The organism is Streptomyces sp. NPDC001514 (genome assembly GCF_053597075.1).
The window spans coordinates 1-57,229 of record NZ_JBSFHO010000038.1; the positions used below are offsets into that span (position 1 = coordinate 1).

Here is a 57,229-nt window from a genome sequence, read left to right on the forward strand (position 1 = left end):
CGTGAGGAACGCGATCTGCGAGGCCAGGCCCGCCGTGTTCCCGGCCAACGCCGCCCATTTGGCCGCGCGCACGCTGGACCGCCAGGACTCGGCGGCGGCGTGGTGGATGGCCTCCTCCTCGCGGTGCTCGGCCCCGGACGCCTTGACCGTACGCAGCGCACCGAGCATCCGCTCCAGTGCGGCGCCCATCAGTCCCACCGATTCCTGGGCGCGTCTGCTGGCCCGGTTGATCCTGGGTACGAGGATCCCGATGACCGTGCCGGCGAAGACGAGCACGCCGAGCGTGACGCCCAGCAGCACCGGGTCGAGCACGCCCATCATCGTCACGGTCGCGACCAGCGTGAGGCTTCCGGTGACCGCCCCGACGAGGGAGTCGGTGGTGACCTGGCGCAGCAGGGTCGTGTCGGAGGTGACCCGGGACATCAGATCACCGGGCTCGGCGTGGTCGACGGCGGATATGCGCAGGCGCAGCAGATGGGAGACGAGCCGCCGCCGCGCGGTGAGCACCACCGACTCGGCGGTGCGCCGCAGCACGAACGCGCCGAGTGCCCCGATCGCGGCGTTGCCGACGACCAGCAAGGTCATCAGCAGCAGCGCGCCGGTCACCGGCCGGTCCGCGCCCAGGTTGTCCACCAGCCGCTTGGCGGCCAGCGGCAGGATCAGCCCGGTGGCACCGGTGATCAGGCTCAGCAGCCCGCCCAGCACCAGCCAGTGCCGGTACGGGCGTACGTAGCCCAACAGCACGCGCCACGCAGGAGGTTCCGCGGTCGGTCCGTCGCCGGAGGAGGTCTGCGCGTGCGCGGGCTGGGTGTCCATGAAGTCAGTGAAGCGGATCGGCAGGTCCGGCAGGACGGGTTTACGCGTCCCGAGGGGCGGGCGGCAGAACCTGCCGCCCGCCCCTCGTCGCGGCGGCCTGACCCGGAACGAACCGGGACTCCGCCTCCTGACCTCGAACTCCTGACCCCGAACTCCTGACCCCGAACTCCTGGCACCGAACTGTGCCGCATCCGCGCCTCCCCTTCGGATGGAGCGCGCGTGTCACGGCGCGGTCGCCACGGTCGTGTGGTGAACACTGGCGGCATGGCAACAGGCAAGGTGAAGTGGTTCAACGCCGACAAGGGCTTCGGCTTTATCGAGCAGGACGACGGCGGCCCGGACGTGTTCGTCCATTTCTCCGCCATCCAGGCCTCCGGCTTCAAACAGCTGGACGAGGGTGACAAGGTCGAGTACGACGTCACCCAAGGCCCCAAGGGTCCCCAGGCCGACAACGTCGTCCGTCTGGGCTAGAGCTGCCATGTTCAGCGGCGCACACGTCATTCTCTACAGCCAGGACGCCGACGCCGACCGGGCCTTCATCAAGGACGTGCTCGGATTCGCGCATGTCGACGCCGGGCACGGCTGGCTGATCTTCAAACTGCCGCCTGCCGAGATCGCGGTGCATCCGACGGAGGGGCCGTCGCAGACCGAGTTCTATCTGATGTGCGACGACCTGGACGCCGTGCTCGCGAAGCTGACCGAGCACGGCGTCGAGATCACGAGGCCGGTGAGCGAACAGGGGTGGGGGCGGCTCACGGCGGTGCGCATGCCGAGCGGGTCCGAACTTCCGCTGTACCAGCCGCTGCACCCCGTCGCGCACAGCCTCTGACATACGTCGAGAACCAGGGCCGGAGCCACCACGGGCTCGAGTGGGCGACGCCGAGGTCGTTGCAGGGGTGGCCCGCCGGGCCCGGCTGCCCGCTTGGCTGCGAGGGATCGGATACGCCGCCCATCCTGTCGCCGTCGCCGTCGCCGTCGCCGTCGCCGTCGCCGTCGCCGTCGCGGTGGCGTCGAGGCGCAGGCCCGGGTACTCGGGTCGCGAAGAAGCGGCGGGCATTTCAGCGCCTTGGCAGGAACACGACTGGAATGCGGACCCCCGGCGGGTAAACGGCCGAGTTCCCGCCGCGAGACCCATTTCGCGCGCGGGTGCGTTCATGGCGGGGAGCGCAGGGGTAGCGTCACGCCCGTGGATGAGCGATATGGGCTTCGTGTACCTCGTACGCCGGCGGAAGCGTGCGATCCGCGACGTACGGCACTGCTGGTCTACGACATGCAGGTCGGCGTCCTGAACCAGATCGGCGAGCGCGACCGTGTCGTCCGCCGGGCCGTCGAGGTGGTCGGGGCCGCCCGGGCTGCCGGCGTCCGCACGTACTTCCTGCGGCACATCACGCTTCCCACCGAGCTGATGGGCGCCTCCCAACTGCGTATGTGGCGCGCCTGGCAGCGGGCCGAGCAGGCCGCCGACGTGGTCTCCCCCTTCCCGCCGGATGCCGCGCAGACGCAGCTCACGCCCGAGCTGCGGCCCACGGATCGCGAGGCCGTGATCGACAAGATCACCATGTCGGCGTTCGAGGGCACCTGGCTCGACATCGCGCTGCGCGACTGCGGGATCACCACCGTCGCCGTCATCGGCGTCGCCATGGAGATCGGTATCGAGCCCACCGTCCGCCATGCGGCGGATCTGGGCTATGTCCCGGTCGTCGTCACGGACGCCTGCGGGGCCGGCGACCCCGAGGCGGCCGAGCGTTCGCTGGCCGCGCTTCGCTTCGCCGGCGACGCCCTGCTGACGACTGCCGAGGAGTTCTGTTCCGTACTCGCTTCCCGGTGAGGGGGCAGTACCGGCCCGTGCGCGAGCAGTCGCGACCCCTGTCCGGCGCGACCGTAGCGTAGGGCCCCCTCAACTCCGAAGGAGCTTCGGAGAGAAGCGGGCGGCGCGGCGCAGGCAGGGTTGGCCGGCCGGGGCACGGCCGACGCGGTTGCGCGGGCGGATGCCGGGGACGACGAGGAGAACGACGGCGCTGGACCGTCCTCGTCCACGGTGCCTTCGCGGACGAACGCCGGTTCCCGCGCGGTGGAGACCCGCGGCTCGCACCTGCCGACGCTCAGCCGGCCGGACTCCGTCACGGGCAACGGGCATGATCACGCCCACGGCCCACGGCCCGCGGCATCCGCGGCCGAGGGACTCAGGCCGCGCCGGGCAGCAGTCCGGTGACGGCCGGGACCGCGTCACCGTCAAGGGGCGGGGGCGTCCGGTCCGTGTGGTACACGGCCTGGCGCTCTCCGTACTCGACGAGCTCAACGGTGCAGCGCATGCCGATCGCCTCGAGCAGCTCGCGCGAAGCCCGGTTCGCCGCCCGGGTCACGGCCACGACCCGATCGGAGCCCGGGACGCTCTCGAGGGCCCAGCCCACGGCGGCTCCCACGGCCTCGCGGCCCAGGCCCATGCCCCAGGACTCCGGCAGCAGCTGGTACGACACCTCCGTGGCGCCCCGTGACGACCGCGGTTCGATGGTGACCAGACCGATCATCGCCCCGGTCTGCCGGAGGGCGACCGCGAACACGCCCGCAGCGCCGGGCAGGTACGCCCGCCGGATCCTGATCTTGTCCTCGCTGACGGGCCCGCCGAGATACGTCCGGACCTTCTCGTCCCGCCACAGGACCTCGGCCACACGGAGGTCCTGCTCGCCGACCGGTCGCAGCACGAGCCGCTCGGTGTGCAGCGTCGTCGGCCACCAGGCCGAGGCGGGGGATGGGGCATCGGCATCGCTCATCCGCAGATCGTCGCACCACGAGGGCTCGCGACGTGGGAGCCCGGGCGCGTGGCGCCGCTCGGACCCCGCCCGCTGCTCCGGCCCGGACGCGGCGGCCAGGACGCGGACGTGTCTTCGGCGGATCGGGCCCGTTGTACAGGCCGTGAACGTACGTCGCCTTCTCCATGCCCTCGCGGTCGGCGCCGCGCTCCCCGTCGCCCTCGCGACCGCCGCCCAGGCCGCCGGCTTCGCCCCGCCGCACGCACTGCCCGACGAGGCCCAGGAGCAGGCCCCGGAAGCGAAGGTGCTCGGCGGGGACGGCCCGCTCGGGGAGGCCCTGACGACCCACGTCAGGACGGTGGGGGACGCTCTGGCGAAGGGGCGGGGGCCCAAGGGCCCGGCCGGCTGAGCCACCGCCCCCGAGAGGGCACCGAACCGTCGGCCGCGGCATCGCAGTTGGGCGAGCAGCCGGAGAACGCCGTCACCGTCAGGCTCCGTTCACTCCAGGAGGCCACGCGCTACATCCTGCTGCCGGCCGCGCTCGCGGGGCCGCGGCCGTGAGGAATGCGCAGGGTCCGGGCGGTGGCGATGAAGAGGCCCCCCGGGCGCGGACGGGCGCGGTCGCGGGAGTGTCCTGACGGCTCTAAAGTTGTGTATGTTACGACAAATCGGCTGGTATCCCCTGCCCGGGCCCCTGGGAGGGCTCATGACCCGTATCTCGGTGACGGTGGACGGCACGCGCTACGAGGACGACGTCGAACCACGACTGCTGCTCGTCCACTACCTGCGAGACCGCCTCGGGCTGACCGGCACCCCCATCGGCTGCGACACCAGCAACTGTGGCGCGTGCACGGTCGAGCTGGACGGGCAGAGTGTGAAGAGCTGTTCGGTCCTCGCCGTGCAGGCCGACGGCGGCGGGGTCGTCACCGTCCAGGGGCTGGGCGCGGCGGACGGTACGCCCGATCCGCTGCAGACCGCGTTCCATGAGCACCACGCGCTCCAGTGCGGCTACTGCACCCCCGGGATGATCATGGCGGCGCGGGACCTCCTCAAGGAGAACCCGCACCCGACCCCCGACCAGGTCCGGCACGCCCTGGAGGGCAACCTCTGCCGGTGCACGGGCTACCAGAACATCGTCCGCGCAGTCCTCGCGGCGGCGGACGGTGCCCACGGTGCCGAGGGCACCGCCGCCCGGCAGGCACCGGCCGAGGAGGCCGCGGCATGACCGATCAGCTCACCGGCCCCGACCGCGAAACCCGCGAGAAGGAAGTCGGCCGTCCGCGGCTCCGCAAGGAGGACGCCCGCCTCATCACCGGGCAGACGAACTGGACCGACAACATCAGCGTGCCCGGGATGCTGCATCTCGCCATCCTCCGCAGCCCCATGGCGCATGCCCGCATCGACCGGGTCGATGTCGCCCCCGCGCTGGAGCGCCCCGGCGTCGTCGCCGCGTTCAGCGGCCGCGACCTCGCCGACGGGCTCGGCTCACTGCCCTGCGCCTGGCCGGTGACCGAGGACATCGTGCTCCCCGATCATCCGCCGATCGCGGTCGACGAGGTCCGCTACGCCGGAGACCCGGTGGCCGTCGTCGCCGCCCGTGACCGGTACGCGGCCGCCGACGCCCTTGAGGCCGTAGAGGTCGACTACACACCCCTGGAGCCCGTCCTCGACCTGGAGGCCGCACTCGCCGACGGCGCACCCCTCGTCCACGCCGACAAGGGCACCAACCGCTGCTACGTCTGGCCGCTCACCACCGGCGAGGACTGGGAGTCGGTACGGTCCCGCGCCGACGTCGTCCTCAAGCGCCGCTTCACGCACCAGCGGCTCATCCCCAACGCCATGGAGCCGCGCGCCGTCGTCGCCACTCCGATCGCCGCATCCGGCGAGTACACGCTGCACTCCGCCACCCAGATCCCGCACATCGTCCGCGTGATGATGGCCGTCGTCACCGGCATCCCCGAGCACAAGCTCCGGGTGATCGCCCCCGACGTCGGCGGCGGCTTCGGCTCCAAGCTGCAGGTGTACGGCGAGGAGGCGCTCGCCCTCGCTCTCGCCCGCAAGCTCGGACGCCCCGTGAAGTGGACCGAGTCCCGCTCCGAGGGCTATCTCGCCACCCACCACGGCCGCGGCCAGATCCAGGACATCGAGATCGCGGCGACACGGCAGGGCAGGCTGCTCGGCCTGAAGGTCGATCTCCTCGCCGACATGGGCGCGTATCTGATGATCGTCACGCCGGGAGTCCCGCTCCTGGGCGCGTTCATGTACCCGGCGATCTACAAGATGGACGCGTACTCCTTCACCTGCACCGGCGTCTTCACGACCAGGACGCCTACCGATGCGTACCGTGGCGCGGGCCGCCCCGAGGCGACCTTCGCCATCGAACGGATCATGGACGAGCTCGCCGCCGAGCTGGACATGGAACCGCTGGAGCTGCGCCGGCTCAACTGGATCGGCCACGACGAGTTCCCCTACACGACGGTCGCGGGACTGACGTACGACAGCGGCAACTACGAGGCCGCGACCGACAAGGCCCTCGCGCTCTTCGACTACGACGCGCTGCGCGCCGAGCAGCAGGAGCGGGCGCGCCGCGGCGACCCCGTCCGCCTCGGCATCGGTGTCTCGACGTACACGGAGATGTGCGGACTCGCGCCGAGCCGGATCCTGCGGGATCTGCGGTACGCGGCCGGCGGCTGGGAGGCGGCGTCCATCCGGATGCTGCCGACCGGCAAGGTCGAGGTGATCACCGGGACCAGCCCGCACGGGCAGGGCCATGTGACCTGCTGGAGCCAGATCGCCGCCGATGCCCTCGGGGTGCCGTTCGAGGACGTCGAGGTGCGGCACGGCGACACCCTCATCGCGCCGCAGGGGATGGACACCTACGGCTCGCGCTCGCTGGTGGTCGGCGGCGCGGCCGTGCACATGGCGGCGCAGAAGGTCGTCGAGAAGGCCCGGAAGGTCGCGGCCCATCTGCTGGAGGCGAGCGAGAACGACCTGGAGTTCACCGACGGGGTCTTCTCGGTGAAGGGCTCGCCCGAGGCGAAGCGCACCATCCAGGAGGTCGCGTTCGAGACGTTCTCCTCGCACGACCTCCCCGACGGCATGGAACCGACCATCAACGCCGAGCACATCGTCGACCCCGACAACTTCTCGTACCCGCACGGCACACACCTGTGCGCAGTGGAGGTCGACACCGAGACCGGGCAGACCCGCATCCGCTCGTACGTCTGCGTCGACGACGTCGGCCGGGTCGTCAACCCGCTGATCGTCGAGGGCCAGGTCCACGGGGGCGTGGCACAGGGAATCGCCCAGGCGCTGTACGAGGAGGCCGTGTACGACGACGACGGCAACCTGGTCTCCGGCACCATGGCCGACTACCTCGTGCCGTCGGCCGTCGATCTGCCCGAGTTCACGACCGGGCGCACCGAGACCCCGGCGACCTCCAATCCGCTGGGCGTGAAGGGCGTCGGTGAGGCCGGGACGATCGCCTCGACCCCGGCCGTGGTCAACGCCGTCGTGGACGCGCTGCGGCCGCTCGGAGTCACGGACGTCACGATGCCGTGCACACCGGAGCGGGTGTGGCGGGCGATCCGCGAGGCACGTCCGGCACGTGAGCCAGGAGAGTCACGTGGGGAGGAGGCGGCATGATCCCCGCGGCCTTCGACTACACACGGCCCGAGACCGTGGACGAGGCCGTGCGTGCGCTCGCGGACGCCGGGGAGGAAGCAAAGGTGCTGGCCGGCGGGCAGAGTCTGCTGCCGATGCTCCGGCTGCGGCTGGCGTTCCCCGAACTCGTCGTGGACGTGGGCCGGATAGCGGAGCTGCGCGGCGTGCGCGAGGACCAGGACGCCCTCGTCATCGGCGCGATGACCACGCACCACGACGTGATCGCCGACCCGCTGGTACGACGCCACGCCGGGCTGCTCGCCGCGGCGACGGAGACGGTCGCCGACCCCGCGATACGGCACCGGGGCACGCTCGGCGGCTCCCTCGCCCACGCCGACCCGGCCGGCGACCTCCCCGCCGTCGTCCTCGCCCTCGACGGCGAACTGGTCGCGGCGGGCCCGCAGGGGCGGCGCACGATCCCCGCGCGGGAGTTCTTCACCGACTATCTGCAGACCGCGCTCCGGCCCGACGAGCTGCTGGTGGAGATACGGGTACCGAAGACCGACGGGTGGGGCTTCCACTACGAGAAGTTCCATCTGATCGCGCAGTCCTGGGCCGTGGTCGGCGTCGCGGCGCTCGTACGGGGCGACGACGGCCGGATCGCCGAAGCCCGGATCGGCCTGACCAACATGGGCGCGACCCCACTGCGGGCCGCAGCCACCGAGGCCGCACTCGCCGGGGCCGAGGGCCCGGACGCGATCGCGCGCGCCGCGGAGTCCGCGGCCGAGGGCACGCACCCCACGTCCGACCTCTCCGCCTCGCCCGACTACCGCGAGCACCTGGCCCGGGTACTCACCCGGCGGGCGGTGCTGGCCGCGGCCGGGATGGCATGACGGGATCCCGTAGATGACCGTGCCCGAGGCGTTCCGGGGGCCCGACGAGGTGCGGAGGCGGTTGGAGGACGTCGGATATCTCGTGGACGAAGGGCTGGCCATCGCCTGCTATCTGGCCCTGAAGCTGCACCGGCCGGTCTTCTGCGAGGGCGACGCGGGCGTGGGCAAGACCTCGCTCGCCGGGGCGCTCGCCGAGGTGCTGGGCGCGCCGCTCATCCGGCTCCAGTGCTACGAGGGCATCGACGCCTCGCAGGCGCTGTACGACTGGGACTTCCCGCGGCAGCTGCTGCACCTGCGGGCCGCGGAAGCCGCCGGGATCACCGACGCGGCGCGGCTGGAGGGCGAGCTGTACGACAGGCGGTTCCTCATCGAACGGCCGCTGCTGCGGGCCCTGCGGACCCAGCCGTCCGTGCTGCTCGTCGACGAAGTGGACAGGGCCGACGACGAGTTCGAGGCGTTCCTGCTCGAGCTCCTGTCGGAGTACACGGTCACCGTGCCCGAACTCGGCACGCTGCGGGCCGAGTCGCCGCCGGTGGTGGTGCTCACGTCGAACCGGACGCGCGAGGTGCACGACGCGCTCAAGCGGCGCTGCCTGTACCACTGGTTCGACCACCCTTCCTACGCCCGCGAACTGGCCATCGTCCGCAGCCGGCTGCCCGGCGTCACCGCGCGCCTCGCCGAGCAGGTGACCACGCTCGTGCAGGCCCTGCGGACCGAGGACCTGCTCAAACCGCCCGGCGTTGCCGAGACGATCGACTGGGCCGAGGCCCTGGACGCGCTCGGCGCGACCGAGCTGGACGCCGAGCTGGCCGTGGCCACGCTCGGCTCGGTGCTGAAGTACCGGGAGGACGCCGAACGGGCCCGCACGCTGGACCTGTCCGCGATCCTCGCGGCGGGGGTGGCGGGAGCGTGAGGGCCATGGCGATGGACGCACCCGCCGTGCTGGTGGGGTTCGCGCGTGCGCTGCGGGCGGCGGGCCTGGACGCGGGGCCCGACCGGGTGCAGACGTATCTGCGGGCGCTCGACGTCCTGGGGCCAGGGCCCCGGACGAGCGTGTACTGGGCGGGGCGGCTCACGCTGTGCGGCAGCCAGGACGATCTCGAATGCTACGACCGCGTGTTCGCCGCGTACTTCGACGGCCGGGCGGCCGACGGGGCGTCACGTGGCAGGGCGCGGCGCGCACCCGCGCGCCCTCGGCCCCGCCCCGTCGTACGGGAAACGGACCGCTCCGGCGGAGCCCCGGCAGCTCCGGACGAGGAACGGCACGCGCGCGCGGCCGCCGCGCTCGCCAGCTCCACCGAAGTGCTGCGCCACCGGGATGTCGCCGAACTGACGGGCGCCGAACGTGAGCAGCTGCGGCGGCTGCTGGCCGCGTTCGCACTCCGGGGCGAGCCCCGGCGCACCGCCCGGCTGCGCCCGGCCCGCCACGGCGGCGTCGACCCCGGCCGGACCGTGAGGGAGTGGCTGCGCCGCGGCGGTGAACCGGCCCGCCTCCGCCGCCGCGCACGGGCCCAGCGGCCGCGGCGCGTGGTGCTGCTGCTGGACGTGAGCGGCTCGATGGCGCCGTACGCGGATGCGCTGCTCCGCTTCGCGCATGCCGCGGCACGGGGCCCCGCCCTCACGGAGGTCTTCACGATCGGCACCCGGCTGACCCGCGTCACCGCCGCGCTGTCGCACCGCGACCCCGACACGGCCATGGCGGCGGTCGCCGCCGCGGTCCCCGACTGGCGTGGCGGCACCCGCCTCGGCGAGACCCTCCGCGGCTTCCTCGACCGCTGGGGCCAACGAGGCATGGCCCGCGGCGCGGTGGTCGTCCTGCTCTCCGACGGCTGGGAGCGCGCCGACCCCGCACTCCTGGCCGCTCAGATGCGGCGCCTTCACCGTCTCGCCCACCGCGTCATCTGGGCCAACCCGCGCAAGGCCCGCCCCGGTTACGCACCCCTCGCGGCCGGCATGGCAGCGGCCCTGCCCAGCGTCGACGCTTTCGTGGAGGGCCACAGCCTGGCGGCACTGGAGCGCCTCGCGGCGGTCGTGAGAGGAGCGGACGATGCGTGAGATGCGGGCCGTCGGCCCACGCCTCGGAGGCTCCGAAGGAACCCGGTCCCGGCGGGTGGGGCTGTGTGTCCGTGTGGTGCCCGGTCCCGGCGGGTGGGGCTGTGTGTCCGTGTGGTGCCCGGTACCGGCGGGTGGGCCGGTCTGTCCGTCCGCGAGCGCCGGACGGGCCGGAAATGTGGCCCGTACCGGCGGGTGGGCCGGTGTGTCCGTCCGCGAGCGCCGGACGGGCTGGAAACGTGGCCCGTACCGGCGGGTGGGCGGAGCCCACGAACGCGGACGTGCGTGAGAGGAACCGAGCATGCGTGACATCCTCCCGGCGCTGAGCCGGTGGTACTCGGCCGGCGAACCCTTCGGGCTCGCCACGGTCGTCGCGGTGAGCCGCAGCGCCCCGCGCGGCCCTGGCGCCTCGATGGCCGTCGGGCCGGACGACGAGGTCGTGGGCAGCGTGTCCGGCGGATGCGTGGAGGGCGCGGTCTTCGACCTCGCCAAGGAGGTCGTCGACGACGGCGAGGCGCGGCTGCAGACCTTCGGCTACAGCGACGAGGACGCGTTCGCCGTCGGACTGACCTGCGGCGGCGCGATCACTCTGCTCGTACGGAGGGTGTCGTCCGACGTCGACCCTTCGTTCGGCGCGGTTGCCGAGTCGGTGGCGGGGCACCGCCCTGTGACGGTGGCGATGGTGACGGACGGTCCGGCACCCCGCGGCGCCGCGCTCGCCGTGTGGCCGGACACGGTCGTGGGCACGCTCGGCGCCCCCGGCCTCGACGCGGCCGTGACCGCCGACGCCCGCGGCGAGCTCGCGCAGGGCGCGACCGGGCTGCGGCACTACGGTCCGCAGGGCCAGCGCCGCGAGGACGCCGTCACCGTGTTCCTGCAGTCGTTCGCCCCGCCGCCGCGGATGCTCGTCTTCGGCGCGATCGACTACGCGGCGGCCGTCGCCCGCATCGGCGACTTCCTCGGCTACCGGGTGACCGTGTGCGACGCCCGCCCGGTCTTCGCCACGCCCAAGCGCTTCCCGGAGGGCGTGGAGGTCGTGGTCGACTGGCCGCACCGCTATCTGGGCGCCACCGACACCGACTCCCGCACGGTGATCTGTGTCCTGACCCATGACCCGAAGTTCGATGTGCCGCTGCTGGAGGAGGCGTTGCGCCGTCCGGCCGCGTACATCGGGGCCATGGGCAGCCGACGTACCCACGACGACCGCATGAAGAGGCTGCGGGAGGCCGGGCTGAGCGAGGCGGAACTGACCCGGCTGCGCTCACCCGTGGGCCTGGACCTCGGGGCCCGTACCCCGGAGGAGGTGGCCGTGTCCGTTGCCGCGGAGATCGTCGCCCTGCGCTGGGGCGGCAGCGGGGCGCCGCTGACCGCGACGGCCGGCGCGATCCACCCTTCCTGAACGCTCGAAAGGACGCGCGGACCATGGAGTTGCAGCATGAATTCACCGTTCCCGTCCCGGTCGACGACGCCTGGCGCGCGCTCCTCGACATCGAGGCCGTCGCGCCTTGCATGCCCGGGGCGACCGTGGAGTCGTACGACGGCGGGACCATCACCGGCACGGTGAAGGTCAAGGTGGGCCCGATCACGCTCACGTACCGCGGTACGGCCGTCTTCGAGGAGCAGGACGAGGCGGCCCACCGGATGGTGCTGACCGCCAGCGGCAAGGAGGCGCGCGGCCAGGGCACGGCACGCGCCACGGTCACCGGCACACTTGCCCCGGCGGACGGCGGCGCCACGGCCGTGTCGGTGCGCACCGATCTCTCGATCACCGGGCGGCCGGCCCAGTTCGGCCGCGGGGTGATGGCCGAGGTGGGGGACAAGCTCGTCGGACAGTTCGCGGACTGCCTCTCGCAGAAGCTGTCCGCTTCTCCGGCGGAATCGGAAATCCCGGCGGAGCCGGAAGGCCCCGCAGCGTCGGAGGTCCCGGCAGCGTCGGAGGCCCCGGCGGGGCAGGCCCGTGCTCCGCATGCGGCAGAGCCGATCGACCTCGTACGGACAGCGGGGCTCCCCGTCGCCAAGCGCGCCGCGGTGGCGGCGTTGGTGCTGGCGGCGGCGGTCGCGCTGGTCGTCGTCCTCCGGCGGCGATGCCGTCACTGACCGCCGACAGGAGTCGAACGGCGGCCGGCAGCCGCACCGGCCCTTCAGGCCTTCGGCCGTCGCCCGCTGCGCCGCGGCACCGGCGGTGCTCCGCCCAGGAGCTGATGTCGCCGCTCCTCGCCGCGCGTCTCGATCTGGATCACCACACGGCGCAGCGCCTCCGCCGTCCGCCGGCACTCCTCGTCGCTGAGCTGCTCTGCCACGAAGGCCTCCTCGGCGTTGAACTCCGGGAACAGGCTCTGCATCAGCGCCTCGCCCTCGTCCGTGGGCGCCAGCAGGACCCGCCTGCCGTCGGTGGGGTGCTCGACACGCCTGACCAGCCCCCTTGACTCCAGGGTGCGAGCGACGCCGGTCAGGGTCCCCTTCGAGATGCCCGCTTCCTCGGCGACCAGGCGGGTCTCCAGCTCGCCCCGGATCCAGACGACCCACAGCACGACGAAACCGGTCCACGTAAGGTCGGAGCTGCGCAGCACGGAGTTCTCGACGTGCTGGCGTACGGCCGCTGCCGCGCGATGGAGGGTGCCCACCAGGGCCATCTGCTCGTGGCGGATGGGAGTACCGGTGTCGCCCAGCTTGGTCCGGACCAGCCGCTCGGTCTCGGCGATGGACGACTGACCGCGCTGACCCGGCTGACCTGGCACGAACTCTCCTTCGGAAGATCAAGGTCGTTCGGTCTGAATTCTACGGATCTGTTCGGTTCCCGCCACTTTGCTCGGTTCGAGGTCGGAGGTGCTCTGCTCCAGGCCGGAGGGCGACACGCGTATGAGTCCCGTCGAGGACGTCGTCAAGGAGTGCATGCGGGAGCGGTTCGACGAGCTGCGCCGCACGGGCATCAAGACCGTCATGATCGCGCTGAAGCAGCTCACAGAGAAGTGACCGAGCACGGCTCGGCGGACCTCCGACGCGAAGGTCGTCGAGGGAGGTGGTCGTCGAGGGAGGTGGTTCTCGAGAACCGGCGTGCTGCCTCGTGTCGGTGTTGGGCCGAACGGGTGAGGGGCGCGAGGATGGTCCCATGAGCAGGTATGAGAGGTACGACGTCACCGACGAGCAGTGGGAGGGGCTGGCCCAGGTCGTTCCCCTGCGCGGTCGCGACGAGTGGCCGTCGAGAGCCGACCACCACACGATCCCGCGCGACTACGGTGACCACTTGGCGGCGGAGGCGGCCGAGCAGCGCCGCATGGTAGTCCTGCGGGTGCAGGTGTTCGCGGACGCGCGCGAGGTCGCCGAGTACCTCATCGCGCAGATCCCGGTGCTGCTGGACCTGACGAGCGCGGATGCCGAAGTGGCCAAGCGCATCCTGGACTTCAGCAGCGGTGTCGTCTTCGGGCTCGGCTGCGGGATGCACCGGGTGGACCGTAATGTCTTCCTGCTCGCGCCGCTCGGCACTGAGGTCGAAGGCATCGCCGCCGCGGCCGTCCCTCATTCGTAGGAAAGCCCTTCCGGCGTAACGGTTCGCCGTGTGCGGCCCTGCGTAGCGTCCCCTGCATGGACGCACCGACCAGCACATTTCCCGCGGAGCCCGCAGAATCCGCGGGTTCTGCACCCGCACCCGCTCCCGCTCCCGCTCCCGCTCCCGCTCCCGCTCCCGCTCTCCCCGTGGTCACCGAACTACGGCTCTCCGCCTTCGCCTCGCACCGGGGAGCTGCTTTCCCGCTCGGGTCCCCGGTGACGCTGTTCGCCGGACCGAGCGGCAGCGGAAAGTCGAGCGTGCTGCGGGCGTACGAGGCGCTGGCCCGGCTCGGTTCGGGCGCGGAGCTGGGTGAGGTGTTCCCGGACCCGGCGGGCTGTGTCCCCGAGCGGGCGCAGGCGGACGCGCAGGGCCGACGGGGCTTCCGCATCGGCTGTACGGTTCAGGGCCCCGCCGGTTCCGTACGCCTCGACCTCGCCGTACAGGCCGAGCCGGAACTCCGCATCGTCGGTGAGCGTTTGACCAGTGCCGGCCGGATCCTGCTGAGCACGGCTCTGCGCGACCCAGGCCGCTCCTGCGTGCAGGCCGCCTGGCACACGGCGGGCGCCGTCTCCGTCACCCGCGCCCCGCTGCCCGACGACCGGCTTGGCACGGCGATGCTGCCGCTGCGGGTCTCCGGCAGGACGGACGGGGAGCGCGCCGTGCTGGCCGCCGCCGAGCAGGTGGTGGTGGCGCTGCGGTCGGTGTTCGCGTGCGACCCGCAGCCGCAGTTGATGCGCGCGCCGGTCCTGCCGGGTGAGGGGCGTCTGCGGCGCGGCTGCGACAACCTGGCGGCGGTGCTGCACCGCACGCGCAGCGAGTGCGTCCGCCGCCACGCGCGGCTGGCCGCTGCCGCGCGGGCGGGCTGCGCGGGCCCGGTGTCCGAGATGGGCGTCGAGGAACTCGCGGACGGGACGGTACGGGCCGTCGTCTGCCGGGCGGCCGACGGCGGTGCCACGCCTCTCGGGCGGCTCGGCGACGGCGAACTGCGCTATCTGGCGCTCGCCCTGGTCCTGCTCACGGGTCCGGGCGTGCTCGCGGTGGACCAGGCGGCGGAGGTGCCCGGGGCGCTGCAGTGCCTCACGGTCCTGGCCGACGGCTTCGACCGCTGCCTGGACCGCCGTCAGGCGGCCGAACTGGCCTCATTGGCCGCGTCGGTCTGCGCCGACGGCCATCTCCGGCTGGTGGGCTCGGTGAGCGACCGTGACCGTGTCACATACGCGCGGGAGATCGAGGGAGTGACGGTGGTAGACCTGTTGCCGTGACAGAACTGGACGTGAAAGCCCTGCAGCGCAGACTGGCCGAGTTCGCGGCCGCCCGGAACTGGGGGCCGTACCACACCCCGAAGAACCTCGCGGTGGCGCTGACCGTGGAGGCGGCCGAACTGGTCGAGATCTTCCAGTGGTTGACGCCGGAGGAGTCCGCGCGGGTGATGGACGACCCGCGGAAGGCCCACCGTGTGGCGGACGAGGTCGCTGATGTCCTCGCCTATCTGCTGCAGTTCTGCGAGGTGCTCGGCGTCGACCCACTCGCCGCGCTGGCAGCGAAGATCGACCGGAACGAACTGCGGTTCCCGGCGGCCGAACGGCCGTCGGACGACCCGGCACAGGCCGATCGTCACTCTGCGGAGTGATCGACCTTTCCCCAACCCGCTGCCTGTCCACAGATTTCCGAATTCCCCTGGCTATTCGTCTGGAGCACCTTCACTCTGGGTAGTGACTGAGTGGGCGGAATTTCGTACGAACGGGGCGGCGTACATGGAAGCGGAGCGGCTCATCGCGGCCGGCCGGCACGCACTGGCGGAAAGCCGTGACGCGCTGGACATCGTGGCGGAGGCCTGGCAGGCGCAGGCCCTCGCCCAGGCGGTCGGAACGCAACTGGCCCTGTGCGGGCCCCAGGAGCTGCGCGGCGAGGCCCGCGGGCTCAGCGAGGCGGGTGGTCGTGGTGGAGGGTTCGTCGATCCTCAGCTGCTCGGGATCGGCGGCCTCCGTGCCGCGCAGCTCAGCGAAGTCACCGATCCACGACGCGCTTTGACCCTCCTGAGCGCGCTCCTCGGCGAGATCGGCATAGCACTCGTCGGCGTCGCCTGCGCCACGGACGAGGAGGGGCTCTACTGGCAGTGCATCGAGGCCATCGACGCCACGGACGAGTCCAACGACCGTGTTCGGGCGATGCTCCGAAGACTCTCCTTACGCGACCGGGACCACGACCGGGACCGCGGCCGGGAGCGAGACAGCGACCGGGACAGCGACCGGGACCGGGACCGCGATCAGGACCGTGAGAGTGGTCGCGACCCTGAGAGTGATCGCGTCGACCCGGACGCGGCGACGAGCACGCCCTGAGGCCGGGCCGGGCGGGCCGGCTCAGATCGAGAGGCGGTCGGCTCCCATCGAGAGGTTGACGCACGCACGACGGTGCAGGATGGAGGTATGGATCTTCGAATCTTCACAGAGCCCCAGCAAGGGGCCTCCTACGACACCCTGCTGAAGGTCGCCAAGGCCACCGAGGATCTCGGCTTCGACGCATTCTTCCGATCGGATCACTATCTGCGCATGGGCTCGGCCGACGGGCTCCCCGGCCCCACCGATGCCTGGATCACGCTCGCGGGTCTCGCCCGCGAGACCGAGCGGATCAGGCTCGGCACCCTGATGACCGCCGGCACGTTCCGGCTGCCCGGCGTGCTCGCCATCCAGGTCGCCCAGGTCGACCAGATGTCGGGCGGCCGGATCGAGCTCGGGCTCGGCGCCGGCTGGTTCGAGGAGGAGCACAAGGCGTACGGCATCCCGTTCCCCAAGGAGAAGTTCGCCCGGCTCGAGGAGCAGCTCGCCATCGTGACCGGCCTGTGGGCCACGGAGACAGGCAGGACCTTCAGCTACGAGGGCAAGCACTACCAGCTGCAGGACTGCCCCGCGCTGCCCAAGCCCGCACAGAGCAAGGTCCCGGTGCTCATCGGCGGCCACGGCGCGATCCGCACCCCACGGCTCGCCGCCCGTTACGCAGACGAGTTCAACATGCCCTTCGCGTCCGTGGAGGACAGCGAGCGGCAGTTCGGCCGGGTCCGCGCCGCCGTCGAGGAAGCCGGTCGCAAGGCCGACGACCTCGTCTACTCCAACGCCCTTGTCGTCTGCGTCGGCAAGGACGACGCGGAGGTCGCGCGCCGTGCCGCCGCCATCGGACGGGAGGCCGATGAGCTGAAGACCAACGGCCTCGCGGGCTCGCCGGCCGAGGTCGTCGACAAGCTCGGCCGGTACGCCGCGATCGGCTCGTCCCGCGTCTATCTGCAGGTCCTCGACCTGCACGATCTGGACCATCTGGAGCTCATCTCCTCCCAGGTCCAGTCCCAGCTCAGCTGAGCCGGCCCGACCGGGCCGGCCCCACCACCGGAGCCACCTGTGAAGCCCGTCCGCAGCCTCGCCGCCGCTCTCGCCCAAGGGCCCCTCGTCCTCGACGGCGGCCTCTCCAACCAGTTGGAGGCACAGGGCTGTGACCTGTCCGACGCCCTCTGGTCGGCGCGGCTGCTCGCGGACGGCCCGGAGCAGATCGAGGCTGCCCACACGGCGTACGTGCGGGCGGGCGCACAGGTGCTGATCACCTCCAGCTACCAGGCGACCTTCGAGGGCTTCGCCCGCCACGGCGTGGGCCACGCCGAGGCAGCCGCCCTGCTGGCCCGCAGCGTGGACCTCGCCCGCGCCGCTGCTGAGCACTCCGACCGCGAGGTGTGGGTCGCGGCGTCGGCCGGGCCGTACGGGGCGATGCTCGCGGACGGCAGCGAGTACCGCGGCCGGTACGGACTCACGGTGCGGGAGCTGGAGGCCTTCCACCGCCCCCGCATCGAGGCCCTCGCGGCCGCCGGCCCCGACGCACTCGCCCTGGAGACGGTGCCGGACACCGACGAGGCGGTGGCGCTGCTCAGGGCCGCGCACGCGATCGGCCTGCCGGTCTGGCTCTCGTACACCATCGCGGGGGACCGCACCCGGGCCGGCCAGGATCTGGCGGCGGCCTTCGCCCTCGCGGCGGGCAACGACCAGGTGATCGCCGTCGGCGTCAACTGCTGCGAGCCCGGCGACGCGGAACGAGCGGTGGAGCTCGCCGCCCGGGAGACGGGCAAGCCGGTCGTCGTCTACCCGAACAGCGGCGAGCGGTGGGACGCCACCGCACGGACCTGGCGTGGCGGCGTCACCTTCGATCCGGCACGCGCCCGCGACTGGCAGTCGGCCGGGGCACGGCTCGTCGGCGGGTGCTGCCGCGTGGGCCCGGACCGTATCGCCGCGCTGGCGGCAGCCCTCAGCGGGCCGGAGCCGTAGCCGTGCCCGTACTCGTGCCCGTACCCGTGCGCGCTGTGGCGGGGCCCGCACCGGGCCCGTACCATCCGGTGAAAATTCCTGGTCAGAGGGCCCCGATCGGGCAATACTCGGACACGTGTTCCTGACGATCAGTACGACCGGCACCCGAGAGCGTCCCGCCACCGACCTGGGCTTTCTGCTGCACAAGCATCCCGACAAGGCGCAGACGTTCTCCACCTCCCACGGCACGGCGCACATCCTCTACCCCGAGGCCACCGCCGAGCGCTGCACAGCCGCACTGCTGCTGGAGGTGGATCCGGTGGCGCTCGTGCGGCGAGGAAAGGGCAAGGGACGCGGTGGAGCGCCCGATTCCGCCCTCGCGCAGTACGTCAACGACCGGCCGTACGCGGCGTCCTCGCTGCTCTCCGTGGCGATGAGCACCGTCTTCAAGAGCGCCCTGCGGGGCGTGTGCCACGCGATGCCGGAGCGGGCCGACAGCCCGCTGCCGCTGCGGATCGAGGTGCCCGCACTGCCCGCGCGCGGCGGGCCCGAGCTGGTGCGCAAGCTGTTCGGGCCCCTCGGCTGGGCCTCGGTCGACGCCGAGCCGGTGGCGCTCGACGAGCGGTTCCCGGAGTGGGGCGACTCGCGGTACGTACGGCTCGTACTGGAGGGCGAGCTGCGGCTCGCCCACGCGCTGAGGCAGCTGTACGTCCTGCTGCCGGTCCTCGACGATGCCAAGCACTACTGGGTCGCGCCCGACGAGGTCGACAAGCTGCTGCGGGCAGGGGAGGGCTGGCTGGCCGAGCACCCCGAGCAGCAGCTGATCACCAGCCGCTATCTGTCCCGCCGCTGGGGGCTCACCCGGCAGGCGATGGAGCGGCTCGAGCTCGTGCGGCTCGCCGAGAGCGACGACCTCGAGGTCGAGGACGTCGACAACGCCGTGGACGAGACCACGGACACCGACGAGCGCCCCGTGCCGCTCGCCGAGCAGCGCCGCGAGGCCGTTCTGGACGCCCTGCGCGCCGCAGGCGCGGCCACCGTGCTCGATCTGGGCTGCGGACAGGGCCAGTTGGTGCAGGCGCTCCTCAAGGACGTGCGGTTCACCGACATCGTCGGTGTGGACGTGTCCGTGCGCGCGCTCACCGTCGCCGCCCGCCGGCTGAAGCTGGAGCGCATGGGCGAGCGCCAGTCCGGCCGCGTCACCCTGCTCCAGGGCTCGCTCACGTACACCGACAAGCGGCTCGGGGGCTACGACGCGGCCGTGCTCAGCGAGGTCATCGAGCACCTCGACCTGCCACGGCTGCCCGCACTGGAGTACGCCGTCTTCGGCTCCGCGCGCCCGCGCACGGTGATCGTGACGACGCCGAACGTCGAGTACAACGTCCGCTGGGAGTCCCTGCCCGCCGGGCACGTCCGCCACAGCGACCACCGCTTCGAGTGGACCCGGGCCGAGTTCAGCGACTGGGCGGAGCAGGTCGCCGGGCGCCACGGATACGACGTCCGGTACGTCGGCGTCGGCGACGACGACCCCGAAGTGGGCACCCCGACGCAGATGGCGGTATTCACCCTGACCACGAAGGAGGTGGAGGCGGCATGACCACCACCACCCGCACCCTGCCCGTCCCCGACCTCTCGCTCGTGGTCCTGGTCGGCGCCACCGGCTCCGGCAAGTCCACGTTCGCCCGCAGGCACTTCAAGCCCACCGAGGTGATCTCGTCGGACTTCTGCCGCGGCCTGGTCGCCGACGACGAGAACGACCAGAGCGCGAGCGGCGACGCCTTCGACGTGCTGCACTACATCGTCGGCAAGCGGCTCGCCGCCGGCCGGCTCACCGTCGTCGACGCCACGAACGTCCAGCAGGAGAGCCGCCGCCAGCTCGTCCGGATCGCGCGCGAGCACGACGTCCTGCCCGTCGCTGTCGTCCTCGACGTGCCCGAGGAGATCTGCGCAGCACGCAACGCGGCACGCCCCGACCGGGCCGGCATGCCCCGTCACGTCATCCAGCGGCACCGTCGCGAGCTGCGCCGCTCGCTGCGCGGACTGGAGCGCGAGGGCTTCCGCAAGGTGCACGTCCTGCGCAGCGCGGAGGAGGTCGACGCGGCCGAGGTCGTGCTGGAGAAGCGCTACAACGACCTGCGGCACCTCACCGGGCCGTTCGACATCATCGGCGACATCCACGGCTGCCGCTCCGAGCTCGACACCCTGCTCGCGAAGCTCGGCTATGTGGACGGGGCACACCCCGACGGCCGTACCGCCGTGTTCGTCGGTGACCTCGTCGACCGCGGCCCGGACAGCCCCGGTGTGCTGCGCCGGGTGATGAGCATGGTGGCCTCCGGCAACGCCCTGTGCGTTCCGGGCAACCACGAGAACAAGCTCGGCCGCTGGCTGAACGGCCGGCAGGTCCAGCGCACCCACGGCCTCACCGAGACCATCGAGCAGCTGGAGCGCGAGGACGCGCAGGACCCGGAATTCCGGCAGCAGGTACGCGAGTTCATCGAGGGCCTCGTCAGTCACTACGTCCTCGACGAGGGCAAGCTCGTCGTCTGTCACGCCGGCCTGCCCGAGAAGTACCACGGCCGCACCTCCGGCCGGGTCCGCTCGCACGCGCTGTACGGCGACACGACCGGTGAGACCGACGAGTTCGGGCTGCCCGTCCGCTACCCCTGGGCGGAGGACTATCGAGGCCGGGCCGCTGTGGTGTACGGCCACACACCGGTGCCCACTGCGTCCTGGCTCAACAACACCATCTGCCTCGACACCGGCGCCGTCTTCGGCGGAAAGCTGACCGCGCTGCGCTGGCCGGAGCGCGAACTCGTCGATGTACCGGCCGAGAAGGTGTGGTACGAGCCCACCAAGCCGCTCGTCACCGAGGCGCCCGGCGGACACCAGGGCCGCCCCCTCGACCTCGCCGACGTCCACGGCCGCCGCATCGTGGAGACCCGCCACATGGGCCGCGTCGCCGTGCGCGAGGAGAACGCGGCCGCGGCCCTGGAGGTGATGAGCCGCTTCGCGGTCGACCCGCGGCTGCTCGCCTACCTCCCGCCGACCATGGCGCCGACCGCGACCTCGCAGGAGGAGGGCTACCTGGAGCACCCGGCCGAGGCTTTTGCCCAGTACCGGGCGGACGGCGTCGCGCAGGTCGTGTGCGAGGAGAAGCACATGGGCTCGCGGGCGGTGGCCCTGGTCTGCCGCGACGCCGACGTGGCGCGCGAGCGCTTCGGGGTGGAAGGAGCCACCGGCTCCCTGCACACCCGCACCGGACGGCCGTTCTTCGACGATGCCCAGGTCACCGAGGAGATCCTGGAACGCCTGCGCGCGGCCGTGACCGGCGCCGGACTCTGGGACGAGCTGGCTGCATCCGACAGCGCCTCCGGCGCGGGCGACTGGCTGCTGCTGGACGGCGAGCTGATGCCGTGGTCCCTCAAGGCGTCCGGGCTGCTCCGCAAGCAGTACGCGGCAGTCGGCGCCGCATCCGGCGCGGTCTTCCCGGGCGCCACGGCCGCCCTCGAAGCGGCGGCGGCCCGAGGCGTCGACGTCGGCGGACTGCTGGAGCGCCAGCGCGATCGGGCCGCGGACGCGGCCGCGTTCACCGAGGCGTACCGGCGGTACTGCTGGACCACCGAGGGCCTGGACGGGGTGCGCTTCGCGCCGTTCCAGGTCCTCGCCGTCCAGGGCCGCTCCCTCGCCGCCGTCCCGCACGACGAGCAACTGGCCTGGCTGGACCGGCTGGTGGAGGCCGACCGCGCCACCGGATCCCGGCTGCTCCAGCGCACCCGCCGCCTCGTCGTCGACACGGGCGACGAGGAATCGGTGCGCGCCGGGGTCGACTGGTGGCTGGAGCTGACCGGAGCGGGCGGCGAGGGCATGGTCGTCAAGCCGCTGCGTGCGCTCGTACGGGACGACAAGGGCAGGCTCGTCCAGCCGGGGATCAAGGTGCGCGGGCGCGAGTACCTGCGGATCATCTACGGCCCCGAGTACACCCGCCCGGACAATCTGACCCGGCTGCGCAGCCGGTTCCTCGGCCACAAACGGTCGCTGGCGCTGCGCGAGTACGCCCTGGGGCTGGAGGCCCTGGACCGGCTGGCCGACGGGGAACCGCTGTGGCGGATCCACGAGGCGGTCTTCGCGGTGCTCGCCCTGGAGTCGGAGCCGGTCGACCCCCGGCTCTGAGCCGGTCGACCCCCGGCTCTGAGCCGGTCGACCCCCGGCTCTGAGCCGGTCGACCCCCGGCTCTGAGCCGGGTCGGCCCCGGCTCCGGCCCGGCGGCCTCCGGCCCCGATCCGTCAGCAGGCCCCGTGGACGGAACACACCGACCCACGGGGCCCGTCGCCGATCCGACGATTACTGCAGTCGAGGGAAAGGCGGCCGGATTCCGGCGGCGGGCTCGTTCTTCCGGACAGTGGAGTGTCCGCGATTCCCGGAAGGACGGAAGGCAGCATGAAGATGATCGCGCGCGGGAGCCTCGGAGCGCTCATGGCCTGTGTGGCCGCGACAGCCGCGGCGCCGTCCGCCGCGGCCGCGCCGCATGTGCCGGTCGTGGTCCCGCTGGACCCGCTGGAGCGCGTCGTTCCGCTGGAGGCGCCCACCGTGAGGGCGGCGGCGCCGCTGCCGGTACCGGGGGCACCCGAGGCCCCGCGGTACGAGCAGGGAAGGGTGCTGCCCACCGGCATCGTGCCGCAGGTGCCGCTGACGAGTGAGCTGCCGGGGGCGCAGGTCGGGGTCCCGCTGCCGCACCCGCTGAGCGACGAGGAGGCGGGCACCGTCCACGCCACGGCGCCCGAAGCGGACCTGGTGGCCGCGACTCCGGGCGCCGACGTCGCCGCGCCCCTGACGGCTCCCGGCCACGGCAGCTACGGGCTGCCCGACCTGGCCCGGCCCGAGGCGGGTGTGCTGCTCCCGGAGCTCCGGGCGACGCCGAGGACCGTGCTCGGCTTCGACCAGTAGCGCCGCAGGAAGCAGGCCCGGCCCCCGTTCTCCGCCCGCTCCGCTCCCGCTTTGCGCCTGTGGTGGGCGGGGAGGGGGCCGGTCTGGGAACGTTTCCTCCATGGGATTCCACGTCGACTCCGAGACCGGGCTGCTGCGCCGGGTCATACTCCACCGTCCCGATCTGGAACTGAAGCGGCTCACCCCCAGCAACAAGGACGCGCTCCTCTTCGACGACCTCCTGTGGGTCCGGCGCGCCCGCCAGGAGCACGACGGCTTCGCGGACGTGCTCCGCGACCGCGGGGTGCAGGTGCATCTCTTCGGCGATCTGCTGCGCGAGTCGCTGGAGATCCCGGCAGCCAGAAAACTGGTCCTGGACCGGGTCTTCGACGAGAAGGAGTACGGCCCGCTCGCCACCGACCATCTGAGGGCCGCTTTCGACGCGATGGACACGGCCGCCCTGACCGAGGCCCTGGTCGGTGGGATGACCAAGCGGGAGTTCCTGGCCGGTCACTCGGAGCCCGCGTCCGTCCGCTTCCATGTCATGGACCTGGACGACTTCCTGCTCGGCCCGCTGCCCAACCACATCTTCACCCGCGACACCTCCGCCTGGATCTACGACGGCGTCTCCATCAACGCGATGCGCTGGCCGGCCCGCCGACGTGAGACCGTGCACTTCGAGGCGATCTACAAGCACCATCCGCTCTTCACCGGCCCGGAGGCCGGCGACTTCCACCGCTGGTCGGAGGGCCAGGACGACTACCCCTCCACCATCGAGGGCGGCGACGTCCTGGTCATCGGCAACGGTGCGGTGCTGATCGGGATGAGCGAGCGCACCACCCCGCAGGCCGTGGAGATGCTGGCCCGCGGGCTGTTCGAAGCCGGTTCCGCGCGGACCATCGTGGCGCTGGACATGCCCAAGGGGCGGGCTTTCATGCACCTCGACACCGTGATGACGATGGTGGACCACGACACCTTCACCCAGTACGCGGGCCTCGGCATGCTGCGCTCGTACACGATCGAACCGGCAGAGGTCGAGCGGGGCGTGGGCCTGAGGGTCACCGACCATCCGCCCGAGCACATGCACAGCGCCATCGCCGCCGCCCTGGGACTGCAGGACATCAGGGTCCTCACGGCCAAGCAGGACGTGCACTCGGCGGAGCGGGAGCAGTGGGACGACGGCTGCAACGTCCTCGCCGTCGAACCGGGCGTGGTCGTGGCGTACGACCGGAACGTCACGACCAACACCCATCTGCGCAAGCAGGGCATCGAAGTCATCGAGATCCCGGGCAGTGAACTGGGCAGGGGCCGTGGTGGCCCGCGCTGTATGAGCTGTCCCGTCGAGCGGGACGCCGTAACTGCGGTCAACACCTCCCACCCCTCTGTATAGCAATACAGGACTTCGTATAGACTTCCACGGTCCCCGCATACGCGACCCAGGAGCACCCACCATGGCGACACACCTCGAAGGCCGCCACTTCCTCAAGGAGCTCGACTTCACCGCGGAAGAGTTCCGCGGCCTGATCGACCTGGCCGCCGAACTCAAGGCCGCCAAGCGGGCCGGCAGCGAGATCCCGCGACTGCGCGGCAGGAACATCGCGCTGATCTTCGAGAAGACGTCGACGCGTACGCGGTGCGCCTTCGAGGTCGCCGCCGCCGACCAGGGGGCGTCGACGACGTATCTGGACCCCTCCGGTTCGCAGCTGGGCCACAAGGAATCGGTCAGGGACACGGCCCGGGTGCTCGGGCGGATGTTCGACGGGATCGAGTACCGCGGGAGCAGTCAGGAGACCGTCGAGGAACTCGCCGCCTTCGCCGGCGTCCCCGTCTTCAACGGACTGACCGACGACTGGCACCCCACCCAGATGCTCGCCGATGTGCTGACCATGACCGAGCACAGCGACAAGCCGCTGACGGGCATCGCCTTCGCCTATCTCGGCGACGCCCGCTTCAACATGGGCAACTCCTACCTGGTCACCGGTGCCCTCCTCGGTATGGACGTACGGATCGTCGCGCCCGCGGCGTACTGGCCGGCGGACGAGATCGTCGCCGCCGCACGCGAGGCCGCCGCCGCCAGCGGCGCCAGGATCGCGCTCACCGAGGACATCGCCGAGGGTGTCGCAGGCGCCGACTTCGTCGCCACCGACGTATGGGTCTCGATGGGTGAACCGAAGGAGAAGTGGGACGAGCGCATCAAGGCCCTCGCCCCGTACGCGGTGACGATGGACGTGCTGCGCGCCACCGGCAATGCGGACGTCAAGTTCCTGCACTGTCTGCCGGCATTCCACGATCTGGGTACCAGGATCGGGCGGGAGATATTCGAGAGCCACGGCCTGACCGAGCTCGAGGTCACGGACGAGGTCTTCGAGTCCGCCCACTCGGTGGTCTTCGACGAGGCCGAGAACCGCATGCACACGATCAAGGCGGTGCTGGTGGCGACGCTCGGTGCAGGCGCATAGCCGGGTAGGAGTGGGTGACCCCTACGAGTCTTTCGACCCCTACAATCCCTACGACTCCGCGTGCGGCGGGCGAGGATGCGGCACGGCCGGAGAGGCGGCCGTGTCCGCAGCCGCGGGAAGCGTGAACCAGACCGCCTTGCCGTGAGGGGTGGGGCGGTGCCCGCAGCCGGAGCTGAGGGCGCGGATGAGGAGCAGGCCGCGCCCGTGCTCCTGCCAGGGGTCGGGCTCCGAGTCCGGCAGCGGGTCGCAGAGGCCGCCCGGCGGGGCGGGGTCATGGTCGTGCACCTCGACCTGGCAGCCCGTCGGCAGCAGCTCCACCACCAGCTGGATCGGGCCCTGCCCCGCGGTGTGCTCCACTGCGTTGGCGACGAGCTCCGCCGTGAGGAGCTCCGCGGTGTCGCTGTCGGCCGCTGCCTCGAGGTCCGCGAAGGCGGTACGGATCAGGGCACGGGCGAGCGGTATCGCGGCCGTCGTGTGCGGCAGCGCGAGACGCCAGGACGTGGTGTTCGCGGCCGCCGCAGTTGCGGCGGTGGAGGGGGCTTTACACAAGACGGGTCCGTTCGCTGTGCTCCGTACCTCTGGTACTGCTTGCAACCATACGGACCGGTAGGGCCCGATCAAGGGGCCCCGGGCCATCCGTCCCAGGACCTGTGCCCCACCTGATACAGGACCTTTGCCGAGCCGCGACCGTGTGACGGGTCGTCGGGGCCCATCCGGGAGGGTGGCCCGCACCGTATCGCGCACTCGTGACGGGAGTCACGTAGAAGTGATAACTTCGTGGTGCAGGCACTGGCCGGCAGCAGTCCGCAGCAGCCGGCAGCCCGAGGGAGGCCGCGCCCATGAGCCCCTTTCCCAGCTCCGCGCCCCGCACCGACGAGTGGCGCCATCTACGCCTGACCAGGCAGGACGGCGTCGCGACCGTCACGCTCGACCGCCCCGAGAAGCTCAACGCGCTCACCTTCGGCGCCTACGCCGACCTGCGCGACCTGCTCGCCGAACTGTCCCGCGAACGCTCCGTGCGCGCGCTGGTCCTCGGCGGCGAGGGCCGCGGCTTCTGCTCCGGCGGCGACGTCGACGAGATCATCGGCGCCACACTCGCCATGGACACCGCCCAGCTCCTCGACTTCAACCGGATGACCGGGCAGGTCGTGCGGGCTCTGCGCGAGTGCCCCTTCCCCGTGATCGCGGCGGTGCACGGCGTGGCCGCGGGAGCCGGGGCGGTGCTCGCCCTGGCCGCCGACTTCCGGGTCGCGGACCCGTCCGCCCGCTTCTCCTTCCTCTTCACCAAGGTCGGCCTCTCCGGCGGCGACATGGGCGCGGCGTACCTGCTGCCCCGTGTCGTCGGGCTCGGGCACGCCACGCGGCTCCTGATGCTCGGCGAGCCGGTCCGGGCCGTCGAGGCCGAGCGGATCGGGCTGATCAGCGAGCTGACCGGGGAGGGCGAGGCGGACAAGGCGGCCGCGGCCCTCGCCCGCCGCCTCGCCGACGGCCCCGCCCTCGCCCACGCCCAGACCAAGGCCCTGCTCACCGCGGAACTCGACATGCCGCTCGCCGCAGCGGTGGAGCTGGACGCGGCGACGCAGGCGCTGCTCATGAACGGCGAGGACTACGCGGAGTTCCACGCGGCCTTCACGGAGAAGCGCGCCCCGAACTGGCAGGGGCGCTGACGATGCCGTCGTACGCGGGGGAGCCCCGCGGCCCTCGAACCGGCAGCGAGCCCCGGGCCCCCCACCAGGGCTCCGCCCCGGAACCCGGGAGCCCTTCAGGCGGGCTTCCAGGCCAACCTGTACCGTCCGGCTGCCGGCCCGGGTATCCGTCCTCAATCGCCGGACGGGCTCCGATGGAGCACCCGGAAGCGCGGTCAGGGGCGGAGCCCCAGCGGGGGTCGCCGACCCCCCTCCGCGTCGCCGTCATCGGCGGCGGCCCCGGCGGACTGTACGCCGCCGCACTGCTGAAGCGGCTCGACCCCCGCCGCGACGTCACCGTGTGGGAGCGCAACGCCCCCCACGACACCTTCGGCTTCGGCGTCGTCCTCTCCGACGAGACCCTCGGCGGCATCGAGCACGCCGACCCCGCCGTGTACCAGGCACTCCAGGACGAGTTCGTCCGCTGGGACGACATCGACATCGTCCACCGCGGCCACACCCTCACCTCCGGCGGACACGGTTTCGCCGCGCTCGGCCGGCGCAGGCTGCTGGAGATCCTGCACGAGCGGTGCGCATCCCTCGGGGTGCGGCTCCGGTTCCGTACCCAGGCCCCGCCCGCCGCCGAGCTCGCCACCTCGTACGACCTCGTCATCGCCGCCGACGGTGTGCACAGCCTCACCCGCGCCGCGCACGCCGACGATTTCGCACCCCGCATCACGACCCACCGCTGCCGCTACATCTGGCTCGCCGCCGACTTCGCCTTCGACGCCTTCCGCTTCGAGATCGCCGAGACCGAGCACGGCGTGATGCAACTCCACGGCTACCCCTACTCACCCCGGGCCTCCACCGTCATCGTCGAGATGCGCGAGGAGGTCTGGCGGGCCGCCGGCCTCGACGAGTGCGACGAGCAGCAGTCGGCCGAACGCTGCGCCAAGGTCTTCGCCGACGCCCTCGGCGGCCGCCCGCTGCGCGGCAACAGCTCCTCATGGATCGCCTTCCGCACGGTCGTCAACGACCGCTGGGCGCATGGAAACACGGTGCTCATCGGCGACGCCGCGCACACCGCCCACTTCTCCATCGGCTCCGGCACCAAACTCGCCGTCGAGGACGCCCTCGCCCTCGCCGCCTGCATCGAGGAGCAGCCCACGCTCCCCGAGGCACTCGCGGCGTACGAGACCGAGCGCCGGCCCGTCGTGGAGTCGACGCAGCGCGCCGCGGCGGCCAGTCTGCGCTGGTTCGAGGAGCTCGGGACGTATCTCGACCAGCCGCCACGGCAGTTCGCCTTCAACCTCCTCACCCGCAGCCGCCGTGTCACACACGACAACCTCCGGCTGCGCGACGCGGCGTTCACCGAGTCCGTCGAGCGGGACTTCGGCTGCCCGCCCGGCACGCCGCCGATGTTCACCCCCTTCCGGCTGCGCGGACTGACCCTGCGCAACCGCGTCGTCGTCTCGCCCATGGACATGTACTCCGCCGAGGACGGCGTCCCCGGCGACTTCCATCTCGTCCACCTCTGCGCGCGGGCCCTCGGCGGCGCCGGACTCGTCATGACCGAGATGGTCTGCGTCAGCGCCGACGGCCGCATCACACCCGGCTGCGCCGGCCTCTACACCGACGAACAGGCCATCGCCTGGCAGCGCGTCACCGACTTCGTCCACACGCGCTCGCCCGGTACGGCCATCGGCGTCCAGCTCGGCCACTCCGGCCGCAAGGGATCCACCCGGCTGATGTGGGAGGGCATGGACCAGCCCCTGCCGGACGGCAACTGGCCGCTGGTCGCCGCCTCACCGCTCCCGTACCGACCGGGCGTCAACCAGGTCCCGCATCAGCTCGACCGGGCCGGACTCACCGAAATCCGCGACCAGTTCGCCGCGGCGGCCGCACGCGCGGCGCACTGCGGATTCGACCTGCTCGAACTCCACTGCGCCCACGGCTACCTGCTCTCCGGCTTCCTCTCCCCGCTCACCAACCGGCGCACGGACGGGTACGGAGGCTCCCTCGCCGCCCGGCTGCGCTACCCGCTCGAAGTCTTCGACGCCGTCCGGGACGTGTGGCCCGACGACCGGCCCATGACCGTCCGCATCTCCGCCACCGACTGGGCACCGGGCGGTACCACCGCGCAGGACGCCGTGGAGATCGCCCGCGCGTTCGCCGCCCACGGCGCCGACGCCATCGACGTCTCCACCGGCCAGGTCGTCCACGGCGAACAACCCGAGTACGGCCGCTCCTACCAGACCCCCTACGCCGACCGGATCCGCAACATCCTCCGCGTCCCGGTCATCGCCGTCGGTGCGATCTCCTCCTGGGACGACGTCAACTCCCTCCTCCTCGCAGGCCGCGCCGACCTCTGCGCCCTGGCCCGCCCCCACCTGTACGACCCGCACTGGACCCTCCACGCGGCCGCCGACCAGGACTACACCGGCCCGGCCGCCCCCTGGCCGCTCCCGTACCGGGCCGGGAGCCGTAAACCCCCGACGGGCCGCACGGACGCCCCGAGGCCCCGCCTCACGCTGCCGTCGTCGTGAACTCCGCCCCCGCGTCCCGCAGCCGCTTGTGCAGCCCCGTGAAGACCGCTGCCGAACGGCCGCCCGGCCAGTCGTCGGGCAGGAGCTCCTCCGGCAGGCCCGGGTCCGCGTAGGGCAGGCGGCGCCAGGAGTCGAGGGCCAGGAGGTAGTCGCGGTACGCCTCCTCGGGCGGGGTGTCGGGGCGGGACTCCCACACCCGCAGCACCGGACCGTGCGCGTCCAGGAACTCCTCGTGCTGCTTCGCGATCGCCGCCAGGTCCCACCAGCGGGCCACCGCGTCCGCCGTCGCCGCGAAGCCGAGGTGCTCGCCGCGGAAGAGGTCGACGTACGGATCGAGCTGGAGGCGGCGCAGCGTGTGCCGGGTCTCCTCGTAGAAGCGGGCCGGGGCGATCCAGACGCCGGGCGCGGCCGTGCCGAAGCCCAGGCGGGCGAGCCGGGAGCGCAGGAGATGGCGCTTGTGGCGTTCGGCCTCGGGGACGGAGAAGACCGCGAGCACCCAGCCGTCGGACAGCTTCGGCGCGGAGTGGCCGTAAATGCGCTCGTCACCGTCGTCGAGGAGCTGGCGGGCGTCCGCCGACAGCGCGTAACCGGCCGCACCGGACGCCGTGCGCTCCGCGACGAGCAGGCCGCGCCGCTTGAGCCGGGAGACCGAGGAGCGCACGGACGGAGCGTCCACCCCGAGCGCACCCAGCAGACGGATCAGCTCCGCCACCGCGAGGGGCCCCGCGGCCTCGCGTCCGTACGCGCCGTACAGGGTGACGATCAGGGAACGGGGGGTGTGCTGCTCGGCCACGTGATCACTCTAGGGCCCTCAGCCGGAAGCGCTGCAGCTTGCCCGTCGGCGTACGGGGCAGCGCGTCGAGGAAGACGATCACGCGCGGGCACTTGTACGGCACCAGGCGGGACTTGACGAAGTCGCGCAGCACCCGCGCCGTCCCCTCGTCCCGCGCCACGCCGTCGCGCACCACGACGTACGCCGCCACGATCTGGCCGCGCAGCTCGTCGGGGCGGGCGACCACGGCGGCCTCCACCACATCGGGGTGGGCCAGCAGCGCATCCTCGACCTCGGGCCCCGCGATGTTGTAGCCCGCAGAGATGATCATGTCGTCGGCGCGGGCGACATAGCGGAACCACCCGTCCGGCTCGCGCACGTATGTGTCACCCGTGACGTTCCAGCCGTCACGCACGTACTCGCCCTGCCGTGGGTCCGACAGATAGCGGCAGCCCACCGGCCCGCGCACCGCCAGGAGCCCCGGCTCGCCGTCCGGCACCGGCACCCCGGTCGCGCCGTCCACGACCCGCGCTTCCCAGCCCGGCACCGGCAGCCCGGTCGTCCCTGGCCGGATGTCCCCGTCCGCCGCCGAGATGAAGATGTGCAGCAGCTCGGTCGCCCCGATGCCGTTGATGATGCGCAGCCCGGTCTGCTCCTGCCACGCCTGCCAGGTCGCCGCCGGCAGATTCTCCCCGGCCGACACACAGCGCCGCAGCGATGTCACGTCGTACCCCGCAAGGTCGTCCAGCATCACGCGATACGCGGTCGGTGCGGTGAAGAGGACCGAGACCCGGTGCTCGGCGATCGCCGGCAGCAACTGCCTGGGCCCCGCCTGCTCCAGCAGCAGCGCCGATGCACCCGCCCGCATCGGGAAGATCACCAGGCCGCCGAGCCCGAAGGTGAAGCCGAGCGGAGGACTTCCCGCGAAGACATCGTCCGGCGTGGGCCGCAACACCCGCGCCGAGAAGGTGTCGGCGACGGCCAGCACATCCCGGTGAAAGTGCATGCATCCCTTCGGCCGCCCCGTCGTCCCGCTCGTGAAGGCGATCAGCGCGACGTCGTCGGCCGCCGTCGCCACGGCCTCGTACGACGCCGGCTTCCCGGCCGCCAGCCGCAGCAGGTCGTCGGGCGCGTCCCCGCCGTACGCCACGACCCGCAGCCCCGGCACCTCGGCCTTCACCAGGTCGTCGACCGCACGGACGTCGCACAGCGCATGCTCCACCCGGGCGATACCGCACATCGTGGCGAGCTCCTGCGACCGCTGCTGGGCCAGCACGGTGACGGCGACCGCACCCGCCTTCATCACCGCCAGCCAGCAGGCCGCGAGCCAGGGGGTGGTCGGGCCGCGCAACAGCACCCGGTTGCCCGGCACCACACCCAGCTCGCCGGTCAGCACATGCGCGATGCGGTTCACGTGCTCGCGCAGCTCGCCGTACGTCCAGACCGTGCCGTTCCCGTCGCGGAAGACGGTCCTGCCCGGGCCGTACCGCTCGATCGTCGCGTCGAGCAGCTCCGCCCCGCAGTTGAGCCGCTCCGGATAGCGCAGCTCGGGCAGGTCGAGCAGCAGCCGGGGCCATTGCTCCGCGGGCGGGAGATGGTCGCGCGCAAAGGTGTCGCGGTGGGCCGAGGGTGTCAGCTCCATGTTCGCCCCCTTGTCGTGGTGGGGTCGCGCAACGAGCGTATCGTGATGGTGACGACAGTCAACGGTTCGCGATAGGTCCGGTGGCGGCTCCCGTGACGGGTCCGCGGCAGATGCGCAGGAAGTGGGGGCTCGGATGCCCGTATTCTCGCTCGATCCGCAACAGACCGCCTGGCGCGCGGAGCTCCGTACGCTCGCGGCCGAGCGGTTGCGCCCCCTCGCCGAGAAGGGCGAGCCGGGCCGCGTCAACCGGCCTCTCGTCGCCGCCCTCGGCGAACTCGGCCTGCTCAAGCGGCTGTTCGGCGACGCGAGCGCACTCGACCTGTGTGTGCTGCGCGAATCCCTCGCGTACGCCTGCACGGAGGCCGAGACAGCCCTCGCGCTCCAGGGACTCGGTACATACCCGCTCGTCCAGGCCGGCACCGGCGCGCAGCGCGAGCGCTGGCTCCCGGACGTCATCGCAGGCAGGGCCGTCGCCGCCTTCGCACTCAGCGAGCCGGACGCCGGGTCCGACGCCGCGGCGCTCGCCCTCGGCGCCGTACGGCACGGGCATGACGGCTGGCGGCTGACCGGTGAGAAACGCTGGATCTCCAACGCCCCCGAGGCGGATTTCTTCACCGTGTTCGCCCGAACGGGTGAGGCGCCCGGCGCCAGGGGCATCACCGCGTTCCTCGTTCCCGCCGACCGCCCCGGTCTCACCGGCAGCGCGCTGGAGATGCTCTCGCCGCACCCCATCGGCGCGCTCACCTTCGACGGCGTGCCCGTCACCCGCGATGACGTGCTCGGCGAACCCGGCGGCGGATTCCGGGTCGCCATGAACACCCTCAACCTCTTCCGGCCCAGCGTCGGCGCCTTCGCGGTCGGCATGGCGCAGGCGGCACTCGACGCGACCCTCACCCATACGTCGGGCCGGATCGCCTTCGGCGGACCACTGAAGGACCTCCAGGCCGTCTCCCACCAGGCCGCCGAGATGGCCACGCGGACGGAGGCGGCACGACTGCTGGTGTACGCGGCGGCCGCCGCCTACGACTCCGGCGCGGCGGACGTACCGCAGCGCTCCGCCATGGCGAAACTGTTCGCGACCGAGACCGCCCAGTACGTCGTGGACGCGGCGGTGCAACTGCACGGTGCACGCGCACTCCAGCGCGGCCATCTGCTCGAACACCTCTACCGGGAGGTCCGCGCGCCACGCATCTACGAAGGCGCCAGCGAGGTCCAGCGCAGCATCATCGCGAAGGAGCTGTACGCCAGGACCGGCACCGAGGAGGAGGCCCGATGAGCCTCGAACGCATCAACCCGCCCGGGCTGTCGCCGGCCGGAGGCTTCTCGCACGCCGTCGTCGCCACCGGCTCCCGGCTGGTCTTCCTCGCCGGACAGACCGCACTCGACACGGACGGCAAGGTCGTCGGGACCGGGCTCGTCGAGCAGTTCGAGACCGCCCTCACCAACCTCCTCGCCGCCCTCGCCGCGACCGGCGGCACCCCGCACGACCTCGCCCGCGTCACCGTCTACGCCACCGATGTCGCCGACTACCGCGCGCACGCCGCCGAACTGGGCCGCGTGTGGCACCGGCTCGCGGGACGGGACTACCCCGCGATGGCGGTCATCGGGGCCGTACGCCTCTGGGACGAACAGGCCCTCGTCGAGCTGGACGGGTTCGCCGTACTGCCGTAGGCCCCCAGCGCACGCTCACCCGTCCAGCAGCGTGCCCATCCACTCCTCGACGGCGTCCGGCGTACGGGGCAGCGCACCCGACATCAGCCGGGCGCCGTCCGCCGTGACGACCAGATCGTCCTCGATGCGCACCCCGATACCGCGCAGCTCGGCAGGCAGGGTCTCGTCGTCGGGCTGGAAATACAGGCCGGGCTCGACGGTCAGGACCTGGCCCTCCTCCAGCACCCCGTCGAGATAGGCCTCCGCGCGGGCCCTGGCGCAGTCGTGCACGTCGAGGCCGAGCATATGGCCGCTGCTGCACAGCGTGTAGCGCCGGTGGAAGTCGCCCTCGGCGTTCTTCAGCACACCCCAGTCGGCCAGTCCTTCCGCGATCACCCGCATGCCGGCGCGGTGGAAATCGCGGAACCGCGCGCCCGGCCTGAGTGCGGCCATGCCTGCCTCCTGTGCGGCGAGGACGAGTTCGTACACCCCTCGCTGCACGGGGGAGAAGCGGCCGGAGAGCGGCAGGGTACGGGTGATGTCGGCCGTGTAGAGGGTGTCGGTCTCCACGCCCGCGTCGAGCAGCAGCAGCTCGGAGGGGTCGAGCGGGCCGTCGTTGCGTGTCCAGTGCAGGACACAGGCATGCGCGCCGGAGGCGGCGATGGTTTCGTAGCCGGTGCCGTTGCCCTCCAACCGGGCGCGCAGTCCGAAGACGCCCTCGATCCAGCGCTCGCCGCGCGGGTGGGCGAGAGCGCGGGGCAGCGCGCTTACGACGTCCTCGAAGCCGGCCGTGGTGTGGTCGACGGCACGCTGCAGTTGCCCGACCTCCCAGGCGTCCTTGACCAGACGGAGCTCTGCGAGGGCCGTGGCCAGTTCCGGGTCGGTCGCGGCATCGCGGCCCGGCGGCAGCAGGTCGCGGCCGTCGAGGTGGACGCAGCGGACACCGGTCAGCTGCTCGGCCTCGGCGAGGTCGGGACGGCGGCCCACCCAGAACTCCCCGTACCTGCGGTCCCGGTAGAACGCATCGTCGCCGCTGCCGCGCGCCGGCCGCGGGCGCATGTACAGCACCGCCTCGTGGCCGCCGCCCGGACCCGAAGGTTCCATCACGAGCACATGACCGGGCTGGTCCTCGCCGGTCAGACCCGTCAGCCAGGCGTACGCGCTGTGCGGACGGAACCGGTGGTCGCAGTCGTTGGAGCGGACCTTCAACTCACCAGCGGGGATCAGCAGTCGCTCACCCGGAAAGCGCGCGGACAGCCGGGCGCGGCGGGCCGGGGTGACGGCGCGAGCCGGGACGAGGGCATCGGCGGGCGGGGGAACATCGGCCCATCCGGTGCTCATGAACGCCGCCAACTCCGCTGAAACGGGCAGGTCATGGCTTCCGGTGTGGAGAGGCTGGATGCGGTGCGGGGTGCCGGTCATCTCGACTCCTGGGAGACGGAAGGGCGCTGAGGGCTTGTCAGTGCAATTTCACATTACTATGTTACGGGTCACATCGCGCTCCTTCTGTACGGCCAATCCCCGCGTGCACCAAGGGACTTCGCGATCAACGCACCGCTGTCACGCCACCACACAGCCACCTCCCACACAGGAGCCTTCGGTGTCCCAGCCACGATCCGTGCTGCTCAGATCCGCGCGCACCCCGCTGCTCGCCGCAGCCGTCGCCGTCACCCTCCTCGCCTCGCTCGGCCAGACCGCCCGGGCGACCGCCACGGAACGCACCGACCCCACCGCCCCTACCGTCCCCGCCGCCTTCGCCGGCCGGCCCACACCCGCCACGGCCGGCGCCTCCCACGGCCACAACCCCTTCGACGAGGTCGACCGCCTCGCCAGGGCCCCCAAGCCGGTCGCCGAGCCCGCCCCCGCGCCGGGCGAGCTGGCCGAAGGCCGCATACCCGGCCGGCAGAACCCGGCCCCAGGAAAGAGCGATGCCTCCCGCGGCGCCGCCCCCCGCGCCGCAGGAGTGCCCTGCACGCTCGACGGCATCACCCGCCTCGGCCCCGAGCAGCTCGCCGACTTCCTCGCCGACCCGGCGGTCACCGCCGACGGCTGCCTCAGCGACCTCATCTGGACCTGGGACGCGCACCTCGCGCCGGTCATGTCGGACGCCCACGTCCAGGCCGTGGGCCGGCGAATATCCTCCCTGGCCACCGCGCACGACGGCCGCAACAGCACGCACCTGCTGGAGATGTTCACCTACCTCCATGCGGTCGTGTACCACGACTTCTCGCGTCCCGAGATCGACATCACCGATGTCCCGACCACCGAGGTACTGCGCCGGGCGATCCACGACTTCGGCACCGCGTCCCGCACCTTCCAGGTCACCCGCACCAACGCCGAGACTCTCCGCGAGGCCCTCTACACCGGCAGCGCCCCCGGCCTTCGGCACAGCCAGCTCGCCCTGATCAAGAAGGTCCTGGCCACGATGGACAAGTACCACCCGGGCCAGTACGACAACGCCTCCTGGGGCGGCGCGGCCCTGGCCGCCCTCTCCGTCAACTACCTCGGCATCTACCCGGGCAACGGGGACACCGCGTTCCACAACGTGGTCACCCGGAACGCCTCGTACCGCGCCGCCTTCAAGGCGTTCGCCGGCTACACCCACCTCAAGGGCACGGTGAACGAATGGGTCGTGCGCGACGCGCTGAGCGAGTACGGCCGCTTCGGCCAGGTGGACGCGCTCAAGGCGCAGATCGTGCCCGACCTCGGCGCCCTGCTGCCCGCCACCCGCACCAACTTCGGCAACGGCAGCCGGCCCTGGGCCTCACTCGTCACCTGGCTGAACTTCTACGAGGCCTGCAAGCCGTACGCGGTCTGCAAGGATGACATCGAACGGCAGATCTTCCCGTACACCTACACATATGACAGCGGAGCCATCAAGGTCCGCACCGGCCTCGACCGTGCCACCGTCGACCAGCTCTACTACGCGAGCAAGCAGGTCAAGGCGCAGTTCCACCGGGTCCTCGGCGCCGAACAGCCGCTCGCCGGCGACACCAACACCACCCTGAACATCGTGCTGTACGGCTCCCGCGCCGACTACGAGATCTACCACCCCATCCTCACCGGCATGGGCACCAACAACGGCGGCATCTACATCGAGCGCGGCGCCACCTTCTACACCTACCAGCGCCGGGTGCCGCAGGACTCCTCGCTCACCCTCGAAGAGCTCTTCCGGCACGAGTACGTCCACTACCTCAACGGCCGCTGGGCCGTGCCGGGATACTTCGGCCAAGGCCCCTGGTACAGCGGAGACCGCACCACCGCGATGGACGAGGGCACGGCGGAGTTCTTCGACGGGTCCACCCGCGACGACGGCATCGCGGTCCGCAAATCCCTGGTCCAGGGCGTCATCGACGACACCGCCGGCGGCGGCCCGCGGATGACCGTGAACCAGCTGCTGCACGCCACCTACGACGGCGACGGCTTCCGCTTCTACGACTACGCGGGCACGTTCTTCGAGTACCTGTGGACCGAACGGCCCTCGCTGCTACGGGAGATGTACGGCCATCTGCGGGCCGACGACCCGGCGGCCTTCGACGCGTGGCGCAACCGGCTCGGCGGCGACCCGGCGCTCCAGCGCGCCTACGACAGCTTCCTGGACGCGCAGATCGCGAAAGTCGACGACCTGTTCGTGCCCAACACCACCTACACGCCCAACGAGCGGCTGAGGGACGCCTCGCCCGAAGCCGTCCGCGCCTCCTTCGCCGCCGCCACGCACGCCGACCCGGCCTGCACGGAGAACGGCGATCCGGGAAAGCGGCGCTTCATCTGTACGGGCAGGATCACCGCCAACCTCTCCGGCGCCGGTGATGCGGACCTCGTCTTCAAGGACATGTCCGAGACGGTCGACTACTTCATCCTCGACCGGGCCGCAGCGGCCTCCACCAATCTCGCCGACATGAACTGCTCCTTCGGGCCGGTCGAGATCTGGTCCAACGGCCGTGCGGGAACGTCGACCTACCGCTGCGAAGGGCCGCTGCGCAGCTGAGCCGGACCGGTCGGTGACGTTCCCGGTGGTTGCCTTCCCCGGGGATGCAGCAATGTGACATATTATTGCTGGGACCACCAGACAACTCGTGGTCCCCTGGACGCCGTCATCACCGGCGCCGGGGAAGGCAATCTCTCGTCTCCGACAAGGAGGCGGGACCCGAGCTCGACCTCGCGCTGCTGTCCACCCGACTCCGGCGCGAACTCACCGACGTCCTCCCACCGGAGACGGAGTACGAGCCCAAGGGCGGTCTCGTCGTGGCGCCCGACGAGACCGCCCTCACGGCACTGCGCGACTTCGCCGAAGACCAGCGCAAAGCCGGCGTCGAGGCACACGAAATCCCCGCCGGCCGGCTCCACGGCCTGGAGCCCCACCTCGCGCACGGACTCGCGGGCGGCTTCCACTACCCGCAGGGCGCCCAGGTCCAGCCCGCCCGGGCAGCCGCACAACTCCTGCGCTCGGCACGGGAATCAGGCGCCGACGTCCGCCTCGGCGAGGAAGTCGCCGCCGTCCTCACCGGCCCGGACGGCACCATCCGAGGCGTATGTACGCAACGCGGCGAACTCCACGCCCCCGCCGCCGTCAACGCCACCGGCACCTGGGGCGGCGACCTCGCTCGGCCGCCGGACCGTCGTCGCGGGCAGCGGTCCGCTGCTGCTCGCCGTCGCCGGGACCCTCGCGGCCGCGGGGGCCACGGTGCCCGCCGTCGTGGAGGCCGCCGCTTATCCGGCGTACGCCCGTCAACTCCCGGCCCTCGTACGCAATCCGGGCAAGCTCGCCGAGGCGGCTGTGCACGGCGGCGCGCTGCTCCGGCACGGCGTACGGCTGCTCACCCGGCACGCGGTCACCGCCGCTCACGGCACGGACCGGGTCGAGGCCGTGACGTTCACTCTTCCGCTTCCATGACGGGGCTTGCCCTTGTGGCGCTGTCGCGGTGGTTAGTAAAATGTCACACCTCATACTAGGAGTTGCTATGGCACCCGCACCCCGCACGCGGCCCTGGCACGGCATCATGGTCGCCACCGCCCTGCCCCTGCGCGACGATCTCTCCATCGACCACGACGCCTACGCGGAGCATGTCGCCTGGCTGATCGAGAACGGCTGCGACGGCGTCGTCCCGAACGGTTCCCTCGGCGAGTACCAGACGCTCACCGACGACGAACGCGCCCGCGTCGTCCGTACCGCGGTCGAGGCGGCGGGCGACGGGGACCGCGTGATGCCCGGCGTCTCGGCGTACGGCAGCGCCGAAGCCCGCCGCTGGGCCGAGCAGGCCGCCGAGGCCGGCGCCGGATCCGTCCTCCTCCTGCCGCCCAACGCCTACCGGGCGGACGAGGAAGCGGTCGCCGCCCACTACGCCGACGTCGCGCGCAGCGGCCTGCCCGTCGTCGCGTACAACAACCCGTACGACACCAGAACCGATCTCACACCCGCCCTCCTCGCCCGACTGCACGGCGAGCAGAGCATCGTCGCCGTCAAGGAGTTCAGCGGCGACGTCCGCCGGGCGTACGAGATCGCCGAACTCGCACCGGGGCTCGATCTGCTGGTCGGCGCCGACGACGTCCTGCTCGAACTCGCCCTGGCCGGCGCGGTCGGATGGATCGCCGGATACCCCAACGCGCTGCCCGCCTCCTGCGCCACCCTCTACCACGCCGCTGTCGCGGGGGACCTGGACACCGCGCTGCCGCTCTACAAGTCCCTGCACCCGCTGCTGCGCTGGGACTCCAGGACCGAGTTCGTCCAGGCCATCAAGCTCTCCATGGACCTGGCGGGCCGTACCGGCGGTCCGACCCGGCCCCCGCGCTCACCTCTCACCGGCGAACAGGAGACGGCCGTACGAGCAGCCACGGAGAAGGCGCTCGCCGAGGGCCACCGGTAGCCGGCAGGAACCGAGCAGCAGCGAGAAGGGACCCCATGCGCACCCGCCACGTCTACCACGCCGTCGACTCGCACACCGAAGGCATGCCGACCCGGGTCGTCACCGGCGGTGTCGGTGTCATTCCCGGCGCCACCATGGCCGAGCGCCGCCAGTACTTCATCGAGCACCTCGACCACATCCGCACGCTGCTGATGTACGAGCCGCGCGGCCACTCCGCCATGAGCGGCGCGATCCTGCAGCCGCCCACCCGGCCGGACGCCGACTACGGGGTGCTGTACATCGAGGTGTCCGGACTGCTGCCCATGTGCGGCCACGGCACCATCGGCGTCGCCACCGTCCTCGTCGAGACCGGCATGGTGGCGGTCACCGAACCGGTCACCACGGTCCGCCTCGACACCCCGGCCGGGCTCGTCAGCGTGGACGTACAGGTCCAGGACGGCGAGGCCACATCCGTCACGCTCACCAACGTGCCGTCGTTCTGCCTCGGGCTCGACCGCAAGGTCGAGGTACCCGGACATGGCACGGTCACCTATGACATGGCATACGGCGGCAACTTCTACGCCTTCGTGTCCCTGGACGCTCTCGGCCTGCCCTTCGACCGCGCCCGCAAGGACGATCTGCTCGCCGCCGGACTCGCCGTCATGGACGCCATCAACGCCACCGACCGGCCCGTCCACCCCGAGAACCCCGGCATCGGCGGCGTCAAGCACGTCTATCTCGCCGCCCCGGGCTCGGACGCCGTACGGTCCCGGCACGCCATGGCCATCCACCCCGGCTGGTTCGACCGCTCCCCGTGCGGCACCGGCACCAGCGCCCGGATGGCCCAGCTCCATGCCCGAGGTGAGCTTCCCCTCGGCCGGGACTTCGTCAACGAGTCCTTCATCGGCACCGAGTTCACCGGCCGCCTCGTCGGGGAGACCACGGTCGGCGCACTGCCCGCCGTCATCCCCACCGTCACGGGCCGCGCCTGGATCACCGGCACGGCACAGTACTTCCTGGATCCGTCCGACCCGTTCCCCGGAGGCTTCCTCCTGTGACCCCGCCGACGACCCCACCGACGGTCCCGCCCACCTCCCGGACCGAGACCGTTGTCCGCACCACCGACTACCACACCGCCGGTGAGCCCTTCCGTATCGTGGCCGACGGGCTGCCCCCCATCCCCGGTGACACCGTGGCGGAGCGCTGCACGGGCGCCATCGGCCCCGGGGGCTCCGCCACCGCGCCGCGCCCGGGCCCGCTCGACGACATCCGCCGGCTCCTCGTCCAGGAACCCCGCGGACACGCGGGCATGTACGGCGGCTTCGTCGTACCGCCGGACGACGACGGAGCCCACTTCGGCGTCCTGTTCTGGCACAAGGACGGCTACTCCACCGCCTGCGGCCACGGCACCCTCGCGCTCGGCGCCTGGGCGGTCGACAGCGGACGCGTCGCCGCGCCCGACGACGGCTCCGTGCAGATCCGCATCGACGTGCCCTCCGGGCGGGTCGGGGCCACGGTCCACCGCGCTCAGGGCCGCACCACCGCCGTCACCTTCCGCAACGTCCCGGCCCGCGTGACGGCCCGCAAGGTCCCCGTCGCCACCTGCTTCGGCACCGCCGACGTGGATGTGGCCCACGCCGGGGCCTGCTACGCCTCGGTGCCCGCCGCGCAGCTCGGCCTCGACGTGGACCGCGCCTCGCTGCACCGGCTCGTCCGCGCGGGGCGGGAGATCCGCGCCGCCCTCGCCGGTCATCCCGCCACCTGGCATCCCGACGGCCCACTGCTGTCCGGTGTTTACGGTGTGATACTGCACGAGGAAATGCCCGACACCGCCGCCGGCCCCGCCCAGGTCAGTGCGACCGTCTTCGCCGACGGCCAGGTCGACCGCTCGCCCTGCGGCTCCGGCACCTCCGCACGCCTCGCCCTGCTGGCCGAGGACGGCAGGCTGGGCCCCGGAGACGTCCTGCACCACGAGTCGGTCGTCGGCACGGTCTTCACCGGCCGTGTGGTCTCCCGTACGGACGAGGGAACCGTCACCGAGGTCACCGGCACCGCCCACCGCACCGGTGAGCACACCTTCGTACGGGACCCGTACGACACCCTGGCGACGGGATTCCTGCTGTGACCGCGTCCTCGCAGGGTCTGCTCCGGCTCGACGCCGACGACATCGCCGGGCTGCTGGCACCGGCCGCCGCGGCCGACGCCGTCGAGGCGGTGCTCCGGGACGGACTCGACCCGGAGAACTGCCCGCCGCGCACCCAGGTGACCGTTCCGGCAGGCCAGCTGCTGCTGATGCCCGCCGCGGCCGGGGCGTACGCCGGGGTGAAGATCGCGGGCGTCGCCCCGGCGAACCCCGCGCGCGGGCTGCCCCGGATCACCGGGAGCTATCTGCTCCTCGACGGGGAGACCCTTGTCCCGCTCGCCCTGCTCGACGGGGCGGCGCTGACCGCCCTGCGCACCCCCGCCGTCTCCGCCGTCGCCCTGCGGCATCTCGCGGCGCCGGACGCCGGGCATGCCGTGCTCTTCGGTGCCGGACCGCAGGCGTACGGCCATCTGGAAGCGGCCCTCGCGGAAAGGCCGTTGACCCGGGTGACGGTGGTCGCGCCGCGCCCGGAGCCTGCCGAGGCGCTCGCCGCCCACGCCCGCAAGCGCGGCCTCGACGCCCGTACCGGGACTCCCGGCGACGTGGTGGACGCCGATTTCGTCCTGTGCTGCACGACAGCACGCGAGCCGCTGTTCGACGGCCGGCTGGTCCCGGGCCGCGCCACCGTGATCGCGGTCGGCTCGCACGAACCGGACGCGCGCGAAACCGACAGCGCGCTCGTCCGCCGCTCGGCGGTGTACGTCGAGGCGCGGACGGCCGCCCTTCGCGAGGCCGGTGATCTCATCATTCCCGGGTCGGAAGGGGCCATCGGGCCGGACCACATCACGGGCACGCTCGCCGAGCTGGTCATGGGCCGGACCACCGCGGCCGCAGGTTGTCCACAGCTCTTCAAGAGCGTGGGCATGGCCTGGGAGGATCTTGCCGTGGCCGCAGCCGTTCATCGGGCAGCCATGACGAAGCCGGGCAGTGCAACGTGACCTTGTACGCTTGCCCTCCACTGATTCTCGGAGGACGCGCCATGGGGGACCTGAAGCAGATCAACCTGATCACCGCTCAGGAGCGGCTGCGCGATCAGGTCGCCCACGCCCTGCGTGCCGCGCTGGTGGCCGGCGAACTCCGTCCGGGCCATGTGTACTCCGCACCCGGCCTCGCGGCCGACTTCGGGATCTCGGCCACACCGGTGCGCGAGGCGATGCTGGACCTCGCCCGTGAGGGGCTGGTCGAGCCCGTGCGCAACAAGGGCTTCCGGGTCACCGAGGTCAGCGAGCGCGACCTCGACCAGTACACCGAACTCCGCGCGCTGATCGAGGTGCCGACCATCGGCCGGGTCGCACAGATCGCGACGGAGGACGAACTGGAAGCGCTGCGGCCGGTCGCCGAGGAGATCGTGGAGCACGCCACGAACCACAACCTGATCGGATACCTGGACGCGGACCGCCGCTTCCATCTCGGCCTGCTCGCCCTGGCCGGTAACGACCGTCTGGTCGAGACCGTCGGAGACCTGCGCAAGCGCTCCCGGCTGTACGGCCTCACGAGGCTCGACGAACTCGGCCTGCTGGTCGCCTCCGCGGAGGAGCACCATGAGCTGCTCGATCTGATGGTGGCCGGGGACCAGCGGGCCGCCGAGGAGTGCATGGCCCGCCATCTCGGCCATGTCCGTTCCCTGTGGGCGCAGGCCAGGGACGAGCCGGTGGAGCCGCGCCCGAAGCGAACGCTCGGCAGCCGCTGAGGATCCTCGGCCGCTGCGGCGGGGAGCAGCGCCGGCAGCAGCGGTGGCAGCAGCGGTCGGGCGGCGGCCCTGTCGCCGGTGACGCACTGACCCGGGGCGCCTTCCTCCTATAGCGTCGTGATGACACGAGGAGGCGCCATGCCCGAGATCGAACTCTCCGCCGGGGCCATCGCGTACGAGGACTCCGGCGGCCCGGGCCCCGTCGTCGTCCTCCTCCACGGGCTGGTCCACGACGCGAGCGTCTGGCGCAAGGTCGTCGCCGAACTCGCCCCCGCTCATCGCTGTATCGCCCCGACCCTGCCGTACGGTTCGCACCGCACACCCATGCGCCCGGACGTCCCCCTGGGACCGGACACCGTCAACGACCTGGTCGTGGAGTTCCTGGACCGGCTCGATCTGCGTGATGTCACCCTCGTCGAGAGCGACTGCGGCCGCGCCCAGACCGTCGCCGCCCGCCACCCCGAACGGCTCGCCCGGCTCGTCCTCATCTCCTGCGAAGCGTTCGACAACTACCCGCCGGGCGTGCCCGGAAAGATGCTCTCCCTGGCCTGCCGCATCCCCGGCGCCGTCGCCTTCCTGGCCCGCACCCTGGCGCTCAAGCCCCTGAGACGGCTGCCCATCGGGGTCGGCGCCCTCGTCAAGTACCCCGTACCGGACGAGATCGTCGACGCCTGGCTGCGACCGCTGCGCACCGACAAGGCGATCCGTGAGGACTTCCGCCGCTACGGCCTCGCCGTGCGGAAGACGGAACTCCTCGAAGCGGCCGAGGGCCTGCGGAAGTTCGACCGGCCCGCCCTGGTGGTATGGGCCGTCGAAGACCTGATGATGCCCCGCGCCCACGGCCGCCGGCTCGCCGAACTCCTGCCGCACGGACGGCTCGTGGAGATCGAGGACAGCCGCACGCTGATCGCGGAGGACCAGCCGGAACGGCTCGCGGCGACGCTGCGCGCGTTCATCGCCGAGTAGCCGGGGAGCACGGGGACAGCCGGTACGCCGCCCGTGCGAGGATCCCTGCGGAGTATGCGGTGATCCCGATGGTGGAGGGCAGTGATGTACGCGGTATCCCTGGGCGACGACGGTGCGGAGCTGCGCCCGCTCGAGCCGTGGCAGGCCGAGGAGTTCCTGGCCCATATCGACCGGGGACGGGAGTTCATCGGGCAGCACAACGCGCTGCCCGACGTCGTCAGGGACCTGGAGTCGAGCCGGGCGTTCCTCCAGGCGTACGCGGAGAAGGCCGCAGCCGACGCCGGGCGGATCCACGGCATCTGGACGGACGGCAAGCTGGTCGGCGCGGTCATCCTCCGGACGATGGACGTCGAGCAGGGCACCGCCGAGGCGGGCTGCTGGCTGGAGCCGTCGGCGGTGGGCCAGGGGCTGGTGACCCGGGCCGCGCGCGTGATCATCGACTGGGCCGTCGAGGAGCGGGGCATCCACCGCGTGGACTGGTGGGTCTCGTCGGACAACGGGCCCAGCATCGCCGTGGCCCGGCGGCTCGGGATGACGAAGGAAGGCGTACTGCGGGAGAGCTACCTGTACCGGGGGACGCGGCACGACGAGGAGGTCTGGTCGGTGCTCGCGCCGGAGTGGCGGGCGGGCAGGCGGGCGTCCTGAGCTCCTGGATGCCGGTCGACCCGACGTAGGGCCTTGCCGTGCGCCGGGGGCGGAACTGCGCGAAGCGGCCGAAAGCCTGCGGAAGTTCGGCAGGCGCTCTGATCGACTGGCGGCGTCTGCGACCCCGGCCTACGGTCGGATAGGGACCCCGCCGCCCACCGCGCTCCGGGCGTCCGCAGTCCACCGCCTTGTGGACGCCCACGGCCACCGCGTTCCGGACGTCCACCGCCCTCCGCCCTCCGCCGAGGGCGCATGCGCCATGACCACTCCGCAGCCGACCCCGATACCGCAGACCACCGCCCCGGAGCGGGGTGACGGCAGCGGGAGGGCGCTGCTCGTCATCGCTTCCTGCCAGCTCATGGTGGTGCTCGACATCACCATCGTGAACATCGCGCTGCCGCACATCCAGGCGTCTCTCGACCTCTCCACGGCGAACCTGTCGTGGGTGGTCAGCGCGTACACGCTCACCTTCGGCGGACTGCTCCTGCTCGGCGGCCGGTCCGGCGACATCCTCGGCCGCCGCCGCGTCTTCGTCCTCGGCGTACTGCTCTTCGTCATCGCCTCGCTGCTCGGCGGACTCGCCCGGAACTCCGCGCTGCTCCTCGCAGCCCGCGCGCTCCAGGGTGCCGGTGCCGCCATAGCCTCCCCGACCGCGCTCGCCCTGATCAGCACGACCTTCAGGGAAGGCCCGGAACGCAGCCGGGCCTTCGGCGTCTTCGCCGCCGTCTCCGCGGGCGGCGGAGCGATCGGCCTGCTCGCGGGCGGCATGCTCGTCGAATGGCTCGACTGGCGCTGGGTGTTCTTCGTGAACGTGCCGATCGGGCTGCTCATCGCCGCGGCCGCGCCGCGCCGGATCAGGGAGTCCGAGCGCCACCCCGGCACCTTCGACCTGACCGGCGCGCTGACCTCGACCGCCGGCATGGTGCTGCTCGTGTACGGCTTCATCCGGGCCGCGCAGGACGGCTGGCGGGACGGGCTCACCGTCGCGTCGTTCGTCGCGTCGATCGCGATCCTCGCGGTGTTCGTCCTCGTCGAGCGCCGCTCCGGTCAGCCCATCACCCCGCTGCACATGTTCGCCGACCGCAACCGGGCCGGGGCGTACGGAATGATGCTGAGTCTCGCCGCTGCGATGTTCGGCGTGTTCTTCTTCCTGACGCTCTTCGTCCAGAACGTCCTCGGCTTCGGCCCGCTGCAGGCCGGCTTCGCCTTCCTGCCGGTCAGCACGGTCATCGCGGTGGGCGCGGGGACGGCCTCGCGACTCCTGCCCAGGTTCGGGCCGAAGCCGTTCCTGGTGACCGGGGCGCTGCTGGCGACGACGGGCCTCGCCTGGCTGAGCCGGATCGATGTCGACTCCACGTATCCGGGCAGCATCCTGGGGCCGATCCTGGTCTTCAGCCTGGGGATGGGGCTGCAGTTCGTCTCGCTCACACTGACCGCGCTCTCGAACGTCGCGGCCCGTGAGTCGGGCGCGGCCGCCGGGCTCCTCAGCGCCCATCAGCAGCTCGGCGGCTCGCTCGGACTGGCCGTCCTGGTCACCGTGTTCGGCGCGGCGGCCGGCAACGAGGCGGGGAAGCAGGTGGCGAGCCAGGACATCCTCACCGCAGGGGTGTCCACAGCCTTCGCCGTCGCCGCGGTCTTCATGGCGATCGCCGCGCTCATCGCCCTCCTGGTCGTCCGGGTGCGCCCCTCGGACATCGAACGCCTCAACGGCGGTGCCGGCCCGCGGCAGCTGTGAGGACGCCCGTACGCAGCCGCCGGTCACGTCGGTCGTACGTCGCGGCCGGTCACGCCGCCTCGAGCTGGAACCACACCCACTTGCCGCGGTCGCCGACCGTGGCCACACCCCAGGACCCGGCCAGCGCCTCCAGCAGATCCAGCCCGCGCCCCGTCTCCATCTCGTCCACCGGTTCGTCGCCCGACCGGGCACCGCCGCTCATGCCCGGCTCGGTGTCGAAGACCGCTCCGGTGATGCCGTCGGCGGCCTCGTCGCGGGCGACGGCGATCTCGATGGAGGCACCCTCGGCGTGGCGTACGGCGTTCGACACCACCTCGGACAGCAGCAGCGCCGCAGTCTCGGTGACGGCGCAGTCGGCAGAGGCGACCTCTTCGAGGACGCGCCGGGCCTGAGCGGCTGCGCGGGGGTGGCGGGGCAGGATGGCGACGGCGCCGTTTCCGGTCATGGGTGCGCTCCAAGCATCACGGTCGGGAAGCTCTGTCCCTCGGGCCGGTGTCCCGCCGACCTCGTGGACTCCTTCCAGCCTGGTGGCGCGGGAGGGGCCGAAAGCGTCCCTTTCTACCGGTTTCGGGACTGTCGTCCGTCACATCGCGGCGTAACTTTCGTCGCGCTCGCTCGGCGGCCGCGGGCTCGACGTCGGCAGGCTCAGCCGCCGGCAGATCGCGGTCATCCGCAGGACGAACACCACGCCGGCCGCCACGGGTGTGGCCACACCGGCGCCGACGCCCGCCCGGCCGGCACGACGGTCATCAGCGCCCGCCGGGGGGCTCCCACCTGTGCAGATACGCCATGGTCGCGACGGCGACGGCCCCGATCACGGCACACCGCTGCGGCGTGCCGGTCGTCGCGATCCGGAACGACGAAAGTCATACAGTGGCCGCAAGGTGCTCCGCGAACGTGCGCCATGTACGTGCGCCATGCAGGTGCGCCACGTACGTGTGACGTGCGCGAGGTGGTGAGGGCGCAGTGACCGAGTGGAAACGCTGGTCGGCACGGCAGCAGGACGCCCTGCTCACCGCGACCGTCGTGGCCGTTGGCGTCGCCGACACCTGGATCAAGTCGCCGAACGGGCTGCTCACCGGTCAGTCGACCGCCGTCGTGGCGGCCGCTTCGGGCGCGGTCGGCTTCGTGCTGTGGTGGCGCCGGCGGAGTCCGGGCGTCGTGGCCGTCGTCGTCATGGTGGGGTACGTGATCGCGTTCACCCCGGTGGCTCTGGGCGTGGCCATGTACACCGTGGGGGAGCGGTACCGGCGCATCCGCACCCTGGTCCTCTTCGGCGCGGCGGGCTGCGCCGCGGGCGTGCTGTCGCTGTGGGCCGGTCCGCCGGGCTTGGACCTGCGGTACGGGGCGTTCGCCCTCGCGCTCATTCTCGGGCCGCTCGTCGTCGGCTATGCCGTCGCGATCCGCCGCGATCTCGCGGCCGGGGCGAAGGCCACGATCGACGCCCTGGAGCGGGAGCGGCATCTGCTGGTCGAGCGGGCCCAGGTGGGCGAGCGCGCCCGTATCGCCCGCGAACTCCACGACGTGGTCGCCCATCGCGTCGGCAACATCGTGCTCACCGCCGGCGCGCTGAAGGTCGGCCCCGAGGCGCGGGCCGCCCCGGCGGTCGCGCGGGCCGCCGAGCTGATCAGGGACGAGGGCCACCAGGCGCTGGAGGAACTGCGCGAGGTCCTCGGCGTCCTCACCCCGGACCGCCAGGGCCGCCCGGCCGCCAGGGCGCCGCAGCCCGACGCCTCGCAGCTCGACAAGCTCGTCGCGAGCTCGACCCGGCTCGGCCGTCAGGCGACGCTACGGATCGACGGGCATCCGGAGACGCTGCCGGCCCCGGTCCAGCGCGCCATCCACCGCATCGTCCAGGAAGGGCTCACCAACGCAGCCAAGCATGCACCCGGGGCGCCGGTCGGCGTCGTGGTCGAGTGCCGGCTCGACGGCGTCGAGGTGCAGGTCACCAACGGCCCGGCCGCCGGCGCCGGGGACGCGGACGCACCACCACTGCCGCCGAGCGGCGGAAACGGTCTGATCGGCCTGGCCGAGCGCGTCGGGCTGCTCGACGGCACGTTCTCGGCGGGTCCGTACGACGGCGGTTACCGCATCGGCGCCTTCATCCCGCACAAGCCCGCGACGCTCTGAGCACAATCGCGCGACGCGCCGACCAAAAGCGCGCGACGCGCTGAGTACGAGCGCAGGACGCGCTGCGCACCAGCCTGCAACGCGCTGCGCACCAGACTGCGACACTCTGACCACCGCCCGCGCGACTCCGAGCGTCCACCCGCGGTCCTCTGAGCGTCCGTCAGCGTTCCAGGCCCGCCCGGTACGCCAGTCGCGCGGCCTGCACCCGGTTGCCCGCCCCGATCTTCGCCAGCAGCCGGCTGACCTGGCCCTTGACCGTTCCCTCACTGATGTGGAGGGCGGCGCCGATATCGGCGTTGGACAGCCCCTTGGCGATCAGCTTCAGCACCTCGAGATCGCGCTCCGACAGCGACTCCAGGACCTGCTTCTCCGCCTCCGTGAGCTGCGACGCCTGCCCGGCCAGCGCGTCCAGGACCCGCCCGGTCACCGCCGGGTCCAGGGCCGCCTTGCCCTCGGCCACCTGACGCACGGCGCGCAGCAGTTCCTCCGGAGGCGTGTCCTTCAGGAGGAATCCACTGGCGCCCGCCCGTACCGCCTCGTCGACGTACTCGTCCGCGCTGAACGTCGTCAGGATCAGCACCCGGGGCGGCCGCGGCAGCGCCCTCATCTCGCGGGTCGCGGCCAGCCCGTCCATGCCCGGCATCCGGATGTCGAGCAGGGTGACATCCGGGCTGAACTGCCGCGCGGCATCCACGGCGCTCCGCCCGTCCCAGGCCTGGGCCACGACATGCATGTCGTCACTGGACTCGACGATGTCGCTCAGCCCACGGCGCACGATCTCGCTGTCGTCGGCGATAAGGACATGGATCACCGTCCCATGATGCTGCAGCTCGCGCCGGGATGCGCCGTCGCCGGGCGGCGGCGCATCCCGGCGCGAGCCCGGGCGCACGACCGATCCGATCGCTTGCGCAGGGTCAGCATCGGGCGGACTCTGGACCTGATGAGGCAGGCCGGTGAGGGCGTCATGAGCTACGCAAGGAAGGCGACCGGGGACGCCGACTTCCGTGGCCCGCTGGACGTGACGAAGGCTGCCACATGGGTGCTCGACGGCCAGGACGTGGTCATCGGCTGGAGTCCCGCGGCGCAGGAGCTTCTCGGCTACCGGTCGACCGAGATCATCGGACGCTCCGTCTGCACGTTCCTGGTGGGCACGACCGCATCCGCATCTGAATCCGCATCCGCATCGGCCGAGGAGACCGCCGGCAAGGCGGTCCTGCCCTTCCCGGAGCGTGACGTCTGCCTCGCCGTCCACCGCGACGGTCACCGTCTGCAACTCGTCACCGCGGTCTGTCACCTGTCCGGACCCGGGCCTGCGCAGCGGGTTCTCATGGCGGCCGACCTCGAGCGGCTCAGGGAGTGGGAATCCCGGCTGGCCATGCTCCAGGGTCTGGCCACCCAGTCACCTCTGGGTTTCGCCATCTACAACACCGAGCTCCGTCTCGTCTGGTGCAACGCCGCCTCCGAGCGGGAGCTCGGGCTTCCGCTCGCGCAAGTCCGGGGCAGGCTGGCCGACGAGCTGTACCCCAAAGGCCGATTCGTGACACCGGGCTATCCGGAAACGCTGGATGCGGTCATGCGGCAGGTGCTGGAGAACGGAGAGCCGATCCTCGACGTGCACTTCCGCGGAGAGCAGCCCAGCGACCCCGGGAAGGAACACCTGTGGTCCTGTTCGTACTACCGGCTGCAGGACCCGGACGGCCATGTGTTCGGGGTGTGCGAGGACGCGTTCGACATCACCGACCGTTACGAGGCACAGCGGCAGCTGAATCTGCTGGTCGAGGCCGGCCGGCGCGTCGGCACCACGCTGGACGTGATCGCCACGACGGACGAGCTGGCCGCGGTGGCGGTGCCCGAGTTCGCCGACCTCGTCGAGATCGACCTCGCTCCGGCGGTGCTGGACGGTGAGCTGCCGGGCGTCGCGGGCCCGGTGGGTACCGAACTGATCCGGGCCTCCTCCCGCTCGGCCGCACCCGGCGGCACGGCGGACACCGCGCGGGCGCCGAGCCGTCCACCGCATCAGGTCGAGTACGCGTACGGCTCGCCCCAGCACCGCAGCCTCGCCTCGGGCGGACTCGTGCTCGAGGACGACACCCTGGTCGTGCCGCTGCGCGCCGGAGGCAGCGCCTTGGGCCTCGTCACCTTCGTACGCCGCAGCGGATCGGGAGTCTTCGACAGCCGTGCCGTCGCGGTGGCGGACGAGCTGGCCACCCGGGCTGCCGTGTCCATCGACAACGCTCGCCGCTACACGCGCGAACGGGCTGCGGCCCTGGCTCTCCAGCGGCAGCTCCTGCCGCAGTATCTGCCGCCGAACTCGGCGGTCGAAGTGGCTCATCGCTATCTGCCCACGGACGCTCTGAGCGGCGTCGGCGGCGACTGGTTCGACGTCATCCCGCTGTCCGGCACGCGCGTCGGGCTCGTGGTCGGGGACGTGGTGGGCCATGGGCTCCACGCGGCGGCCACCATGGGACGGCTGCGTACGACGGTGCGCGCGCTCGCGCCCCTGGACATCCCTCCTGACGAGCTCCTCAAGCGGCTCGACGATCTCGTCGGACAGTCGGCGGAGGCTGACCTGGACGGCCCCGGAACCTACACCGACAACGACGATGTCGCGGCCGGGGCCACCTGTCTGTACGCGGTCTACGATCCCGTGTCGCGGCGCTGCACCATGGCCCGCGCAGGTCACCTGCCGCCTGCGGTCGTGGAACCGGGTGGCCGTGTCTGCTTCCCGGATCTGCCGGCCGGCCCACCCCTCGGTCTCGGCGGACTGCCCTTCGAGTGCCTCGAGGTCGAGCTGCCGGTGGGCAGTCTGATGGCCCTCTTCACGGACGGTCTGGTCGAGGCGCGCGACCGGGACATCGACAAAGGGCTGGAAACCCTGGGAAAGGTCCTCAGCGAGAACTCGAGTTCCCTGGAGGACCTCTGCGACCGTGTCATCTCCGAACTCCTTCCCGGCAGCACGACCACCGATGACACGGCTCTCCTCCTGGTCCGTACCCGCGAACTCGACAACCGGAGGGTCGCCGCCTGGGACCTGCCGGCGGAACCGGTCGCCGCAGGCCGGGCGCGGGAGCTGGTCGCCGGCCGGCTGACCCAATGGGGCCTGGACGAGCTCGTGTTCCCCACCGAGCTGATCGCCAGCGAGCTGGTCACGAACGCGGTGAGATACGCCGAGGGCCCGCTGCACCTGCGGCTCATCCGCGACCGCACCCTCGTCTGCGAAGTCGCGGACGCGGGCCACACCGCCCCCCACCTGCGCCACAGCGGCGACGACGACGAAGGCGGGCGCGGACTGTTCATCGTGGCCCAGCTCGTCCTGCGGTGGGGGACGCGGTACAGCCGTGACGGCAAGTCCATCTGGACGGAACAGGCACTGCCCTCGGGCTGACGGGATCCGTGTTGTCCCGGTGCCGGCCGGTGCGTGGGCGCGACGGAGTCGGCATGCATCCGGACCGGGACAGGGTGGGGTGAACCACGGGCTGGACGGGCGCGCAGGACAGGGAGGACGGCGCGCCCATCGGCGCGTAGTGACAAGCCCTCCCCTCCGCAATCGATAACATCACATATGCCCAAATACGTACCAGTGTGGGGATTGTGATGCGTCGTCTGACTATCGGCCTGGCCCTGTTGGCCGGTCTGGCCTCCTGGCCCTGGGTGGGTACGCAGGCCGTCTCCGCAGTGAAGGAACCGGCCCGCCAGGACAACAGCCTCGGCACGAACATCCTGGTCGTCGGCATCGACAGCCGCGCCGGGCTGTCCGCGGCCGAGAAGCGGCGTCTCCACGTGGCCGGCGAAGGATGCGACTGCACCGACGTGATGATGCTCGTGCACCTGTCCGAGGACCGCCGGCGCGCGAGCATCGTCTCCATCCCCCGGGACAGTTACGTCGAGTACGCCTCGGCCGACGGCGCCACCGCGCCACCACGCAGCGGCAAGATCAACGGCGCGTTCAAGATCGGTCGGGGACCACTGGCCGTACGCACCGTCGAGAAGGTCACGGGCCTGCACATCGACCACTACCTCGAGACCGGCTTCACCGGCTTCGAGCAGGCCGTCAACAATCTGGGCGGCGCAACCGTGTGCACGGACAAGCCGCTCAAGGACGAGAACTCCGGCCTCGACATCGCCGCGGGGACCCACCATGTCGACGGGAACGGAGCGCTGCGCTACGCCCGGGCCCGGCACATCAACCGCCCAGGGGACCTGGGCCGAGTCCGCCGCCAGCAGCGCATGCTCGCCGACATGCTGGCCCGTCTGACCGTCCAAGGCGCGCTGGCCGATCCCGCGAGCACGGCGCACACGGTGCGCCTGCTGCTGAAGTCCGTCCGCACGGACGAGCGGACGGGCCTGGGCGATCTCGTCCGCATCGGCTGGTCACTGGGCCGACTGCCTGCGGACCGGACGGAGTTCACCACGGTTCCGATCGCGGAGTTCGACCACCGCGTGCCCGGCGTGGGCTCCACGCTCGTCTGGCACAAGGCCCGCTCCCGGGCCCTGTGGAACGCTCTGCGCTCCGACCACCCGTTCACCGGCGACACCCGCATCCTGCCTGTGCCCGAAACACGCGCCGAGACCGATCCCGCCCGAATCAACGTGCGTGTCGACGACGCCACCGTCGCCGCGGCCCTGCGGCGCAACAAGTTCGTCGTCATGGACACCTCGGCATCCGCCCCGACGGTACGGCCCGCCGGTTCCCCGCTCATCACCTATCCCGCGGGGCAGGAAGCGGAGGCGTCCACGCTGGCCGCCGCCCTGCCCGGATCACACCTTCGAGCAGTCTCCCGGCACGACGCCGTCTTCGACGTCGTCGTCGGCACCGAGCCCGTCGTGGTCAAGACCGTCACCTACGACCGCAACGTCGCCGAAGGTGCCCCCGTCACGGCGGACCAGCTCCGCTGCGCCGGACCGGCATAGGGGGTGCAGCTCTGTGGGCCGGTGCAACGGCCGGCCGTGGCGGTCGACGCCTCGTCCGGCCGCCGGTCCTCAGCCCGCCACCACCTGCACGTCTCCGCCCTTCGAGAAGACCTTCACCTTCCGTGGCGACGACGCCCGATGCTCGACGGTGACCCTGCGCGAGCCGGCCGCCGTGGTCACGTCGAGGGCGTACGGTCCGCCGGGCAGGCGGACGGCGACGTCCCCGCCGTCCGACGTGGCGGAGATGCGGTCGGGCGCCTCTGCCAGGCGCGCGTCGATGCCGCCGCCGCCCGTGTGCGCCACGACGGTGGGGGCTGTGCTGTCCTCGATCAGGACGGCGCCGCCGCCGGTGCTGGCCACGGTGGCGGCCGACAGCTTGCGCACGACGATGTCGCCGCCGCCGCTGTCCAGCTTCACGGGGACGCCGTGGGGGACCTCGACGCGGAAACGGACACCGCATCCGCGCACCCCCGTGTCCCCGCAGCCGGAGGCGGCGAGCCTGAGTTCGCCGGAGGCGACGGCATGGCTGGTGTCCGGTTTGCGGGGCGGTGTAGTCCAGGGTCTCGGTGACGCGGACTGCGGCGCCGGTGGCGGCCGTCACCTCTATGTCGCCGCCGCGGTTGTCGACCGCAAGGCTGCGCACCGGTTCGGACACGGTGTGGGAGCGGGTCTCCGTACGGGGCGGTTCACCCGTCGAGCAGCCCGCGAGCAGGCCGCCGAGGGTCGCGGCCACGACGGCCAGGGGCCGCGTTGCGTGTCCTCACGGGAGCACGGCATGCACGCTCTCCGGCACTTCTACGTGGTCCTCCTGGACGCCGCCGGTCGCCGAGAAGATCCAGTACAGGACCCCGAGGACCAAGAACAGGACCACCAAGGTCTTGCCCGCGCCGGAGAGCAGCAGCGGGCGGGTGGCCGAGCGTGGTTGCTCGGCGGGGCGGGCTTCGTCGCCGAACAGGTACTTGGGGTAGGCCGCGGTCAGCATCATCACGTAGGCGCTCACGCGCATCGCGTAGCGGGCGGTGGCAGCGGTTGCCTCGAACACCGGGCGCGGCACCCGGCCGAGGATCAGCACCAGGAGCCAGAAGATGAAGCAGATCACGTACCAGCCGGCGGTCACCAGGTACTCCACGACGGCGGCGGGGATGACCAGGATGATGCGGAACAGGACAGCCAGGCGGTTGAGCTCGCCGGGGTGGACCTCGACCTGGACGGGGTGGCCGGGCGCGTGGAAGGCGAACGGCGGGTAGGCGTCGACCAGCAGCATGGCGGAGGCGTAGACGCGGGTCGCGTAGACGAGGTAGTCGGACAGGAACGAGGCGATCGATTCGGGCAGCCGTCCTGTGAACAGGGCGGCGAACCAGCCCACGACCATGACGAAGAATGCGGCGACCCCCAGAAAGAACACGGCGATGAATTGGGGGATCAGCAGGAGCCAGCGCAGCAGCACGGTCCAGCGGCGCTGGCGGCCGGGCTCGGGGAGGTCCAACTCCGGGAGGAGCTCAGGGGTCGCGGGGCGGGGGCGAGCTGCCCATGTCTGGTCTGCCATGGTCGGCTCCTGTCGGGTCCGCGACTGTCACACTGTCAGGATCACGCCGCCCGGCCCGATGCACGCGCCGGGAGGTCCGAACGGATGAAGAGGCCTCGCCCGCGTCGAGGGTGCGAACCGCCTCGGTCCGATGCGTGTGCCGTCGACCGTGCCTTTCGCCAGGGCGGGTGACACGGCCGACGGCCCACAGTCGGCCCAGGACGGAGAAAAGCCCTCCTGACCAGCGGATACGTCAGATGTCGCGGAAGATCTCGATCTGCGCGCCCACCGAGTTCAGGCGCTCCGCCAGATCCTCGTAGCCGCGATTGATGACGTACACATTGCGCAGCACAGACGTGCCCTCGGCCGCCATCATCGCCAGCAGGACGACCACGGCGGGGCGCAGCGCCGGCGGGCACATCATCTCGGCGGCGCGCCAGCGGGTCGGGCCCTCGACGAGAACGCGATGCGGGTCGAGGAGCTGGAGCCGGCCGCCGAGGCGGTTGAGGTCGGTCAGATAGATCGCGCGGTTGTCGTAGACCCAGTCGTGGATGAGGGTCTTGCCCTGGGCGACGGCCGCGATGGCCGCGAAGAACGGCACGTTGTCGATGTTGAGGCCGGGGAACGGCATCGGGTGGATCTTGTCGATCGGCGCCTCCAGCTTGGAGGGGCGAACGGTCAGGTCCACCAGCCGGGTGCGGCCGTTGTCCGCGCTGTACTCGGCCGTGCGGTCGTGGTCGAGGCCCATCTCCTCGAGTACCGCGAGCTCGATCTCCAGGAACTCGATCGGCACCCGGCGGATCGTCAGCTGGGACTCGGTGACGACGGCGGCGGCGAGCAGGCTCATCGCCTCGACCGGGTCCTCGGAGGGGGAGTAGTCGACGTCCACGTCGATGGTCTCCACGCCGTGCACCGTCAGGGTCGTGGTGCCGATGCCCTCGACACGTACGCCGAGCGCCTCCAGGAAGAAACACAGGTCCTGGACCATGTAGTTGGACGAGGCGTTACGGATGACGGTGACGCCGTCGTGGCGGGCGGCGGCCAGCAGGGCGTTCTCGGTCACCGTGTCGCCGCGCTCGGTCAGTACGATCGGGCGGCGCGGGGTGGTCGCCCGCTCGACGACGGCGTGGTAAAGACCCTCGGTCGCGGTGATGTCCAGGCCGAAGCGGCGCAGGGCGATCATGTGCGGCTCGATCGTCCGCGTGCCGAGGTCGCAGCCGCCGGCGTACGGGAGGCGGAAGCGGTCCATCCGGTGCAGCAGCGGGCCGAGGAACATGATGATCGACCGCGTCCGGCGCGCCGCATCGGCGTCGATGGCGTCCATGTCGAGCGTGGCGGGCGGGACGATTTCGAGGTCCGTGCCGTCGTTGATCCAACGGGTGCGGACGCCGATGGAGTTGAGGACCTCCAGCAGCCGGTAGACCTCTTCGATACGGGCGACGCGGCGCAGGACCGTACGGCCCTTGTTGAGCAGCGAGGCGCAGAGCAGCGCGACACAGGCGTTCTTGCTCGTCTTGACGTCGATGGCCCCGGAGAGCCGGCGGCCGCCGACGACCCGCAGGTGCATGGGTCCGGCATAGCCGAGCGACACGATCTCGCTGTCGAGCGCCTCACCGATGCGGGCGATCATCTCAAGGCTGATGTTCTGATTGCCGCGCTCGATGCGGTTGACGGCGCTCTGGCTGGTGCCGAGTGCCTCGGCAAGCTGCGTCTGTGTCCAGCCCCGATGCTGACGGGCGTCACGGATGAGCTTGCCGATGCGTACGAGGTAGTCGTCTGCCATGGGGGCAGGCTATCTCAGATATGAGATGAGCCGCCCAGTGAGGTGGACCATTCGGGTGAAGCGCCCTTTTGATGGTCCATCATTGTCCCAACTCGGGCAAATCGGACACATAGGGCGGCGGGCGTGTACCGTCGGGCCGTGATGCTCGCCGGGCGCTGCCCTGTCGCGCTGCCCTGTCGCGCCGCCCGTCGCCCCGGCCCGGTCGTTCCCGGGTCGGCGGTCCTCGGATCGGCCGTCCTCGGATCCGCCGCCCCTGGACCCACTGTCCGCGACCGGTGAGCGACGAAAATCGCCGCTACA

General features: G+C 71.9%; 52 protein-coding genes and 2 pseudogenes (1 of these 54 cut by a window edge). 40 read left to right on the plus strand and 14 right to left on the minus strand.

The annotated features are described in order from the left end of the window. The coding region (locus tag ACWCXB_RS30800) for an ABC transporter transmembrane domain-containing protein (protein WP_450727046.1) at positions 1–816 on the minus strand (816 nt) is incomplete at its 3' end. Positions 817–1,080: 264 nt separating this feature from the next. Between ACWCXB_RS30800 and ACWCXB_RS30805 the strand changes: the two genes are divergently transcribed. From ACWCXB_RS30805 to ACWCXB_RS30815, 3 genes are all read left to right on the plus strand, one after another. Continuing rightward, positions 1,081–1,287, plus strand: coding sequence for a cold-shock protein (locus ACWCXB_RS30805; protein WP_450727047.1), 207 nt, complete (start codon positions 1,081–1,083; stop codon positions 1,285–1,287). 7 nt (positions 1,288–1,294) lie between these two features. Next, entirely contained in the window at positions 1,295–1,645 is a 351-nt protein-coding gene (locus ACWCXB_RS30810) for a VOC family protein (RefSeq protein WP_450727048.1), read from the plus strand. Between the two features lie 357 nt (positions 1,646–2,002). Beyond that, entirely contained in the window at positions 2,003–2,644 is a 642-nt protein-coding gene (locus tag ACWCXB_RS30815; RefSeq protein WP_450727049.1) for a cysteine hydrolase, read from the plus strand. Between the two features lie 355 nt (positions 2,645–2,999). On the opposite strand, the gene ACWCXB_RS30820 is transcribed toward ACWCXB_RS30815, so the two are convergent. Further along, a complete protein-coding gene (locus tag ACWCXB_RS30820; RefSeq protein WP_450727050.1) occupies positions 3,000–3,587 on the minus strand; it encodes a GNAT family N-acetyltransferase in 588 nt (195 codons plus the stop codon). Positions 3,588–3,729: 142 nt separating this feature from the next. Here ACWCXB_RS30820 and ACWCXB_RS30825 point away from each other — a divergent pair, with 142 nt between their 5' ends. The 8 genes from ACWCXB_RS30825 to ACWCXB_RS30860 all read left to right on the plus strand — a co-directional run bounded on the left by ACWCXB_RS30825 (position 3,730) and on the right by ACWCXB_RS30860 (position 12,211). Then, on the plus strand, positions 3,730–3,975 hold the full coding sequence (locus ACWCXB_RS30825; protein WP_450727051.1) for a hypothetical protein: 246 nt from the start codon (positions 3,730–3,732) through the stop codon (positions 3,973–3,975). Positions 3,976–4,272: 297 nt separating this feature from the next. After that, positions 4,273–4,791 carry a (2Fe-2S)-binding protein gene (locus ACWCXB_RS30830; RefSeq protein WP_450727052.1) on the plus strand — a complete coding sequence of 173 codons (519 nt, stop codon included), beginning with the start codon at positions 4,273–4,275 and terminating at the stop codon, positions 4,789–4,791. Then, entirely contained in the window at positions 4,788–7,211 is a 2,424-nt protein-coding gene (locus ACWCXB_RS30835) for a xanthine dehydrogenase family protein molybdopterin-binding subunit (RefSeq protein WP_450727053.1), read from the plus strand. Before ACWCXB_RS30830 ends, ACWCXB_RS30835 begins: the two co-directional genes overlap by 4 nt. Further along, positions 7,208–8,062 (plus strand): FAD binding domain-containing protein, encoded by an 855-nt coding sequence (locus ACWCXB_RS30840; protein WP_450727054.1) that lies wholly within the window; start codon positions 7,208–7,210, stop codon positions 8,060–8,062. The genes ACWCXB_RS30835 and ACWCXB_RS30840 overlap by 4 nt, the downstream gene beginning before the upstream one ends. A 13-nt stretch (positions 8,063–8,075) precedes the next feature. Continuing rightward, entirely contained in the window at positions 8,076–8,975 is a 900-nt protein-coding gene (locus ACWCXB_RS30845) for an AAA family ATPase (protein ID WP_450727055.1), read from the plus strand. A gap of 5 nt (positions 8,976–8,980) precedes the next feature. Next, positions 8,981–10,117, plus strand: coding sequence for a vWA domain-containing protein (locus tag ACWCXB_RS30850; RefSeq protein WP_450727056.1), 1,137 nt, complete (start codon positions 8,981–8,983; stop codon positions 10,115–10,117). A gap of 298 nt (positions 10,118–10,415) precedes the next feature. Next, positions 10,416–11,513 carry an XdhC family protein gene (locus ACWCXB_RS30855; RefSeq protein WP_450727057.1) on the plus strand — a complete coding sequence of 366 codons (1,098 nt, stop codon included), beginning with the start codon at positions 10,416–10,418 and terminating at the stop codon, positions 11,511–11,513. A gap of 23 nt (positions 11,514–11,536) precedes the next feature. After that, positions 11,537–12,211, plus strand: coding sequence for an SRPBCC family protein (locus ACWCXB_RS30860; RefSeq protein ID WP_450727058.1), 675 nt, complete (start codon positions 11,537–11,539; stop codon positions 12,209–12,211). A 44-nt stretch (positions 12,212–12,255) separates the two neighbouring features. Here the strand turns inward: ACWCXB_RS30860 and ACWCXB_RS30865 are convergent, their stop codons facing one another. After that, positions 12,256–12,852: a MarR family winged helix-turn-helix transcriptional regulator gene (locus tag ACWCXB_RS30865; RefSeq protein ID WP_450727059.1), complete on the minus strand. Its 597-nt coding sequence runs from the start codon at positions 12,850–12,852 to the stop codon at positions 12,256–12,258. Positions 12,853–13,223: 371 nt separating this feature from the next. Between ACWCXB_RS30865 and ACWCXB_RS30870 the strand changes: the two genes are divergently transcribed. From ACWCXB_RS30870 to argF, 11 genes are all read left to right on the plus strand, one after another. Next, entirely contained in the window at positions 13,224–13,640 is a 417-nt protein-coding gene (locus ACWCXB_RS30870) for a cell division protein SepF (RefSeq protein ID WP_450727060.1), read from the plus strand. A 56-nt stretch (positions 13,641–13,696) separates the two neighbouring features. Continuing rightward, the gene (locus ACWCXB_RS30875; RefSeq protein ID WP_450727061.1) at positions 13,697–14,923 is read left to right on the plus strand and encodes an AAA family ATPase; all 1,227 of its coding nucleotides are present in this window, start codon (positions 13,697–13,699) and stop codon (positions 14,921–14,923) included. Beyond that, the gene (locus ACWCXB_RS30880) at positions 14,920–15,291 is read left to right on the plus strand and encodes a nucleotide pyrophosphohydrolase (RefSeq protein ID WP_450727062.1); all 372 of its coding nucleotides are present in this window, start codon (positions 14,920–14,922) and stop codon (positions 15,289–15,291) included. Before ACWCXB_RS30875 ends, ACWCXB_RS30880 begins: the two co-directional genes overlap by 4 nt. An 82-nt stretch (positions 15,292–15,373) precedes the next feature. Beyond that, positions 15,374–16,000, plus strand: coding sequence for a DUF6099 family protein (locus ACWCXB_RS30885; RefSeq protein WP_450727063.1), 627 nt, complete (start codon positions 15,374–15,376; stop codon positions 15,998–16,000). Positions 16,001–16,087: 87 nt separating this feature from the next. Then, the gene (locus tag ACWCXB_RS30890; RefSeq protein ID WP_450727064.1) at positions 16,088–17,011 is read left to right on the plus strand and encodes an LLM class F420-dependent oxidoreductase; all 924 of its coding nucleotides are present in this window, start codon (positions 16,088–16,090) and stop codon (positions 17,009–17,011) included. Positions 17,012–17,050: 39 nt separating this feature from the next. Further along, positions 17,051–17,962, plus strand: coding sequence for a homocysteine S-methyltransferase (gene mmuM / locus ACWCXB_RS30895; RefSeq protein WP_450727065.1), 912 nt, complete (start codon positions 17,051–17,053; stop codon positions 17,960–17,962). Between the two features lie 115 nt (positions 17,963–18,077). Then, positions 18,078–19,538: a 3' terminal RNA ribose 2'-O-methyltransferase Hen1 gene (locus tag ACWCXB_RS30900; RefSeq protein ID WP_450727066.1), complete on the plus strand. Its 1,461-nt coding sequence runs from the start codon at positions 18,078–18,080 to the stop codon at positions 19,536–19,538. Then, entirely contained in the window at positions 19,535–22,111 is a 2,577-nt protein-coding gene (locus ACWCXB_RS30905) for a polynucleotide kinase-phosphatase (RefSeq protein WP_450727067.1), read from the plus strand. Before ACWCXB_RS30900 ends, ACWCXB_RS30905 begins: the two co-directional genes overlap by 4 nt. A 267-nt stretch (positions 22,112–22,378) precedes the next feature. After that, positions 22,379–22,885 (plus strand): hypothetical protein, encoded by a 507-nt coding sequence (locus ACWCXB_RS30910; protein WP_450727068.1) that lies wholly within the window; start codon positions 22,379–22,381, stop codon positions 22,883–22,885. A 100-nt stretch (positions 22,886–22,985) separates the two neighbouring features. After that, positions 22,986–24,254 (plus strand): arginine deiminase, encoded by a 1,269-nt coding sequence (locus tag ACWCXB_RS30915; protein WP_450727069.1) that lies wholly within the window; start codon positions 22,986–22,988, stop codon positions 24,252–24,254. 61 nt (positions 24,255–24,315) lie between these two features. Further along, entirely contained in the window at positions 24,316–25,323 is a 1,008-nt protein-coding gene (gene argF, locus ACWCXB_RS30920) for an ornithine carbamoyltransferase (RefSeq protein WP_450727070.1), read from the plus strand. Positions 25,324–25,371: 48 nt separating this feature from the next. On the opposite strand, the gene ACWCXB_RS30925 is transcribed toward argF, so the two are convergent. Then, positions 25,372–25,872, minus strand: coding sequence for an ATP-binding protein (locus tag ACWCXB_RS30925; protein ID WP_450727071.1), 501 nt, complete (start codon positions 25,870–25,872; stop codon positions 25,372–25,374). Between the two features lie 290 nt (positions 25,873–26,162). Here ACWCXB_RS30925 and ACWCXB_RS30930 point away from each other — a divergent pair, with 290 nt between their 5' ends. Then, a complete protein-coding gene (locus ACWCXB_RS30930) occupies positions 26,163–26,990 on the plus strand; it encodes an enoyl-CoA hydratase family protein (RefSeq protein WP_450727072.1) in 828 nt (275 codons plus the stop codon). A gap of 173 nt (positions 26,991–27,163) precedes the next feature. Then, positions 27,164–29,494: a bifunctional salicylyl-CoA 5-hydroxylase/oxidoreductase gene (locus ACWCXB_RS30935; RefSeq protein WP_450727073.1), complete on the plus strand. Its 2,331-nt coding sequence runs from the start codon at positions 27,164–27,166 to the stop codon at positions 29,492–29,494. Here the strand turns inward: ACWCXB_RS30935 and ACWCXB_RS30940 are convergent. Continuing rightward, positions 29,475–30,287, minus strand: coding sequence for a PaaX family transcriptional regulator (locus ACWCXB_RS30940; RefSeq protein ID WP_450727074.1), 813 nt, complete (start codon positions 30,285–30,287; stop codon positions 29,475–29,477). The two genes, ACWCXB_RS30935 and ACWCXB_RS30940, sit on opposite strands and share 20 nt — an antisense overlap. Positions 30,288–30,291: 4 nt before the next feature. Continuing rightward, positions 30,292–31,908 carry an AMP-binding protein gene (locus tag ACWCXB_RS30945; RefSeq protein ID WP_450727075.1) on the minus strand — a complete coding sequence of 539 codons (1,617 nt, stop codon included), beginning with the start codon at positions 31,906–31,908 and terminating at the stop codon, positions 30,292–30,294. A 133-nt stretch (positions 31,909–32,041) separates the two neighbouring features. On the opposite strand from ACWCXB_RS30945, the gene ACWCXB_RS30950 reads away from it, so the two are divergent. Beyond that, positions 32,042–33,184: an acyl-CoA dehydrogenase family protein gene (locus ACWCXB_RS30950; RefSeq protein WP_450727076.1), complete on the plus strand. Its 1,143-nt coding sequence runs from the start codon at positions 32,042–32,044 to the stop codon at positions 33,182–33,184. Further along, complete coding sequence (locus tag ACWCXB_RS30955; protein WP_450727077.1) at positions 33,181–33,579, plus strand: RidA family protein; 399 nt, start codon at positions 33,181–33,183, stop codon at positions 33,577–33,579. The genes ACWCXB_RS30950 and ACWCXB_RS30955 overlap by 4 nt, the downstream gene beginning before the upstream one ends. Before the next feature lie 15 nt (positions 33,580–33,594). Here the strand turns inward: ACWCXB_RS30955 and ACWCXB_RS30960 are convergent, their stop codons facing one another. After that, positions 33,595–34,980, minus strand: coding sequence for an aminopeptidase P family protein (locus ACWCXB_RS30960; protein WP_450727078.1), 1,386 nt, complete (start codon positions 34,978–34,980; stop codon positions 33,595–33,597). A gap of 178 nt (positions 34,981–35,158) precedes the next feature. Between ACWCXB_RS30960 and ACWCXB_RS30965 the strand changes: the two genes are divergently transcribed. The 11 genes and pseudogenes from ACWCXB_RS30965 (at position 35,159) to ACWCXB_RS31015 (ending at position 46,580) form a co-directional block, all read left to right on the plus strand. Further along, entirely contained in the window at positions 35,159–37,546 is a 2,388-nt protein-coding gene (locus tag ACWCXB_RS30965) for a collagenase (protein WP_450727079.1), read from the plus strand. Positions 37,547–37,590: 44 nt separating this feature from the next. Further along, a pseudogene (locus ACWCXB_RS30970) lies at positions 37,591–38,220 on the plus strand (NAD(P)/FAD-dependent oxidoreductase); the annotation flags it as partial. Further along, a pseudogene (locus ACWCXB_RS30975) lies at positions 38,165–38,431 on the plus strand (FAD/NAD(P)-binding oxidoreductase); the annotation flags it as partial. The pseudogenes ACWCXB_RS30970 and ACWCXB_RS30975, both read left to right, overlap by 56 nt. A gap of 88 nt (positions 38,432–38,519) precedes the next feature. Beyond that, a complete protein-coding gene (locus tag ACWCXB_RS30980) occupies positions 38,520–39,422 on the plus strand; it encodes a dihydrodipicolinate synthase family protein (RefSeq protein ID WP_450727080.1) in 903 nt (300 codons plus the stop codon). A gap of 35 nt (positions 39,423–39,457) precedes the next feature. Next, a complete protein-coding gene (locus tag ACWCXB_RS30985) occupies positions 39,458–40,459 on the plus strand; it encodes a proline racemase family protein (protein WP_450727081.1) in 1,002 nt (333 codons plus the stop codon). Further along, entirely contained in the window at positions 40,456–41,526 is a 1,071-nt protein-coding gene (locus tag ACWCXB_RS30990) for a proline racemase family protein (RefSeq protein ID WP_450727082.1), read from the plus strand. The genes ACWCXB_RS30985 and ACWCXB_RS30990 overlap by 4 nt, the downstream gene beginning before the upstream one ends. Next, positions 41,523–42,482, plus strand: coding sequence for an ornithine cyclodeaminase family protein (locus ACWCXB_RS30995; RefSeq protein WP_450727083.1), 960 nt, complete (start codon positions 41,523–41,525; stop codon positions 42,480–42,482). Before ACWCXB_RS30990 ends, ACWCXB_RS30995 begins: the two co-directional genes overlap by 4 nt. Positions 42,483–42,523: 41 nt before the next feature. Beyond that, a complete protein-coding gene (locus ACWCXB_RS31000) occupies positions 42,524–43,234 on the plus strand; it encodes a GntR family transcriptional regulator (protein WP_450727084.1) in 711 nt (236 codons plus the stop codon). 138 nt (positions 43,235–43,372) lie between these two features. Next, positions 43,373–44,200 (plus strand): alpha/beta fold hydrolase, encoded by an 828-nt coding sequence (locus tag ACWCXB_RS31005; protein WP_450727085.1) that lies wholly within the window; start codon positions 43,373–43,375, stop codon positions 44,198–44,200. A gap of 84 nt (positions 44,201–44,284) precedes the next feature. After that, the gene (locus tag ACWCXB_RS31010; protein ID WP_450727086.1) at positions 44,285–44,845 is read left to right on the plus strand and encodes a GNAT family N-acetyltransferase; all 561 of its coding nucleotides are present in this window, start codon (positions 44,285–44,287) and stop codon (positions 44,843–44,845) included. A 259-nt stretch (positions 44,846–45,104) separates the two neighbouring features. Continuing rightward, entirely contained in the window at positions 45,105–46,580 is a 1,476-nt protein-coding gene (locus tag ACWCXB_RS31015; RefSeq protein WP_450727087.1) for an MFS transporter, read from the plus strand. Between the two features lie 49 nt (positions 46,581–46,629). On the opposite strand, the gene ACWCXB_RS31020 is transcribed toward ACWCXB_RS31015, so the two are convergent. After that, entirely contained in the window at positions 46,630–47,025 is a 396-nt protein-coding gene (locus tag ACWCXB_RS31020) for an ATP-binding protein (protein WP_450727088.1), read from the minus strand. 138 nt (positions 47,026–47,163) lie between these two features. Beyond that, positions 47,164–47,292, minus strand: coding sequence for a hypothetical protein (locus ACWCXB_RS31025; RefSeq protein ID WP_450727089.1), 129 nt, complete (start codon positions 47,290–47,292; stop codon positions 47,164–47,166). A 254-nt stretch (positions 47,293–47,546) separates the two neighbouring features. On the opposite strand from ACWCXB_RS31025, the gene ACWCXB_RS31030 reads away from it, so the two are divergent. Beyond that, complete coding sequence (locus ACWCXB_RS31030; RefSeq protein ID WP_450727090.1) at positions 47,547–48,710, plus strand: sensor histidine kinase; 1,164 nt, start codon at positions 47,547–47,549, stop codon at positions 48,708–48,710. A gap of 160 nt (positions 48,711–48,870) precedes the next feature. On the opposite strand, the gene ACWCXB_RS31035 is transcribed toward ACWCXB_RS31030, so the two are convergent. Continuing rightward, positions 48,871–49,521, minus strand: coding sequence for a response regulator (locus ACWCXB_RS31035; protein ID WP_450727091.1), 651 nt, complete (start codon positions 49,519–49,521; stop codon positions 48,871–48,873). 153 nt (positions 49,522–49,674) lie between these two features. On the opposite strand from ACWCXB_RS31035, the gene ACWCXB_RS31040 reads away from it, so the two are divergent. Next, a complete protein-coding gene (locus ACWCXB_RS31040) occupies positions 49,675–52,095 on the plus strand; it encodes a SpoIIE family protein phosphatase (protein WP_450727092.1) in 2,421 nt (806 codons plus the stop codon). A gap of 209 nt (positions 52,096–52,304) precedes the next feature. Further along, complete coding sequence (locus ACWCXB_RS31045; RefSeq protein WP_450727093.1) at positions 52,305–53,621, plus strand: LCP family protein; 1,317 nt, start codon at positions 52,305–52,307, stop codon at positions 53,619–53,621. Between the two features lie 69 nt (positions 53,622–53,690). Here ACWCXB_RS31045 and ACWCXB_RS31050 read toward each other — a convergent pair whose 3' ends face one another. From ACWCXB_RS31050 to ACWCXB_RS31065, 4 genes are all read right to left on the minus strand, one after another. After that, on the minus strand, positions 53,691–54,038 hold the full coding sequence (locus ACWCXB_RS31050; protein WP_450727094.1) for a DUF4097 family beta strand repeat-containing protein: 348 nt from the start codon (positions 54,036–54,038) through the stop codon (positions 53,691–53,693). 343 nt (positions 54,039–54,381) lie between these two features. After that, positions 54,382–55,167 carry a DUF4389 domain-containing protein gene (locus ACWCXB_RS31055; RefSeq protein ID WP_450727095.1) on the minus strand — a complete coding sequence of 262 codons (786 nt, stop codon included), beginning with the start codon at positions 55,165–55,167 and terminating at the stop codon, positions 54,382–54,384. A gap of 232 nt (positions 55,168–55,399) precedes the next feature. Next, a complete protein-coding gene (locus tag ACWCXB_RS31060; protein ID WP_450727096.1) occupies positions 55,400–56,929 on the minus strand; it encodes a helix-turn-helix domain-containing protein in 1,530 nt (509 codons plus the stop codon). Positions 56,930–57,224: 295 nt separating this feature from the next. Further along, a protein-coding gene (locus ACWCXB_RS31065) for a winged helix DNA-binding domain-containing protein (protein WP_450727115.1) crosses the window boundary here: on the minus strand, positions 57,225–57,229 show its 3' end. 1,126 nt of this gene lie beyond the right edge of the window; the window shows 5 of its 1,131 coding nt (coding positions 1,127–1,131); the start codon falls outside the window, past its right edge — the gene reads right to left on this strand; the stop codon is at positions 57,225–57,227.

What these genes read in the sequence shown, in the direction of transcription:
- ACWCXB_RS31020 (WP_450727088.1), bottom strand. Translation starts at nt 47,025, where the DNA reads ATGACCGGAAACGGCGCCGTCGCCATCCTGCCCCGCCACCCCCGCGCA.
- ACWCXB_RS30985 (WP_450727081.1), top strand. Translation starts at nt 39,458, where the DNA reads ATGCGCACCCGCCACGTCTACCACGCCGTCGACTCGCACACCGAAGGC.
- ACWCXB_RS31055 (WP_450727095.1), bottom strand. Translation starts at nt 55,167, where the DNA reads ATGGCAGACCAGACATGGGCAGCTCGCCCCCGCCCCGCGACCCCTGAG.
- ACWCXB_RS30870 (WP_450727060.1), top strand. Translation starts at nt 13,224, where the DNA reads ATGAGCAGGTATGAGAGGTACGACGTCACCGACGAGCAGTGGGAGGGG.
- ACWCXB_RS30850 (WP_450727056.1), top strand. Translation starts at nt 8,981, where the DNA reads ATGGCGATGGACGCACCCGCCGTGCTGGTGGGGTTCGCGCGTGCGCTG.
- ACWCXB_RS30890 (WP_450727064.1), top strand. Translation starts at nt 16,088, where the DNA reads ATGGATCTTCGAATCTTCACAGAGCCCCAGCAAGGGGCCTCCTACGAC.
- ACWCXB_RS30835 (WP_450727053.1), top strand. Translation starts at nt 4,788, where the DNA reads ATGACCGATCAGCTCACCGGCCCCGACCGCGAAACCCGCGAGAAGGAA.
- ACWCXB_RS31040 (WP_450727092.1), top strand. Translation starts at nt 49,675, where the DNA reads ATGAGCTACGCAAGGAAGGCGACCGGGGACGCCGACTTCCGTGGCCCG.
- ACWCXB_RS30955 (WP_450727077.1), top strand. Translation starts at nt 33,181, where the DNA reads ATGAGCCTCGAACGCATCAACCCGCCCGGGCTGTCGCCGGCCGGAGGC.
- ACWCXB_RS30840 (WP_450727054.1), top strand. Translation starts at nt 7,208, where the DNA reads ATGATCCCCGCGGCCTTCGACTACACACGGCCCGAGACCGTGGACGAG.
- ACWCXB_RS30980 (WP_450727080.1), top strand. Translation starts at nt 38,520, where the DNA reads ATGGCACCCGCACCCCGCACGCGGCCCTGGCACGGCATCATGGTCGCC.
- ACWCXB_RS30915 (WP_450727069.1), top strand. Translation starts at nt 22,986, where the DNA reads ATGGGATTCCACGTCGACTCCGAGACCGGGCTGCTGCGCCGGGTCATA.
- ACWCXB_RS31060 (WP_450727096.1), bottom strand. Translation starts at nt 56,929, where the DNA reads ATGGCAGACGACTACCTCGTACGCATCGGCAAGCTCATCCGTGACGCC.
- argF (WP_450727070.1), top strand. Translation starts at nt 24,316, where the DNA reads ATGGCGACACACCTCGAAGGCCGCCACTTCCTCAAGGAGCTCGACTTC.
- ACWCXB_RS30910 (WP_450727068.1), top strand. Translation starts at nt 22,379, where the DNA reads ATGAAGATGATCGCGCGCGGGAGCCTCGGAGCGCTCATGGCCTGTGTG.
- ACWCXB_RS30945 (WP_450727075.1), bottom strand. Translation starts at nt 31,908, where the DNA reads ATGGAGCTGACACCCTCGGCCCACCGCGACACCTTTGCGCGCGACCAT.
- ACWCXB_RS30905 (WP_450727067.1), top strand. Translation starts at nt 19,535, where the DNA reads ATGACCACCACCACCCGCACCCTGCCCGTCCCCGACCTCTCGCTCGTG.
- ACWCXB_RS30950 (WP_450727076.1), top strand. Translation starts at nt 32,042, where the DNA reads ATGCCCGTATTCTCGCTCGATCCGCAACAGACCGCCTGGCGCGCGGAG.
- ACWCXB_RS30820 (WP_450727050.1), bottom strand. Translation starts at nt 3,587, where the DNA reads ATGAGCGATGCCGATGCCCCATCCCCCGCCTCGGCCTGGTGGCCGACG.
- ACWCXB_RS31015 (WP_450727087.1), top strand. Translation starts at nt 45,105, where the DNA reads ATGACCACTCCGCAGCCGACCCCGATACCGCAGACCACCGCCCCGGAG.
- ACWCXB_RS31005 (WP_450727085.1), top strand. Translation starts at nt 43,373, where the DNA reads ATGCCCGAGATCGAACTCTCCGCCGGGGCCATCGCGTACGAGGACTCC.
- ACWCXB_RS30860 (WP_450727058.1), top strand. Translation starts at nt 11,537, where the DNA reads ATGGAGTTGCAGCATGAATTCACCGTTCCCGTCCCGGTCGACGACGCC.
- ACWCXB_RS30845 (WP_450727055.1), top strand. Translation starts at nt 8,076, where the DNA reads ATGACCGTGCCCGAGGCGTTCCGGGGGCCCGACGAGGTGCGGAGGCGG.
- ACWCXB_RS30930 (WP_450727072.1), top strand. Translation starts at nt 26,163, where the DNA reads ATGAGCCCCTTTCCCAGCTCCGCGCCCCGCACCGACGAGTGGCGCCAT.
- ACWCXB_RS30875 (WP_450727061.1), top strand. Translation starts at nt 13,697, where the DNA reads ATGGACGCACCGACCAGCACATTTCCCGCGGAGCCCGCAGAATCCGCG.
- ACWCXB_RS30805 (WP_450727047.1), top strand. Translation starts at nt 1,081, where the DNA reads ATGGCAACAGGCAAGGTGAAGTGGTTCAACGCCGACAAGGGCTTCGGC.
- ACWCXB_RS31000 (WP_450727084.1), top strand. Translation starts at nt 42,524, where the DNA reads ATGGGGGACCTGAAGCAGATCAACCTGATCACCGCTCAGGAGCGGCTG.
- ACWCXB_RS30935 (WP_450727073.1), top strand. Translation starts at nt 27,164, where the DNA reads ATGGAGCACCCGGAAGCGCGGTCAGGGGCGGAGCCCCAGCGGGGGTCG.
- ACWCXB_RS30810 (WP_450727048.1), top strand. Translation starts at nt 1,295, where the DNA reads ATGTTCAGCGGCGCACACGTCATTCTCTACAGCCAGGACGCCGACGCC.
- ACWCXB_RS30960 (WP_450727078.1), bottom strand. Translation starts at nt 34,980, where the DNA reads ATGACCGGCACCCCGCACCGCATCCAGCCTCTCCACACCGGAAGCCAT.
- ACWCXB_RS31010 (WP_450727086.1), top strand. Translation starts at nt 44,285, where the DNA reads ATGTACGCGGTATCCCTGGGCGACGACGGTGCGGAGCTGCGCCCGCTC.
- ACWCXB_RS31045 (WP_450727093.1), top strand. Translation starts at nt 52,305, where the DNA reads ATGCGTCGTCTGACTATCGGCCTGGCCCTGTTGGCCGGTCTGGCCTCC.
- ACWCXB_RS30830 (WP_450727052.1), top strand. Translation starts at nt 4,273, where the DNA reads ATGACCCGTATCTCGGTGACGGTGGACGGCACGCGCTACGAGGACGAC.
- ACWCXB_RS30855 (WP_450727057.1), top strand. Translation starts at nt 10,416, where the DNA reads ATGCGTGACATCCTCCCGGCGCTGAGCCGGTGGTACTCGGCCGGCGAA.